We start from the raw sequence: 57,671 nt of genomic DNA, 5'->3' as shown, positions 1-57,671 counted from the left end.
CTTGTGCAGAAGTTTGCGTCCGAAGTCTAGGGTCGCGAATCCGCGCGGTTCAGTGTCTCAAGTTTGTTCCGAATTTCGAGCGGGAGGCGTTTCGGCTTCCCGTTTGTGCCAACAACGGCGAGTGATACGGCGCAGCGGGCGAGAATTTCACCATCCCGCATGATGTCCTGCGCCATTGCCACCCTGGCGCCCCAAAGGTTCAGAACCTCGGTCGTAACGGTAAGTTGATCCTCAAATTTGGCCGGAGCCCAGTAATCCACCGTAACGGTCCGAACCACAAAGCCCAGGCCCAACCGCTCGCGCAGATCGGTCTGGGACAGCCCCAGGTCCAGCAGAGCCTCGGTGCGTGCCCGTTCCGCAAATTTCAGGTAATTCGCGTAGTACACAATACCACCCGCATCAGTGTCCTCGTAGTAGACCCGAAGGTGGTAATTCGCCGGTTTTCTCAACACATCCGCCTCACTGCCGACTTTTTATGTTTGGCATCTCAATGAATCACACCGGTTAACGGAAGGATAACAGATATTCAAAGTTGAAACCCGCACTACAACTACTCAAAAAGATCCCGTTCCCGAATTTCCGTCCTCGGGGCACTCAATCCCAAATGCTTCCACGCTTTCGGAGCCAGCATGCGTCCCCGCGGAGTACGCTGGATCAATCCCTGCTGTAGAAGAAATGGCTCGATGACCTCCTCAATGGCGTCGCGCGACTCTGACAAAGCTGCCGAGATCGTCTCGACACCGGCCGGCCCACCGCCGTAATTTTCCGCCAGCAAGGTCAAATATCGCCGGTCCGCGCTATCGAGCCCGAGGTGGTCCACGCCCAGACGCGTGAGGGCAAGATCCGCTATCTCCTGATCGACCCGGCCATTGCCCTGAACGAGCGCAAAATCGACAACCCTGCGCAGGAGGCGCCCGGCAATTCTGGGTGTTCCCCGCGCGCGCGTCGCAATTTCGCGCGCCCCTCCCGGGGTGGCATCGGCCTTCAGGAGGCGCGCCGCACGGGTAACAATTTCAATAAGTTCCGCCTCCTCGTAAAACTCAAGCCTCACGGGAATGCCGAAACGATCACGCAATGGGGTGGTCAGAAGCCCCAGGCGCGTAGTCGCACCGACCAGAGTAAATGGCTGCAACTCAATCCTGACCGTTCGAGCCGCCGGACCTTCCCCGATCACCAGGTCCAGTTGAAAATCCTCAAGTGCCGGATAAAGAATCTCCTCCACCGCCGGATTGAGGCGATGAATTTCATCAATGAAAAGTACATCGCGCGCGTCCAAATTGGTCAGAATCGCCGCCAGATCACCGGCCCGCGCCAAAACCGGTCCCGACGTCATTCGGAAATTCACACCGAGTTCCCGCGCCATGATCTGAGCCAGCGTGGTTTTACCGAGTCCAGGCGGCCCATAAAATAGCGTATGATCCATAGCTCGTGACCGCATCCGGGCACTTTCAACGAATACCGAGAGGTTCGCCCGCGCGGCCTTTTGGCCAATAAATTCCGACAATGTCTCCGGTCGCAGCGAACGGTCGGAATCCTCCGGCAGACTGTCGGGACGAAGTGTCGGGTCAGGTTCGCTCATCGTTTCATCCCTGCGGAGCCAGACCACGCAAGGCTATGCGGATCAAATCCTGCGCATTTTTCCCGCCACCATCTGCTGCCTCCGCAACCGCCGCTGCGGCCTCACCCTGTCCGTAGCCCAGATTAACCAGCGCCGAGAGAGCGTCCGCCTGCGCCGCCGCGTCCTTCGCACCGTCCGTAACTTCTTTCTTAGGCGCCTTTGCCGACTTTGCCACTGGCTCAATGACCGGATCATCTCCGCTCACGCTCACGGTTTCGGCGCCCTGTGCACCCATGGCCATAACCGCCGGTGCCTTTGCCTGCAGTTCCAAAACCATACGCTGAGCAATCTTGGGTCCAATGCCCGGCGCCGAACGAATGGCCGAAACATCCCCAAGCGACAGCGCCCGCGCAATCCCGTCCGATCCCAGAGCGCCCATAACCGCCAACGCACCTTTCGCCCCAACCCCCTGAACCGATGTCAGAAGCCTGTGCCATTCCCGTTCCGCCAGCGTGCGAAACCCAAAGAGCTGCAAAAGATCCTCCCGAACCAGTAGCTCCGTGTAGAGCGCCACCCGCTCCCCAGGCCCAGGCATCGCGGCGAGTGTGCGCTCCGAGCAAAAAATAACATAGGCGACGCCACCGGTATCGATCATCACATGATCAGCACCGCGAAACTCGAGCCGGCCGGTAATCTTACCGATCATGTCCGGCCTGCGGCCACGGCGGCCTCCAGCCGACCCTGAAACGAGGCGTGATGCGCATGGCAAAGCGCAATCGCCAGGGCGTCTGCGGCATCCGGACCCGCGACCCGAACGCCACCAAGCTGAAGTTTAACCATATGTTCCACCTGCTCCTTTTGCGCGTGTCCGACTCCAACCACAACCTTCTTCACCGCATTGGGCGCGTATTCCGCCACGCTCAGACCCGCCTGAGCCGGAACCAGCAGCGCAATGCCGCGCGCCTGCCCCAGCTTCAGTGTTCCAACGGCGTCCTTGTTGACAAATGTTTTTTCCACCGCAGCGGCATCCGGGTGATAATCGGCAACTACCTGCGAAAGCTGATCGTGAAGTGCGCACAGACGACGTGCCAGTTCACCTTCACCGGATTTACACACCCCATTGGCCACATGAACCACACGGTTGCCGGTCACATCCACGAGTCCCCAGCCGAGGAACCGAAGGCCTGGATCAATTCCCAAAATCCGCACCGTCCCCGATCCCGTACCGTTCCTGCCTGCAAGTTCCAATATCATCTCCCGTGACACGCGACCAGAATGCTGTTTGCGACACCGGAGATCCTATTTTCGCCATACGTGAACAAACCATGAATTCATATGCAAAAAACACATGGCTGCAATGACAAAACCGAAATTGTGCAAACCGGTTTCCTCACCTACCTGCCGGTCTCAACGCGGCAGAAAAAACGTCGCGGCTTAGAGGATTACGACCATGGCTGTACTTCATACCAACCACCCGGTGCCCTTCGGCGCCATCACGCTGCACCGAATCATTCATCTTGTGGACCAGGTTTACCTGACCATCCGGTTCTGGCGACGCAGCAACGCCGCGAGAAAAGCGCTGAGAGGTCTTAGCGACGCACAACTGACGGATATCGGCCTCCATCGTTGGCAGGTCGAACAGACTGCTGGATTTCTCAGGCGCTAAAAAAACTTGGCGAAGGGTCGGCAGAAGGAGGTCGCGGGGCTATTTAGCAAGCACCAACACCGACCACTCGCCGTCGAACGCTATTGAATCTCTGCCGAAGCCCACGCTCCGGTAGACAGATTCTACCGATCGAACCTGGCGTGCCAGGATCCCGGACAGAACCACACGGCCGCCGGGAGCCGTGTGGCCATACATGTCCTTCGCCAGCCGCTTCAGCGGCCGCGCCAAAATATTGGACAGGATTAGATCATACGGGCCTGACTGTCTAAGCAGCGGATGATTAAAACCCGGAGCGGTCACGCAGGTTACGCGGTCGCCGAGCCTGTTCGCCCTGATGTTTTCGCGCGCGGTTTCCGTCGCCACTGGATCAATATCGGATGCGATTATGGGACAGGGAAAAACACGGGCGGCCGCCATCGCCAGCACGCCTGTTCCACCGCCAATGTCCGCTACATTCCGTGGCCAGGTACCCCGTTTCACGAGCCCGTCAAGAGCTTTCAGACATCCACGGGTCGTTTCGTGATGCCCCGTCCCAAATGCCTGCGCCGCCTCTATTTCCAGGCCGATCAAATGGGAGGGCACATTCTCGCGATCATGGCTCCCATAGACCATGAAACGCCCTGCCCTGACCGGCGTCAGTTCCGACCTGACCTGCGCGACCCAGTCCACATTCTCGACAGGCGCCACGGTAAAGTCTGGAGCCGAATTGAGCGAAGCAATCAAAGCGAGCCCGGCAACGTCAGGCTTCTCCTCAAAATAAGCGCTGACATCCCACGTGCCGCTGCCATCGTTGCGGTCATGCAGCCCGGATGCCCCTGGTGCCGGATGAAGCATATCGAACGCATCGAGAATCGCGTTCCCCGTACTCCGGTCGGAAACGGTTGTTACAGCTCTGTAGATCTTCATGACGGCCTCCTGCGTTGGCTGCGGTTAACGGCAGTGGTGACTCAACGTCAAGTCCGGACGAAAGGCTTTCAGCAGATGGGCATCCTTCGAATGTAAGAATATTTTAAGTCAATTGCTGGCAGGTGTCTCCCGAACCCCAAACGTCACTCATCATCCGCCACACGGATCGCACAGGAAGAAACATGAACTATCTGTTGGGAGGATTGTCCGTACTGGTTGCCGGGAACGTGGCGCTCGTCTCAGCAACCATGTTGGGTGGCTATTTCACGGAAACGGAGCCTACCGTTTCCCCATCGTCATCAGCCATCACAGCCGCCTACGACCCTGGCTCGGACATCCTCGCGACCACCTTTGATCCGGTTGATCAATCCAGGGCCCGCAAGGCCGGGTCGAAGTGGCAGGTCAGTGTGCAAAGCGGCACGGACACGGAAATTGAACGTGTCCGCCTGATCGCCGAAGCCATCCCCCGACCGGGAAAACCCTGGACACGCGATTTCGACCACTCACCATATCTTGCGGTGTACTGCTCCCCAACCGAGACGCGCATTCACTTCGCTGCGGCCCCATATTCCTTTGCCGAGACCATGCCGAAGGGAAACAACGCGAACCGCACCGTGGAACTCGGGGTAAAATTTGATGATGGCGGCGGCCTTTACCTCGGAGCCGTTCCGGCGGTGGACGGCGATGGCGTCTGGGTTCGCAGTGAGGAGGAAGCCATCAGCCTCTCGAGGGCCATGCAGGACAAACGGGAGATGACGGTACAGGTCAGGTCCAGTTGGACAATGTCCTACGAACTCTCCTTTCCGGTCGCAGCCATTACGGAAGCCTCCGAAACTGCCGGTGACATTTGCAACTGGTGACCGCAATCAGCAATCGGCTCAAAGAGAGTTTCCAAACCACTACTTTCGTACTGCACGCAAACGCTGCACAGGCTTCCGCACGGTAACACTTCGTTAGCAATTGCTTACTAGTTGTTAAGAAACTGGTTTCAATCGCAGCACGAGATCCGCACATGGCCCGAATTTGGCAAAATCAAATCATCGAATTGCCAAACCGTAAAATTCTCCAACCAGAAAAATCACTTGCAGTCTTTTCCATCGTTGTCGCGTCAACCGTTCTGGTTATCGGATGGGGCCTTGGCGTTGACGCGTTGATCCACGTCCTCCCGGCTTACCCGGCGATGATGCCCACAACAGCCATCTGCCTGGTCCTTGCGGGTCTCGCCGTTCTTTCGCTGTCAAATGGACATGGTCGCACCCGTGCCGTAACACTTGCCATGGCGATACCCTTCGTTCTGGTCATGGACCCCTGGTTTCTATCCGACGACTCAACGCAACCAATCCGTGAGGGCGTTTCCCTGTCCTGCGCCTTTGGTCTTCTGACCCTTCCCTTAAGCGTCGTGCTAAGGTCAGGGTTGATTGGAACGCACAGAACCTTCCCAATGCTGGTTGATACCGCAGCCGCGGCGTTGGCGGGCACCGCACTGATCAGTTTCCTGTTTTCGGCACCTCACCTGCACGCGGTTCCCGGATATACCCAGATTGCGATCCACACGGCGCTGCTGCTTTTGCTTCTTCATCTGGCACTGCTGATGACGGATCCCACCTGCGGTTGGATCGATCCACTTTTTGGCAGCAGTGAGGATGTCTGCACGACTACCAAGAAAACACTCCTCGCGTCGGCCTTCATCGTGGTCTCGGTTCTGATGATCACTCAGAAAACGCTGGAAACCGGATGGCTGTCGGCCAATTTTCAGCTGTCGATTCTCGCAGCACTCATTGTTGCAGGCCTTGTGTTCCACGCGGTCAAGGTCACGCATCACAAACGAAGATCCGAAAAAACCCGGCAAATCGTGGAACCAAAAAAATCTACCAGCATGGACGCGATCGACCGGAGCGAGCTCCCTGTGTCGAAATCCGAAAACATGCGGATATTAGGTCAGATCGTCGCGGGTGTGGCACATGACCTGAACAACTCCCTCTCCGTGATGCGCGGGAACCTCGAACTTATCAAAATGGACCCCACCGGAGGCTCCGACTACCTTGACGAGGCCATTTCCGCAGTAGACCGTGCCGCTTCTCTGACAACTCAAATTCTGGACTATGGACGCAAATCCAATCTGGAGCGCAAGATCCATCCGGTAAACGAACTTATCAAGAGCCCGGTAAGAATGTTCAGACGCGTGGCCCCCGCCAACGTATCGCTGGAAATGAACCTTAACGACACGGAGGGTTCCCGAATTTTTGTTGATGCCTCCGGAATTGAGAGGGCCATTCTGAACCTGCTGATCAATGCCCGCGACGCCATGGACAACGGTGGCTCCATCCACATCAATGTGGAGGAACGCTCACTGTCCCCGGAAAGTACACGGCCATTCAATAACGGCGAAGGCATGGTCAGGGGAAAATACGTCATTATCGGCATTCAAGACACCGGCAAAGGCATGACAGAGGACGTCCTCGCCAAAGCAACCGTACCTTTCTTTACGACCAAGGAAGACGGCAAAGGCAACGGCATCGGCCTGTCCTCAGTTCAGGGATTCTGCAAACAAAACGGCGGCGGAATGATGATCCAAAGCACGCCGGGTGAAGGTACCACCATCCTCCTGGCATTTCCGTGCGGCAAACAGGAGGTCGAACGCGAACCGCAGTACCTGCAAGCACGTTCCTCACCCGCATCTTTGCAGCCCCACTCCGCCCCGGACCGGCATTGTGACGGGACCAGCAAAAATGCCCGTTCGGGCAGAATACTTCTTCTCGAAAGCTGATGTCCCGCAGTTGATCACTTACTGAAACACGCGGCATGCCCAATTGCGCGAATTTGCGCGGCTTGCGGCTGTCCGGACTTTCGCTTCCCTCACAGGTGGCTTATGAGCAGGCAAACCCGCAAAAACGGAAAACCTGCATGTCAGACCTGACCGCCCCGGAACAAACGGAAATTCCACAGGAAGTCATTTCGGCCCATGGACTGAACGATGAGGAGTATCAGCGGATACTCGATCTGATTGGCCGAACACCCACAATGACCGAGCTGGGTATTTTTTCGGCCATGTGGAATGAACACTGTTCCTACAAGTCCTCGAAAAAATGGTTGCGTACACTCCCAACGACAGGTCCCCAGGTGATTTGCGGTCCCGGCGAAAACGCGGGCATCGTGGACATCGGTGACGGTCAGGCACTCGTGTTCAAAATGGAGAGCCACAACCACCCCTCCTATATCGAGCCGTATCAGGGCGCGGGTACCGGTGTGGGCGGTATCCTGCGCGACGTCTTCACCATGGGCGCGCGCCCGATTGCAGTGATGGACGCCCTCTCCTTTGGCGAACCGGAACACCCACGCACCTCCGCGCTGGTGCACGGTGTGGTTGCCGGTATTGGCGGATACGGGAACTGCTTCGGCGTACCGAATGTGGGCGGCGAAATGCGGTTCCACCGGGCCTACAACGGCAACTGTCTTGTAAATGCATTTGCCGCCGGACTGGCCGACAGTGATGCGATTTTCTATTCCGCGGCCAGCGGCGTCGGAATGCCCGTGGTCTACCTCGGCGCGAAAACAGGTCGCGACGGCGTTGGCGGTGCAACCATGGCCAGCGCTGAATTTGACGCCGATATCGATGACAAGCGCCCCACGGTACAGGTTGGTGACCCCTTCACTGAAAAACGCCTTATGGAGGCCTGCCTCGAACTCATGGCGACCGGAGCCGTGATTTCCATTCAGGACATGGGCGCCGCCGGTCTCACCTGCTCTGCCGTGGAAATGGGTGACAAGGGCAATCTTGGCATCCAGCTCGACCTCGAGCGCGTACCGGTACGCGAAAGCGGAATGACCGCCTACGAAATGATGCTTTCCGAAAGCCAGGAGCGCATGCTCATGGTGCTCAACCCGGACAAGGAAGCCGACGCCCGGGCCGTGTTCGAAAAATGGGACCTAGATTTTGCCATCGTAGGTAAAACCATTCCCGAAGATCGCTTCCTGATTCTCATGAACGGCGAGGTCATGGCGGATCTTCCGCTCAAGGCACTGTCAGGCGAGGCGCCGGAATATGACAGGCCATGGGTAAAAACACCCAAGCCAGCACCCCTGGAAAATGCACCGGAAATCAGCCCGGTTGACGGGCTCCTCAAACTCATCGGTTCACCAAACCACTGCAGCCGCAACTGGGTCACCAAACAGTACGACCACATGGTCATGGGCGACACGGTCCGAAACCCGGGCCAGGGCGCCGGGATTGTCCGCGTTCATGGCACGAACAAGGCTGTAGCCTTCACCTCCGACGTGAACCCGCGCTACTGTTTCGCCAACCCTGAGCGCGGAGGGATGCAGGCTGTTGCGGAAGCCTATCGCAACATTATCTGCACGGGTTCACGGCCTCTTGCAACGACCGACAACCTGAACTTCGGCAACCCCGAAAAGCCGGAGATAATGGGCCAGTTCGTCGGCTGCATTTCCGGCATCGGAGCGGCCTGTAGCGCCCTCGACACACCAATCGTTTCCGGCAACGTCAGCCTCTACAATGAAACGGACGGGACAGGCATCCTGCCCACGCCCACCATCGGTGCGGTCGGCCTGCTTGCGGACCTTGATCATCTGATCGGCGCCGCCCCAACATCCGGCGACGCGGCCGTTCTCATAGGCAAAACATCAGGACACCTTGGACAGTCCGCCGTGCTTGCTGAACTCTTCGACCGCGAGGAAGGCGATGCACCCGAGGTCGATCTCGACGCCGAACGCTCCGCCGGTGATTTCATACTTGCCGCCAACCAGGCTGGATTGATTTCGGCCGCCAACGACCTCTCCGATGGTGGTCTCGCGATCTGTGCGGCCGAAATGGCGCTTGCGGGCAATGTCGGCGTGGACGTTGTGACGTCAGACAACCTGTCAGAGACCGGCTGGTTCTTTGGAGAGGATCAGGCCCGTTACCTCCTGGCCGCCAATCCGGAAAACCTCCGCTCACTCCTGGATCTTGCAGCATCGCACGGAGTTCCGGCGCAACAGGTCGGCAAATTTACAGGTGATACCATCAGGCTGGGCGCCGAACGTGTTCCTCTGTCTGAGGTGGCCGAAGCCCATGCGAGCGGGCTCACAAAATTTCTCGACTGACCCTTGCGGGCATTCATTCACGTCTCTAGATTCGCACGATGACACAAAATACGAGGGTCCCGAATGGCTATGGAAGCCACTGAAATTGAAAACCTGATCCTTCAGGCCTTCCCTGACGCACAGGTTGAAATCAAGGACCTGGCAGGCGACGGGAACCACTACGCGGCCACCGTAACGGCGGAGGAATTCCGCGGACTCAACAGGGTGAAACAGCATCAGATGGTCTATGCCGCCCTGAAAGGAAAAATGGACGGATCGAGTGGCGAACTTCACGCCCTCGCCCTGACCACCAAAGCACCGGAGTGAAGCCTTTGAGCAATCCAGTACACGACGCGATCAAAGCAGATGTGGAAGCGAACGATGTCGTTCTCTTCATGAAAGGCACCGCCCAGATGCCACAGTGCGGGTTTTCCAGCCGCGTTGCCGGCGTCCTGAACTACATGGGCGTTGAGTACAAGGACGTGAACGTTCTGGCGGATGAGAGCATTCGCGACGGAATCAAATCCTATTCGGACTGGCCGACAATTCCGCAGCTTTACGTTAAAGGCGAGTTTGTCGGTGGATGCGACATTATCACGGAAATGACGCTCTCCGGGGAACTGGACACCCTTCTCGACGAGAACGGTGTGGCGTTCAATAAGGAAGCAGCCGAAAAGATTCGCGAATCCAATTCCTGAATTCGAATAGCGCAGGCTGAAACGAAAAAGCCGGCAGGTCCCCCGACCTGCCGGCTTTTTTTTTGGGTAACGAAAACTTTCAGCCCATCAGGACTGGGAAGAAACTCCTTCTGCAGCCTCAGCAAGCGTGTTGATATCCGCAAGAACCTTACCCAGCAGTTCCATCGCCTCGCGATTTTCCTCCCTCAGGGCTTCCTTTTCGGCATCCATGACACGCGAGCCGCTGCTCGTCTCAAGTTTAACCGCATTCGCAGCCAGCATTGCCGACTTCGCCTCGGCGATCCGGATACGCTCTTCCGCGGCGCGCAGATTCTCCTGCAGCATTGAAAGCTCATCCTTAACACCCGCCATCGTATCAGCCAGCATCAGACCAGCCAGCAGAAGCATGCGCTTTTCCGTCGTGGCACTGCCCGCGCCCGAAACCTGAACGGCCTCCGCATTCAGCAGTTTCGCCGCGCGCTCAAGCGACTGTTCCTCACCGGCCTCACAGCTGACTTCAAAGACGCGACCGCCAATTTCAAGATTAAGTTCAGGCATTTGTAGCCTCCTCCTCAATGAGGGGCTTAAGCTGGGATATCAGCGCATCCAATGCCGCGACATCCTCATCCCGTTTGGAGCGCACACCGACAAGCTCCTCAAGAAGCCGTGCTTTGTCGTTTTCCAGCGAAGTCACGCGAGCCTGAAGAAGCGGCTCCACGTCCGACCCTGATGCGACACGTTCCGACGTTGAAATTGCCTCACGCAAGCGGTCGAGCGCTCTGGCAAGCTGAACTTCAAGTTGATCAATCTGACTCATGTTTTCACTTCCGAAACCCCATGCACACGTTTTTATGCCCCGAACATATGTAATGCAATCGGTCGATGGCGCGAATCTCCGGACTCTTTTCCAAATGTCCGAAAACCCGTACTTTTTGCACCGTATTTTGCGCTCGAACACGCCAATAGGGTGAAACCGCCTTGACGCTTGCCGGAGTGCTGGTATCAAACCCCTGATTTTGGCCATCCATGCTCAGGACCGGCCGGTATATTTCCAGAAAGGCTCCCTCAGGTGAATATCAGCGACCTCCGCCAACGTCATCCGGATCACTGGAACAGGGCTGCCGCACTGCGTGTGCTGGCAATGGACGCCGTTCAAAAAGCCAATTCCGGCCACCCTGGAATGCCCATGGGCATGGCCGATGTCGCAACGGTACTTTTCGACAAACACCTGAAGTTCGACGCCTCGAACCCGTCATGGCCGGACCGTGACCGTTTCGTTCTGTCAGCCGGTCATGGATCGATGCTGCTGTACGGACTCCTGCACCTCACCGGCTATGAGGACATGACGCTTGAGGAGTTGAAAAACTTCCGTCAGCTGCATTCAAAAACGGCCGGTCACCCGGAATACGGTGAGGCCGAAGGTATCGAAACCACAACCGGCCCGCTCGGTCAGGGTCTTGCCACCGCCGTCGGCATGGCCATCGCCGAGGAAAGTCTCGCGTCGCGGTTTGGCCGTCAGATCGTAAACCACAATACATATGTCATCGCCGGAGACGGCTGCCTGATGGAGGGCATCAGCCACGAGGCAATCGCCCTCGCCGGCAAACAGAAACTCTCGAGGCTGATCGTGCTTTGGGACAACAACGGCATTTCAATCGACGGTGCCGTAAACCTGTCCGACATCACCGACCAGCATAAGCGCTTCGAGGCTGCCGGATGGTCCGTACATTCCTGCGACGGCCACGATCCGGAAGACATTGACCGGGCACTGGCGGAAGCGAAAGCCTCCAAACTGCCGGCAATGATCGACTGCCAGACGCATATCGGTTTTGGCTCCCCCAACAAGCAGGACACCAAAAGCGTCCACGGCTCGCCGTTGGGCGACGATGAAATTGCCAAAGTGCGCGAGATCTATGGCTGGTCCCACGAGCCATTCGTCATTCCCGACGACATTCGATCCGCGTGGAAGGAAATTGGCTCCCGCGGCGCGGCAGCGGTGGCCGAGTGGCATACCAGGTTCGAAAAACTCTCCGGTCGGAAACAGACGGAATTCGAACGCATCATGGCCGGCGAAATGCCGAAGAAACTGACCACGGCCATGAACGCTTTCCGCAAGGAGCAGACGGAAGCGGCGCCCAAAGTTGCAACCCGCAAAGCCTCCGAAATGGTACTCGAGGCCGTCAATGAGGCCGTGCCCGAGACAATCGGCGGCTCCGCCGACCTGACTGGCTCAAACAACACGCTGACCAAGGACCTCGGCATATTCGGCCCGGAAAACCGTTCCGGCCGCTATGTTCACTACGGCATCCGCGAATTCGGAATGGCCGCGGCCATGAACGGCATCGCCCTCCACGGCGGATGCCAGCCTTACGGCGGCACTTTCCTTGTCTTCAGTGACTACGCCCGTGGCGCAATCCGGCTCGGCGCTCTGATGAAACAGCGCGTTGTCCACGTCCTGACCCACGACTCCATCGGTCTCGGGGAAGACGGCCCGACACACCAGCCCGTCGAACATCTCGCATCTCTGCGTGCCATGCCGAACATCAACGTGTACCGGCCCGCCGACATCATCGAGACGTCGGAAGCCTGGGAACACGCGCTTTCCGGTCCGAAACTTCCGTCCGTGCTTGCGCTGACCCGCCAGGGTTTGCCAACGCTCCGCAAGGAATACAGCCGGCAGAACCTGACTGCGAAAGGCGCATACATCCTCGCGGAAGCGGAAGGACGCCGTATGGTGGTTCTCATGGCATCCGGATCAGAGGTGGAGATCGCCCTGCGGGCCCGCGACCTGCTTCAGGCCAACGGCTTCGGCACGCGTGTCGTGTCCATGCCCTGCTGGGAACTCTTCGAGCAGCAAGACCTGAAATACCGCCGCAAGGTGCTTCCCGCAGGAACGGTACGGGTTGGCATTGAAGCTGGAATTCGCATGGGCTGGGACCGCTGGCTTTACGGCGAGCGCGGCTCGGAGAAAAAATCCGGTTTTGTCGGCATGGAAGGCTTCGGCGCCTCCGCTCCGATCAAGGATCTTTACGCACATTTTGGAATAACGGCGGAAGCGGTCGCAAAGAAGGCCACTGAACTTCTCTAGTTCGGACAATACAAAAAGGGACGAAGCATGACCTGGAAAACGCTTGATGAAATGGAACTGTCAGGCAAAACGGTCCTGACCCGCGTCGATATCAATGTTCCGGTCAGGGACGGCCAGGTCACTGACGCCACACGCATCGAACGCATCGCCCCTACCGTTGCCGATATTCTCGCAGCCGGCGGAAAGCCGGTTCTGCTGGCCCATTTCGGCCGCCCCAAGGGCCAGCGCGTTGAGGAGATGAGCCTTTCGGTGACTCTGGATGCCCTTCGATCGGCCTTCGGCGTCGACGTGGAATTCGCACGGGACTGCGTCGGGGAACCGGCCATCAACGCTGTTCGCGACCTTGCGCAGGGTAAAGTGCTCCTGCTCGAAAACACCAGGTTCCACGCCGGTGAGGAAAAGAACGATCCCGATTTTGCCGCTGAACTCGCCAAGCTCGGTGACATCTACTGCAATGATGCATTCTCCGCGGCACACCGGGCGCATGCGTCCACGGAAGGCCTTGCACACCTTCTTCCCTCCTGCTGCGGACGTCTCATGCAAAAGGAGTTGGAGGCCCTCCAGCAGGCCCTTGGCGATCCCACGCATCCGGTCGTTGCCGTCGTCGGCGGCGCCAAAGTGTCCACGAAACTCGAACTGCTCGGCAATCTGATCAAAAAAGTCGACACCGTGATTATCGGTGGTGGCATGGCCAACACCTTCCTCGCCGCTCAGGGCGTGGACGTGGGCAAATCGCTCTGCGAGCACGAGATGACGGACACCGCGAAGCAGATCCTTGATGAGGCCAAACAGCAGGATTGCGAGATCATGCTGCCGCTGGACGTGGTGGTCGCACGGGAATTTGCCGAGAACGCACCAAACGAGATCGTTCCCGCAAACGCCTGCCCAGAGGACGCGATGATCCTCGACGCCGGCCCGGTTACCATCGCCCGCATTGCCCTCACATTTGAGGGCGCGAAAACCGTGGTCTGGAACGGCCCTCTTGGGGCTTTTGAAATTGCTCCGTTTAATGCCGCCACGGACGCCGCCGCAAAACGCGTGGCCGCCCTCACCCGTGCCGGACGGCTTCTGTCCGTTGCCGGTGGTGGTGACACCGTCGCGGCTCTGAACACCAGCGGTTCCGCTGATGACTTCACTTACGTATCTACCGCCGGCGGCGCCTTCCTCGAATGGCTGGAGGGCAAGGAGCTTCCCGGTGTTAGCGCTCTAAAAAATTCGGGCAACAAGACTACCGCACCAACAATTTAAAAGGGACGATCATGAAAGCCACGAGAACGGTCCAGAAGATCCTCAGCAACTACGAAAGTGACAATGCGGGGGTGAAGGGCAAACTCTGCCAGATGCTGATGAACGGCAAACTCGGCGGAACCGGCAAAATGGTCATTCTTCCCGTGGATCAGGGATTTGAGCACGGCCCGGCCCGCAGTTTTGCGCCCAACCCGGCCGCTTACGATCCGCACTACCACTACCAGCTCGCCATCGATGCCGGTCTCAGCGCCTATGCCGCGCCGCTTGGAATGCTTGAGGCGGGTGCCGATACTTTCGCGGGTCAAATTCCAACTATTCTTAAGGTCAACTCCGCGAACTCCCTGATTCCGTCCGATGCGTTCAAGGACCAGGCCATCACGGCGAGCGTCGATGATGCTCTCCGACTCGGCTGCTCGGCAATTGGTTTCACGATTTATCCCGGCTCGACCGCCGGTCTTGACATGTTCGAGGAAATCGCGGCCATGCGTGAGGAAGCCGCCTCGAAAGGAATCGCAACGGTGATCTGGTCTTACCCGCGCGGCGAAGCCCTGACGAAGGACGGCGAAACCGCAATCGACATTGCCGCATATGCGGCCCAGATCGCGGCCCTGCTCGGCGCCCATATCATCAAAATAAAACTGTCGACGGATCACCTTGAGCTTGGTGAAGCCAAAAAGGTCTATGAGGCACAGGAAATCGACATTGCCGATCAGGCCGCCCGCGTCCGTCACTGCGTACAGTCCGCATTCAACGGCCGCCGCCTCATGGTGTTCTCCGGCGGTGCCGCGAAAGGCGAAAATGCCGTATTTGAGGATGCCCGCGCCATTCGCGACGGGGGCGGTAACGGTTCGATCATCGGCCGCAACACGTTCCAGCGCTCCCGCGAGGATGCACTGGCAATGCTCGGCAAGATCATCGACATCTACAAGGGCCGTGACTGACTCGCCACACGACCGCACAATTGATTCAATTTAGGTCGAATCATACGGAATCGGGGGATTCACAAGTCCCCCGCTTTCTGCCAAACTCGCCGCAAAACAAGAATTGCAGGCAGAATTGGTATGCGAGTTGGAGGTTTTCGACGGGCTGGGCGCAACACCGGCAGCACGGTGTTTTCACTCGTTATGCTGTCTTTGGTCGTCTATCTGACCATTGCCGTTTTTCAGGGCGAATACGGCCTGTTTAGGCTATTCGAGATCAACGCCGAGGAAGGTCACCTCGAGAAGCAGCTTGCCGAACTCAGGATTGAACGCGAGCGCGTGGCAAACAAAACCCGCCGCCTCTCCACCGAAACGCTCGACCTTGAGCTTCTGGACGAACGGGCCCGTGTGGTTCTTGGCCTCGGCCGCGAAAACGAAATTATCATCCGCTAATCACGGCCGCAGGCCATAAATACGCATCCGCAGGATCCAATCCTGCGGATTCACGTTTTGGAGTCCGCGATCAGCGAACCGCCTGACCGTTGGCGTCAAAGAAATGTGTAAGGTCCTGCTCGAACTCCAAACCGACCCTGTCACCAACACGGACGTCGGCGTTGCCGACAACCCGAACGGTGATCTTCCCGAGCACTCCTGCATCGACAATCACAAACGTATCCGCGCCAAGGTATTCGAGCAGATCGACCGTGCCGTCACACTGGCCCTCGCCTTCAGCGACAATGGAAATGTGCTCGGGCCGTATCCCCAATTGCGTCACCGGCACCGACCCCGTATAGGCGCCACCGCGACCGCCATCCAGGCTGTAGGCGCCATCACTGGTGGAACACGGGATCACGTTCATCTTCGGACTGCCGATGAACTGCGCCACGAACAGGTTCCCGGGCCTCTCATAGAGTTCCCGCGGCGTCCCAACCTGGGCAATATACCCACCATCCAGCACCACGATCCGGTCGGCCAACGTCATGGCCTCGACCTGATCGTGCGTCACGTAAATCATGCTCGAATCGAGCGTCTGATGGAGTTTTGCAATCTCGTACCGCATCTCCACCCGGAGTGAGGCATCGAGGTTGGACAGCGGCTCATCAAACAAAAACGCCGTTGGATCACGAACGATCGACCGCCCGATTGCAACCCTCTGACGCTGCCCACCGGACAGGTCCTTCGGTCTGCGATCCAAAAACGGCTCCAGTTTCAGGACACTCGCGGCCTCGTTGACCTTGGCCTCAATCTCGGCCTTGGGTGCGCCGGCAGCTTTCAGGGAGAACCCCATATTTTCGCCAACCGACATGTGCGGATAAAGAGCATAGGACTGAAAAACCATGGCAAGACCACGCTTCGACGGCGGCTCAGCCGTGGCATCGCGATCATCGATCAGAATACTGCCCCGGCTTGTTTCCTCCAGGCCCGCGATCATCCGCAGCAGCGTTGACTTGCCGCATCCGGAGGGCCCGACAAAGATGATGAACTCGCCATTTTCGATCTTCAGGTCGACACCCTTGATGACCTGAACCTCACCGTACCATTTTTCGACGGCCTTAAGTTCGATGGATCCCATTTCAGTTTCCCTCCCCCGCACTCGGTGACGCCCAACTCAGCCAAACGGCAGCCGTCCAGGAAAAGCTCCCGCCTCCTGCCGGCTCGCCGGTATTTGGGTCGTAGTATTCGGCAAATCCGTTCTTCGAGATCAGCTCCGCCGTGTCCTGCCGAATCTTTTCCGCCTCCTGCATGTGGCCGCATGACCCCAGCCCAGACCCAACCAGATAGTTGACCACGGCCCAGACCGGACCGCGCCAGTAGCGTTTCGGGTCAAATGACCCCAGACGGGGATCATGACTGGCAACACCGTATTTGGTTCCGGCGTTAAACTGCTTCAGCGTGTCGAGCGCGACCCCGTTCTCCACGCCGCCGTACCAGTTCAGAAACGATGCGCTCGATGCGGTTCCCCCGAACTCACCGGTGCGCAGATCTTTGGTGTCATACGCACCAATTGTCTCATTCCACAGGCTGGCCGCGCCGCTTTCAAGCTCCTCAATCCAGCCATCAACTTCGGATGTGTCCCGTCCCAGTTCCTGCCCAAGGTAACTCAAATCGCGGTGACTGCGCAGCAGCGTGAAGGTCATCGTAGGGTCCGCAACACGGAATGGACCATCGGTCAGAATCACGTCCTCGTCCCAGTTGTTGTCCCGGCCGAAATTCACAATCGCGATATAACGGTCATAGTCGTACTTGGTCGGTCGCATGGACGCATCCACGTGACCGGTATCGCGACGCACATATGGCCCAACGTTGGAGGCATCGACCGCCGCCAGGGATTTGTCCCAGCTGGGAGCATTATCTCGACCCGACTCCCACGGATGGGTGATACAGATCGCACCGCTCTCGCCCCGGCATTTCATGAACCAGCGATGCCATTTGAGCATCGGCTCAAACAGCGCACCAACCCGCTCGGCACCTACTGAAGGGTCCAGATCATGGATACGCCGGGCAAACGCCGCAGCCACCGGCGGCTGGCTGATGCCGGACGAATCTATGGGCCCATGTCCCTGCGCGCCCCAGACATCGGGTCCAGGGAAATAGCCGTCATCCGCCTGGTGGAAGAGGATATGTGGCACCATGCCATTGTCCCACTGGCCGGAAAACAGCGTTTCCAGCTCCGTCCAGGCGCGGTCGATGTCGAATTCCGCATAGCCATAGGCGGAAAACGCGCTGTCCCAGTTCCACTGGTAGGGATAGAGTCCCGCAGTCGGTACGGAATACCCCCCCCGGTCGTTGCGGCGGAGAATTTCCCGCGCCTGTTCGTCAAGTTCCTCAATAGTTGCCATGGTGCTATCCTTTCACCGAACCGGCTGTGAGGCCTTTAGTCATGAATTTCTCCAGTCCAAGAAATAGAACCATGATTGGAACTGTCGCGATCACCGACCCAGCCATCAGGTGCTGTCTCGGAATTTCCGACGAGTTGAGCATGGCCACCCCTCTCGTAAGGGTGAATTTTGAGGGGTCATCAAGCAGCATGAAAGCGAGCAGGAACTCGTTCCAGGCGATCATGAAGACATAGAGCGACACGCTTGCCAGCGCGGGCAGCGAAAGCGGCAAGGTAATTTTCCAGATCACACGCAGCCGCGACAGGCCATCCATAAGGCCCGCCTCCTCAATCTCCTCCGGCAGCCCGCGGAAATATCCCTGCAGCATATAGAGCGCGACGGGAATGGTGGTCACCGGATAAATGAGCACGATACCCAATAGTGAGTTCCTCAACCCCGTCATTGAAAACGCGATGTAGATCGGCAGTGCCAAAACAATCATCGGCACCATGTAGATCAACAGAATGGACCGCGAAAACGCCACCCGCCCCCGGAACCTGAGCCGGGCAACCGCGTAGGCACCGGGCACGGCGAGCAACAGGGTGATGAACACCGTCACGACAGACACGATCAGGGAGGTCAGCAGATAGGAGCCAAAGTTGAAGTCCTGGAACAGCTCGAAATAACTGCGAAACAGTTCAGTACCCTTGGCCAGATCCAGTGAGAAGTCCAACGGATTGAGCATAAGATCCTGCTGGTTTTTCAGGCTGGTCATCACCATCACGTAGAACGGGATGATCACGAGGGCCGTGAAAAAGACGTAGCCGAACCCGGTCAAAAACCGGATCACCGCCTCCTCAAATTCGTGCCGGTTGGCCAACCCGAAGGGAAGACCTGCCAACATGACCCGAACCGATCCAAACGTGGCCGCAATCATCAGCAGCCACCCGATCAGCTTCGTAAAGAGCCCCGTTTCCGCCGGCCCGAAGATCGCCGGCCGAAACAGGATGAACGAAATGACCGTCAAAGCCACCAGCACTAATGCCGGCACCAAATGCTCTCTGACCCCCTCCAGCACTCCGGGCAGCATCAAAAAACCTGCCAAAGCTCCGAATACCAGCGACGAGATCACCGAAGGCGCCAGTGCATCGCCGGTGGAAAACGACATGGCGACACAAACAACAATCGCCATTGTGAAAGACCAGAGCGCACCGATGACGGGGCCGGTCACATAACCATTCCGTACCATACTCACAGCCCTTCCTCCTGGCTCATGAAGCGGAAAAACACGAACGAGAACAGGATCAGACAGGCGAAAATCACCACCGCCACAGCGGCCCCCGCCCCAATGTTCGAAATCGCAAACGCCTGCTCATAAACGTTCACCGTCAGCGTCCGCGTCCCGGCATTACCGCCGGTGAGCAGGAAAATGTCGTCGAACTTGTTGAACGTCCAAATGAACCGGAGCAGGAACAGCACCGACAAAATGCCAAGCAGCTGCGGCAGCGACAGATAGCGGAACTTCTGAAACGGACTCGCACCGTCCATATCCGCCGCCTCGTACATGTCGGAGTCAATCGACTGCATCCGCGCCAGAATGAACAGGAACGAGAGCGGAAAGTAACGCCAGATTTCGAACACCGTCACCATGATGAGCGCGAGAGGCCGCTCCCCAAAGAAATTGATTGGGGCTTCCGTCACGCCCATCTGCATCAGCAATGCGTTGGCCGATCCGGAAAACGGGTCAAACAGCATCACCCAGGTAAACGCGACCGCAATCACGGGCGCGACATAGGGAAACAGATAAAGCCCCCTCAGAATCCCCTGCCCGCGAAACGACTTGTCGAGCAGCAAAGCGGCAAACAGTCCCACAACCAGCGCACCGATGGTCCCAAACACAGTGTAGAAAATCGTGACGCCCAGGACGCCCCAGAACTCGCTGCCATCGAAAATCGCCGCAAAATTCTCGAACGTGAAGTTAAACGACGTCAAAGGATTGGTGGCCCGCCCCGTCACCTCGGCAGGCCGGTCCGAAGGTGAGATGTCGGCGTCAAGATACGCCTGATCGACAGTGACAGGAATTGCGAGGGTTTCACGATACCCCGGTTCCCAGTCACCGAAGGTACAGGTCAGCATCCGACCGTCGAGCACACAGCGATCGTCGACTTCACCGGTGAGCGTCAGTCCCTCGGCAATTTCATCGACAAAGGCCACATCCCGGATTTCGCCATCCTGGCTGGAATTTCGCAACCTGTAGCGCAGTGTCGCCTCATCGCCCGCCACCTCGGGATTGCCACGGAGATCCTCCCGCACAATCGGCGCCGGCGCGCGCAGGTCCGACAGGGTAATCGGCTTGAAACTGATCCAGAAAATCGCAAGCAGCGGCAGAATTACCACGAGCGAGACACTGAAAATGGTTGGGGAGAGCAGGCCCCAGGCGAGACGCGCCTCACGGCGCATCAGCGGCCCGGTCCCGACGGGAGGGCTCGTATGTGACATGGTGCAGACCTGGTTTTGAGGTTTGTGTCCGGGCGGCGGTCAAACAGCCGCCGCCCGGGTCCGATCAGTTGATCTTGGCGAGTTCCTCGTTAAGCGCGGCAACCGTCGCCGACGCATCCCGCTCACCGTCCATGTACTCACGTACCAGACGGTTAATCACCTGGCTGTTGACCAGTTTGGAGGCCAGCGAGAGCTGTCCCTCCGCAACGCCCCAGCGCTGCGCGACGTTCAGACCGCCGACGATCTCGTCGATCATCTCCTGGGAGTACAGATCAGCGAGAGGCGCCTTGCGGTCCACCCCAACGTCAAGCTTGGCCCAGCCCTCCGCAAATTCGCTCGCGTTCTCAGCTGTTCCCTTGCGGACGGGGAATTTCCCCTCCGGCGCAATGGAAAGGGTCTGCAGATATCCGTCCTCCATGGAGAAGTTCACGAACTCCATCGCAACATCCGTGTTCGCATCCGATGTCACACCGAAGTAACGGATGTCAGCCCAGGCCGCGCCATCAGGATTGGAGGGTCCGGAGAAGTTGGTCACGATACCCGTTTTCGAAGCCAGTTCCGTGGATGTGGGATCGCCGGTGATCGTGGGCGGGTTGCTGTCACGAAGTCCGGCGAGCTCGTCGAGGATGAACGGGGACCAGATGATCATGGCCGCCTTGCCGGCAAAATACAGCTCACGCGATTGCTGCCAGTACAGCTCACCCGGAGGCGATGCCTCGGTGATCGCCTTGTAGAACTCAAGAACCTCGGTCGTCGCCGCCTCATCAAGCGGCTGGAACCCGTCGGCTCCTACCGGCGACACGCCGTTCGCCAGGAACACATGCTCCAGCACCTGGCTCATGAAGTTCTCATCAACCTTGGTCGCCGCAACGAAACCAAACATCTCGGGCGGATTGTGCAGCGCCTCAATCGCCGCTTCCACGGCCTCATAGGACGTTGGCGCATCGAGACCCGCCTCGTCGAACAGGTCCTTGCGATACACCAGCATCTGGGTCCAGCCATCGACGGGTACGGAGGCAAAGCCGTCTTCCATGGCGGCCATGTTCAGCGCACCGGGGGCAAAGGTGTCCTCACCCAGATCCTCGATGATGTCGGTGGCGGCATCAATGTCCAGAATGCCCGCCTCGGCCCAGGGAAGCGCATACTGAAGGGTGTGATAAATCACATCCGGCAGATCGCCCGCGGCGAACGCGGCGGTTGCGCGCGTTCCAAGGTCGGATTCCGTAACCGGAATAACCTCAACCGAATGCCCGGACGCATCCTCAAACTGCGCTGCCAGTTCCTGCTGCTTGGCAAGGCGCTCCGGCTGTTCCTCGGTGGTCCAGAACCGGATGCTGTCCGCCGAGGCCGACGCGGCAAGGAATACCATTGCCGTCGCCGTCCCGGACATCAGTGCCCGCCACGCATGCGTTTTCTTGATGGTCATTATTTTCCCCCTGTAAGGTTTTTCGATCCATTGGATTTCATTCGATCCGCCACAAGCCTGGCCAGATCACTGCTGGAAACCACCGGAGCCGATATGGAGCCGCGGTCCATCAGTGGAACCGAGGCGGTTTCCCGCAGATTTTCAGGAGCTTCACCGCGCACCCTTTGAATAAGCAGTGAAGCCAGTCGTTCGCCCGCAAACCTGTTGTCCACGGCGAAGGTCGTCAGTTGCGGCGTAACGTAGGTGCCTTCGACAATACCATCGTAGCCGATCAGCGATATCTCCCTGCCAATACGCAGGTCGTAGTCCCCCACGACGTCGTACATCCCCAGGGCCGCCTTGTCGGTGGCAAATATGATCGCCGTCGGTGGCTTCGGGTGTTCAATAAAACGCCGCGCCGCCACCGCGCCGTCAGCACGCCGTACCGCATCGGACAGGATGAGCCCGGGATCAACCTCCAGCCCGGCCTCAGCCATACCTTTTTCGAAGCCACTCCGGCGAAGATTACTGTACGTAAACCGCGTGCCACCGTTTACGAAACCAATCCTTTCATGTCCCAACTCGGCCAACCGGGTAACCGCCTCGCACATGGCGACCTCGCCCAGGATGTCGAACCAGGCGCACCCTTCCGGGTCTATCGGCCGCCCGTAGAGGACAAACGGCACGTCTCTTTCGAGCAGGAGAGCTACACGCCGGTCATTTACCAGGCTGCGCGGCAGAATGAACCCGTCCGCTTTACGCTCGCTCAGAAGCCGGTTCATAATTTCAAGTGTACCGTCGCCTGACTCGGAAGTCGCAACGGTGAGCGTCCAGTTCTCCTGACTGGCGGCATGGGATATTCCGGACAAAAACCCGGCAAGGAACGGGCTCTGCCGGTCGTGGTCGCTGAACTGAAGCACCAGACCCAGCGACCGTGTCCGTCCCGTCCGGATCGCCTGCGCCTGTGGAAGGGGATTATAGCCCATTCGCGTCGCCGCATCCTGCACACGCTTCCGTGTCGCTGGAGCAATATCCGGGTGGCCATTAAGTGCCCGCGAAACCGTTCCCTTGGTCAATCCGAGATCCCTGGAGACATCGGCAATCGTCACACGACGAGCCGTTGTGCCATATGCCTGTCCCGGATCAGGAACGGTTTTCAAACTGGTGGTCCTCCCTCGAGGATAAGCGGCTTTTTCAGAAACCGGTTTCAGAACCTTTTCCAAACGACTAGTCGTCGGCCGCCGCACCTGTCAAACAAAACTTATGATGTGTCGCTTGCCGAGCGGAGTGAAAACAACGCTTGACGTGAAGCGCCCGGACTTCGGCAGCAAGCCTCGCGATCAATATCCAAAAGGCCGCGGCGGGTGCGCATCGTGCAGATCAGCCACAACAAGGCAAATAATGGAATTCAAAACGAAATCAGAAGGTTGTTACGACAATCTTAACCGACTACGAATGCCGTAGGAAATCGGTGGTGCGGATGCACCGCTTGCTCAATCAAAGAAATCGGTGCCCATCCGAAGCAACCTTAAATTGCGCAATTTCACGCTGACCGGCGGCCAAAAATAAATTTCGGATTTCCGAAACCGGTTTCGGAAACGAAAGCAGACGCAGCCGATTTATCGTGCCAAAACCACGCCCAAAACTTCCAAACTCGAATCAACGCAATGCCCAGTCGACGACATCAATTGCCGGTCCATTCCGTAATCATCGACTGCATCTCCTCAAACCGCACAGGTTTGGAAATCAGGTCGTCTATGCCAAATTTGCGGCATTTGTCCCGAACCTGATCACCGGTCTCTGTAGCGATCCCGAGGATAGGCACCCTGGTGTCCGCGCTGCTCTCCGAACGCCTGATCTCCGCCACGGCCTGCAATCCTCCAAGGCGCGCCGAGGACACATCTACCAGGATGATCCCGGGATTGCGCTTCTGATAGAACCTGACCGCATCGGCACGCCTTTTCGCAACCACATGGGTCAGCCCCATTTTCTTCAGAACGGTCGTCATCAACAGACGGTTGACCTCATCATCCTCGCACACAAGAACGTCGATGGTGTTTTTTTTCCGTTTTGGCTTTTCCGGGGGCGTGTCGTCGACCGGTTGCCTGGTCGCCTCACCGGCGGTCGTTGTGTGACCCGACCGGGACCTTTCCATCAACCCAAGGATTTCAGCCAACAGCCCTCTCCGCCCGCCTTTGGCTTTCTGGTAGCCTTGGTCGACGGTATGCACACCGATAACCGTTTGATCCGAAGTATCGACAAATACAATCGGCGTATCGCGGAATGGCTCGTATTTCCGAATGAACTCGATCGCCTTTTGATGGTGCGTCGCTTTCGGGTCCTGCGCCACTACGACACAGTCGATCTTCTCATCCCCAACCATCAGCCGGTCCGCAGCACGGCCCGCATCCACGACCGAGGTGACAGGCATACCCTGTATCCCCTCAACGGCGAGCGTTCCCCCCACCCGCTGTCCACTGGCATAATCCGGGTCCACGATCAGCACCCGTCCGGTCACTTCCGCTAGGATGTGAGGCGCCGGGGGATCGGAAGGCGCGTCATCCTCTTCGGCCTCCGTATTGCTCACGCCTTTCCGCGTCGTCTTCGAGAGACGAAAAAGGGCTGCAATCGCGCTCCAGTTTAATCCACGCCGGTCAGACCTGGAACCTGACACCGGCTCGTCAACCTCCGGCTCCACATCCGCTTCCGCAGCATCCACACAAACGTCAGGCACTTGGGTCTCGCCGGTTACGGCTTCTGCATCCCTCGACCGCCGCTGCTTCCACGCCGTCCGGACCAGGAGCACTGTAGCCAACAAAACCGTTCCCGCCCCCGCCAAACCAAACAGCATTGCCAGCCTGCGAACACCGCTAAAATCCACGTCAACCGGCGCTTCAATCACCGCCGCACCGAGCACATCCCCCGGCTGCACGTTCGCGGTCGTCGAAGGTATCTCGTTGTGACAACTGACGCAGGCCTGGTCCGACGCCGTTATCGGTTCGACGACAGTAAGGGTTCCGTTATCACCCTCCGCATCAAAATCACTCCATGTTTCCGCGACGCCACTCTCGGCCATTTCCGTGACCAGACGCAGTATTTCAGCGTCCCCGGACTCCTCCTCTGGCGCCACAGTGGACACGCCCACTATCTCGACATCACTCCGCGGCGACGCTGACGGTCTTGAAGTTTCCCCCTCCGCGCGATGCTCAGGGGTCGCAGCCACAATGTCGTCGAGATCCCCAAGGTCGGCCAGCATGTCCGCAGTCACCTGCGCAAGAACATTCGCCCGGTACCGGTCAACCGCGAAATAGGTGGCCGATATGGCAGCAGTCCCCACCAAAAACAGCAGAACCGCAACGGATTTGACGCTGGCCAACAACCAATCATCCAACTGCAACAGGCGCCGGGCGGCACGCCCCCTCAAATGGGACACACCCGCGCACACGGGAATTGTAACCGCACCATCAGGTACGGATCACAACACGCTTATTCCCTGCGGGTTACCAAATCCCTGGACCCGCAGTTTCCGGAAGGAAATCAGATAACTGTAGCCGGAAGTGAACTCACTTCGTGCCGAACATACGGTCACCCGCATCGCCCAGCCCGGGAACGATATAGCCGTTATCGTCGAGGCATTCATCAAGGGCCGCCGTGATCACCGGTACATCCGGATGGGCTTCATACATGCGCTGCACGCCCTCCGGCGACGCGAGCAGGCAAAGGAAACGAATATCAGTGGCTCCCGCATCCTTTAGAAGGTCAATCGCCGCAGCCGATGAATTTCCGGTGGCCAGCATGGGATCGACCGCAATCGTCACCCGGTTCGCCATGTCCGACGGCAGTTTGCAGTAGTACTGGACGGGCTTGAGCGTTTCCTCGTCCCGGTAAAGCCCGACAAAACCAACCCGCGCCGAGGGAATAAGATCAAGGATACCGTCCAGAAGCCCATTACCCGCACGCAAAATCGACACCAGCGCGAGCTTTTTCCCGCCGAGTTCCTTGCCCTGCATGGTTTTCAGTGGTGTCTCAATCGTCTTGTCCACGAGGGGAAGATCATTCGTAACCTCATAGGCGATCAAATGACTGATCTCACGAAGCAGCCTACGAAACCCTGCGGTCGAGGTTCCCTGCTCCCGCATGATCGTCAGCTTATGCTGCACCAGCGGATGATCAACTACGGTAAGGTTTGGATATGTCATGCGTCCCCATTCTCCAGAATATCGTAAATCTTGCTGCGGGTTTCCTCATCGCAGAACGCCGCACCCATCGCCACACGGTTCATTTCAAGAAAATCCCGTTTGTTCCAGTCGAAACACCGGGACAGCTGGTCATATTCCATGGGCAGATCCGTATGAAAATACGGCGGATCATCCGTCGATACCGTCACCTTTACGCCCGCATCGCGCAGCCTTTTGATGGGATGTTCGTTCCAGTCCCCATAAACGCCCAGCGCAATGTTCGACCCCGGATTAACCTCAAGGACCGTTCCCCGCTCGCGCAGCATCTCCACGACCGCCGGGTCCTCAATCGCGCGCACGCCGTGGCCGATCCGGGTGACCTTGAGGTGCTCAAGCGCATCCGCAACGCTGTCCGCACCACAAATCTCACCTGCATGAGCGGTCAGCCCCAGACCAGCCTCGCCCGCCAGAGCGAAGGCCCGAGCAAAGTCTTTCGGATGGCCAAACCGCTCTTCGCCCCCCATACCGAAACCGGTGACGTATTCGTTCATGTTTGACGCCGTCGTCTCCGCCGTGCGCTCAGCCGTCTCAGCACCCAGATGCCGCACTGCCGTAGGGATGAACCGTGCCACAATCCCGTGCTGATCTTCAGCCTCCCGGGCAGCCTCCGTCATCGCCGCCAGGTACTCGGCCCAGGCAACCGAACTGCCGTCACCGCACAGATCAGGCGCGAGAAAAATCTCGGTATATACGACGCCGTCCTCCGCTGACTTCCGCAGGACCGCATCCATCAACCGGTGGTAATCGCCGGGCGTGGTCAGAACCTCGCAGGCCCGTTCGTAAGCCTTGAGAAACTCCGCAAAGTCAGACCATGCGTAATTGCCGGCGTCATCGAAAAGCCCGGCAAGATCCACCTTCTTTTCGGCCGCAAGTTCACGAATAAATACCGGCGGTGCTGCTCCCTCCAGGTGCAGATGCAACTCAACTTTTGGAACATGCCTCCAGTCCGTCAAAGAAAAGACCTCCCGTGTTCCCCCGGTGCAAGCCCCAAATGCGCGGCAACCGTTTCTCCAACGTCCGCAAATGTGATCGCGCCCGTCGGCTGAGCGGCGATGCCAGGCCCCGTTCCCAACACCGGCACCTGCTCCCGCGTGTGATCAGTCCCTGTCCAGGTAGGGTCATTGCCGTGATCCGCCGTGATGAACAGCAGATCACCCTGCCGAAGTTTTACAAAAATCTCCGGAAGCCTTCGGTCAAAAGCTTCCAGATTGGCCGCGTAGCCGGAAACGTCCCGTTGATGCCCATAGAGCGTATCGAAATCGACCAGGTTAACGAAAATGAAGTCACCGTCCCCGGCTTCATCCAAAGCGTTCAACAACGCGTCGACATTCTCGGAGTCGTTGCGGCCCTTGTACTTCCGGCTGACGCCGCGCCCGGAAAATATGTCCGTAATTTTGCCTACTGCATGCGTTCGCGCACCACTGGCGACAACCCGGTCAAGCAAAGTGTCACCCGGCGGTTCAATCGCGAAATCCTTCCGGTTGGCGGTACGCGTAAAATTCCCTGACGTCTGCCCGACGAAGGGCCTAGCTATGACACGCCCAACACGCATCGGATGCACCACCTCAGCCGCCGTTCGGCACAGGTCCAGCAACCGTTCCAGACCGAAGACCTCCTCATGGGCCGCGATCTGAAGAACACTGTCGGCTGAGGTATAGAAAATCGGCTTTCCGGTTCGGATGTGTTCCTCACCATATTTGTCGAGAACCGGCATGCCCGACGAATGACCGTTGCACAGCGTACCAGGAATTCCGGCCTTCTGAATGATCGGATCTGTCACGGTTCCAGGTATCGACGGGTCGCCTTCGGGAAAATAGTGCCAGTCCCACGGCACAGGCAATCCGGACAACTCCCAATGCCCGGACGGGGTATCCTTCCCCCTCGATCGTTCAACCGCCGCCCCCCAGATACCGTTCGGCTCGCCTTCAAATCCGGGCAGATCAATGTCCGACGCGGCCCGGATTGCCGCCCCCAAACCCATTGCCTCCATATTCGGCACATTCAGCGGACCCGAACGCCCCTCCTCCGCTCTTCCGGCCGCACATTCCTGGATGATATGCCCGAGGGTATTCGCCCCCTCGTCCCCGAAAGCATCGGCATCCGGGGCACCACCGCACCCAACCGAGTCCAGAACGATAAGAATACCCCGCGCCATCAGGTCACCCGCTCAATGATAAGCGGGTTTTCCGGCGGGCACGTATCAGAGATCGAATACGCATTGCGCACCCGCTGCTCCGCTTTCTCGGCATCAGCATGGCTGGCCGCATGGATCAACACCAGCGGTGTATCCGGCTCCATCCATCCGCCCAGCCCGGCACAATGCAGCAGCCCCACGGACGGGTCGATTTTGTCACTCGCCCGCCGCCGACCCCCGCCAAGTTCCACCACCGCCATGCCAAGCGCAAACGTGTCAATGGCATCAACGAATCCGGACTGATCTGCCGTCACCTCATGCACCACAGGCGCCCGGGCCAGATGACCCTCAAAGCCTTCCATGAAGTCTGAAGGGCCTCCCAGTTCCGTGACCATCCGGCCGAAGATTTCCGCCGCGGCCCCGGAGGAAAACGCCTCCCGGATCTTCGCCGCCCCGTCGTCACGGCCCTCGGCCAGGCCACATTCCGCAAGGAGATTTCCACCCAAAGCAACCGTGACATCATAGAGACGCCCGTCAATCTCATCGCCCCGCAGGAACCGCACGGCATTTGCCGTCTCAATCGCATTGCCCGCGCAGCTGGCAAGAGGCTCGTTCATGTCCGTAATCAGGGCACGTGTCGGGCAACCCGCCCCGTTGGCAACGTCGACCAGAGACCGCGCCAGCGCCCTTGCGTCATCGAGGTTCGACATGAAGGCTCCGCTGCCGCATTTCACGTCGAGCACCAGGCCCTGCAACCCCGCAGCCAGTTTTTTTGAGAGGATCGACGCTGTGATCAGGTCCACGCTCTCAACTGTTCCGGTCACATCACGGATCCCGTAAAACCTTCGGTCTGCCGGAGCCACATTCGGGGTCTGTCCAATCACGGCACAACCGACGTTGCGGACGACCTTCGTGATCGTCTCCTCATCTGGCTGGGAGACATAGCCCGGGATTGCATCCAGCTTGTCCAGCGTCCCGCCCGTATGCCCCAGTCCACGGCCTGAAATCATCGGGACATAAGCACCACAGGCCGCCAGCGCGGGAGCCAGCATCAGGCTGACATTGTCGCCGACCCCTCCCGACGAATGCTTGTCCACCACCGGCCCCGGCAGATCCCAGGACAAAACCGAACCACTGTCCCGCATCGCAAGCGTTAGCGCCACGCGCTCGCTCAACTCCATGCCCCGGAAAAACACGGCCATGGCAAAGGCGGCAACCTGGCCCTCGGAAATCGTCTCCGATGTCAGACCCTCAACCATAAAGCGGATCTGCTCATTGGAAAGCGTGCCACCATCGCGTTTTTGTGCAATGATCTCCTGCGCCAGCATCAGTTGTCACCGACACGGCAGTACGTGACAGCGCGAAAATCAGTCATGCTTCTCACCATCCAGATGGGTCACCGAAAACCGGCCGGGCAACAGATCCGCCATGGTCGTCCGCTCCCGCTCGCCGTCGAGCCCGGCCATCACGATCACCGTGTCATCGCCGGAAAACTCGGACAGCTTCTGGCGGCACCCACCGCAGGGCGTGACGGTCATGTCGCCCCCGGCGACAACCAGAACCTCCGCAATCTCCCGCGCGCCCGCCGCGGCCATCGCCGCTATCGCACCCGCCTCCGCGCAGGTGCCCTGAGGATAGGCGGCATTCTCAACATTGCATCCGCCAAACACCTGGCCATCCCGCGTCCGGATCGCCGCGCCGACCTTGAAACCGGAATACGGCGCATAGGCATTTTCGCGTGCGGCAAGCGCGACCTCAAAAAGGTTCATGGACTTCCCTCGATTACCGTTTTGCTTTTATGGGCAGGCGGAGAAGCCGATGGCAAGCGTTAAGAGACCGAACGCCGCTCCTCGCCAGCCGAAGCCCGGTTCCAGACCTCGATCTTGCGGTAGATCGTCGAGGGGGAAAGTTCTAGGATCTTGGCGGCCTGCGGGATCGACCCGTTGCAGTGTTCGATCGTCGCCTCAATAAGACCGCGTTCCACCTCGGCCATCGGTCGCCCGACCAGCCCGGCCATGGCGTTCCCGGTCGCCACTGGTGGCCTGCCCGGCAGGTTCGACACGACCGACCCGCGTCCAACCGGTGCAGGCGGTACAGCCGTTGCCGCTGAAAGGTCAACAAACATGTCCGGCGGCAGCATTCCCGCCGTAACCAGTTCACCCTCATTGAGCACGACCACGTTGCGAATGACGTTCAGCAGCTGACGCACATTTCCAGGCCACGGGTGTCGCGCCAGCAGAGCCGACGCCTCCTCGTCAAACCCCTTGAACTGCCGGTGCTCCTCCGCGGAGAACTCCTGCAGACACGCTTCCGCAATATCCAGAATATCGGACCCCCGCCCGGCCAGCGGCGGCATGTGTATCGGCACCACATGCAGGCGGTAATACAGATCCTCCCGAAACCGCCCCGCCTTGACCTCCTTGATCGGATCACGGTTGGTCGCGCAGACAATTCGCACATCCACATTCCGCGGTCGTGACGCGCCGACCGGCTGAATCGTGGAGGTCTGCAAAAACCGCAGCAGTTTGGTCTGCAGCGACAGATCCATCTCGCAGATTTCATCGAGGAACAGCGTCCCGCCATCCGCCACCGCCGCCGCACCAGGCTTGTCACTCAGGGCACCGGTAAAGGCTCCTTTCAGGTGCCCAAACACCTCCGATTCCAAAAGATCCCTGGGAATGGCCGCACAATTCAGGGGCACAAAAGGTTTCGACGCACGCGTCGACATGGAATGGATCGCCCGCGCACACACATCCTTGCCGGTTCCACTCTCGCCGGTAATGAAGACCGTCGCGGTCGAACGTCCAATGGAGCGGATCATCCGGTAAATGCCGTTCATCGCCTCCGATGAGCCAATAAACCCCTGAAACCCCTGCGCGTCGACCTCCTGATCCTCTTCCACCACCACCGGCGCCGGAGCGGAGGTCAAGGCGTTCTGCACCGCGTTGACGAGGCGGGCATCGTCAAATGGCTTCACCAGAAAATCGAACGCACCCGCCCGCATGGCCTGCACCGCCCGGTAAATCGAACCATTGGCGGTAATGACAATCGCGCGCACATCCGGGGCCTCAACACGAAGCCGGTCAAGCAGGTCAATTCCATCCCCGTCCGGTAGTTGGAGATCAAGCAGAACCACCCTTGGGCGGTCCGCCGAAATCATTTCATGAGCCTGCTGAAGACTGTAGGCGCAGTCGACCTGATGCCCGGCCCGGTTGAGGGTCCGGGAGTAAATCAGAGACAGCGTCTCAGTATCCTCTACCAAAAGCAGGCTGTCTGACATGGGGTTATCCGGGACCGTTCGCCTGCTGCTGTTCCAGGACGAATTCCATCGCGGCATCAATCTCGCGCACGCATTCCCGAACCAGGTCGTCCAGCCCCTCGGCAGTGCCGTCGTGAGCCGCGGTGTTCAGGGTCCGGGCACAGTACTGAAGCCGATTGGCACCGATCGCGCCACCAACCGAAATCAGAATATGCGAGGACGACCGTATCTGCAGCCGATCGAGTGGGTTCACTGACATTTCCAACTCGGTTTTGGATGTCTCGAGATCAGTAATGACTTTCTCGAGAAGTTCGGCAAGCATTTCCGTGCCGATAGTATCGCGAAGTTCCGCAAACGTGCCAAGATCAATCACCGGTTCACCTTCCGTATCAACCCCCGACTGTCCCCCGTTCACCGCCGTCCCAGCGGCTGACGTCCGACTTCCAGCAGCACTGACAAACTCCGACAGGGATCGGCCAAGGTCATTGATGCTGGTAATAGGTTTCGAAATCAGGCCGTTGGCTCCGGCTTCATTTATCCTGTCACGATGCTCGCGCATCGCGTAGGCCGTTAGTGCAACAATCGGCGTTTTTGCCCTCGCGTCACCCCTTGCGCGAATGGTTCGAATAACATCAAGCCCGGACAGTCGCGGCATCTCGATATCCGCGACCACAAGGTCATATTCGGACTTTTCAAACTCCTCGAGCGCCTCAACACCATCGGACACAACCGTCACCCCGGCATTCATTGCACCGAGCATCTGGGTTGCAACCATCTGGTTGGTCGGATTGTCCTCGGCCAGCAAAATGCGCACCCCTGAAAAATCGTAGGCCACACTGGCAACCGGTGACGCCGGAGCGGCCGCTTTCTCATCAATGCACAGGTCGGCCGGAATGCCGAATGTCGCAACCGCTCCTCCCTCGGCGCGGTTGTCCAGGGAAAACTCGCATCCGTATTTCTCCGTCAGCCCCTGAACAATCTGAAGCCCAAGCCCGTGCTCAGCTTCCGGCGCACCCTGGGAACTCAGGGCCAGATTCCGCAGGTCCTGAATGACCCGCTCCGGTACGCCAGGCCCGGCATCAAGTACCGCGACCGTTACGCCGCCGTCACCCGACCGCGTAACACGAACCTGCACCTCTCCACCGCCGGAGTGGTGGATGGCATTCAGAACAAGGTTGTCGACAATCCGGTTGAAACCGATGCTGTCCATGCGGACCCTGCACGGCAGCATACCTTCCTCTACCAATCCGAATTTCAGACCTTTGGAGGCCGCCTCACCGGCCATGCGCCGTTCAAGACGCGACAGGGCTTCCGGAAAGTTCGTCGTTTCCGCATTTTCGTCGGATGATCCGTTACCTGCAGCAAATTCTACGAGCCGTTCCAAAGTCGCCGAGGCCGTTGCCAAACGCCGCACTTGATCCTGCGCCGCATCTGCCAGTTCCATACCTTCCAGTTCAGACACGCTGCCGGAAATGCCGCGCAGCGCACCCCGAATGTCATGCACCAGCATGGCGGCGTTGCGCGCATCCCGGCTCACCAACCGTGGCAGCTGCTCATTATCTTGTCTGTTGAGACCAACGAAAGTCATGGTCACCTCACTGGAGCCAAAAACGGAATTCGCAAATTCTTTGCGCCACCTTGAGTTGAAACAGCTGCATCCGTTTCAGCTATCACTACATCAATGGCGGCAGAATGCAAAACAGGTTTAAATAAATCGCTACGACGCCATGCGACTTGTGATACTGGACCGCAGTTGCCCCATGTCATTTGGCGTCTCAACGATGTCATCAAAGAAATCCGGGCTGTCCGGCGGACCAAGGGAGATGAACACGGCACCGGGATACTGCTCCCGCAGACGGTTCATCAGGTGCTCTTCCCCTACGCTCGTACTGTCGACCAGAACCATATCCACCGGTTCACTGTCGGTATCGGAAACGAAGGTTACATTCTCGGACTTCAGCGCCGCCTTGTAGATCGTGGCCAGAGCAAAGGACCGTGTTTCCAGATGCAACCTCATCCGATTGGATTCCAGCGCCTCGGCCGGCAACACCACCCGCACGGTCTGGGTATCGTCATCCCCCTCAACCACATCGAGTTTCCCTGAACAGGCCCGCACAAGCCCCCTCGCAATCAGGGGCCGAAGGGCGTCAGCCGACACCTGATCCGGAGCCACTTCAGTGATGCCCATGAGAAGATCGAGCTTCCACGTTATCGCAGGTGTCGTCTCAAGGACTTTCAGATTGCCAACCAGATTGTCCCCGTCGTGGCTGAAATCCAGCGAGATTGTCTCAGCCCCCGTGGCCTCCAGCAGGTACTCATACAGATAGACGAATATCTGCCTGATCCGTTCCTCGTCTCCCTCAATCCGCTCTGGCATGTCCTCCGCGAGCGTCACGGCACGGACCTGAACATCCCCGTCGAGAGCCGCCTCTATGGATTTGCCCAGCTGATTGGGATCAAACGGCGCGGGCCGCAGGAGGAACCGCCCGTCCTGAATCTCCGCGTAATCGAGCATACCGGAGAGCATGTTCAGCATCGACTGGCTGCACCCTTTGGCCTGGGAGACAAGCCGGTGCGATCCACCGGAGAGATTGTCCTGTGACAGCAGCGTAAGCGGGCCGAGAATTCCATTCAGCGGATTGCGCAACTCATGGCTCATCATCGACAGGAACCGCGACTTGGCGCGGCTGGACTTCTCGGCTTCCTCAGCGTTGCGGCGGTTCAGGTCCGCAATTTCCTTCTGCCGCCGGTTTTCCCGCAGGATCAGAACAAGGGACAGAATACTCAGAAGCACCGCCCCCAGACTGATCAGCGCGGTGGCCTGCGAACTGCGCTGGATCCTGTCCCGCACGGCCGCACTCGCATCCGCATCCCCCCGCACGACGCGGAGGGTGTAAAGATGCATTTCGTCCTGAAGCTGACGGGTCTGGTCAATGATGGTCTGAATATTTTCGCTGCTTTGCGGGGTCAGCGCCGCCAAAACCTCGTCCACATCCCAGACAAAATCCCGGATCAGTTCCAGCGAGTGATACCCCTCGTCGTATTGACGCATCATCGACCCGACCGGCCCGTCGCCCATCAGATCGACACGGCTCCACAGAATGTCGAACCTCTCGTGAACGTGTTCCAGGCGTTCCTCGGTTGGCTCCACCGCGAGGGACGCGATGCTCAGCTGGAACTTCAGAAACTCAATTTCGAGCTGCGACGCGGTCCACAGGATGTTGTCCTGACTGATCGTCTTGAGGCTTGTGACATCCCGCCTGATTGTAACGAAACCCACCGCCACCAGCACGGCCATTGCAAGAAGAACAAAAACGGCAACGTAGCGTGGCACGGTGACAAACAAGCTTATTTCGCTTCAATTCGGATCAACTGCCAGATCAGGCGCGTGTTGATCACGGGATCTCCCCTGAGTTCGGGGTTGTCCGAAATTGGGTACATCAGCCAGATCGGGCCCTTTCCACGACGGGAAAGCGCCTTTCCATCGGCCTCAAGTGCAAGAATGACATCATAACGGGTCACGTCCGACATGGGCACGTCAACGGCAAAATCGTTGATTGCCGTCATGGTCAGCGACGTCGCGCCGTCAGCCTCCAGAAGAGCCACAACCTCCCGCGCCAAAGGCCCGCGATAGGTCACCGCATCGTCGACAAACTCATTGGTGGTAACCACCGTCGTCTGCGGCATTTCGCGAAGCTGTTCGATCGAAAGCTCAATCACGTCACCGCCCAGAGCGCTCCCGTCAATCGTAAGCGCCGGCGAAGCGGCAGAGGCAGGCCTGACATCGACAACCGCGGCCAGAGCAAGGATGGCACAGACCATTGCGCCTGCACGGATACATCCCAAAAAACCCGAAACCACTTTTCCGCCTCCTCCTAGCCAGACAAATCCGGGTTCACACCTGGAAAAATCGGTTCAACCCTCAATTGTCAACTCGTCTACAACGCCAAGTTGAACGAACTGTAAACAGTGGCTTAAGCCAAAAATCCGACAAATTCATTCACAATGGGATTTCCGCCGATTAAAACACAGAGGGTGTGTGTAACGTAGCACAGTTCCCGGAAACCACAACCTGTTACGGTTTCCGAAAACCCGTCCACGTTTACAACTTCCGCGCCTCAGCGACAGCTGGAGTTCTGATCGTCAGGCGACAGTGGGATAGCCAATTTCCTCAAGGGCTACAGTGATTTCCGGCAAAATCTCCGGATCATCAATTGTAGCTGGCATACGGTATTCCTGCCCATCCGCAATTTTTGCCATGACGCCACGCAGGATTTTGCCGGACCGGGTCTTGGGCAGACGATCCACCAGAACCGCGGTTTTGAACGCTGCCACGGGACCGATCTTCTGCCGCACGAGCCTGACGCATTCCGCAATCAACTCATTGGCGTCCCGCTCACATCCCTTGTTGAGACAGAGAAAACCGATGGGCAGTTGTCCCTTCAACGGATCCGCCGCACCAATAACCGCACACTCCGCCACGTCGGGATGCCCGGCCAGGACCTCCTCAATTGCACCGGTCGAGAGACGATGCCCGGCCACATTGATCACGTCATCCGTGCGCGCCATGATGAACAGATAACCGTCCTCATCAATCACTCCGGCATCGCCAGTTTCATAGTAGCCAGGGAACGTGTTGAGATACGACTTTTTGAACCGGTCCTCGGCATTCCAAAGCGTCGGCAGGGTTCCTGGTGGAAGCGGCAGTTTGATCGCGACCGCACCAAGCTCACCCGGCTCAACCTCATGTCCGTCCTCACCAAGAATATGGACTTCATACCCTGGCATCGGAACTGACGGCGACCCGAGTTTAATCGGCAACAGTTCCAGGCCGGCCGGGTTGGCCGCAATGGCAAATCCGGTCTCGGTCTGCCACCAGTGATCGATCACCGGCACACCCAGTTTGTCCGAGGCCCACTGAATGGTATCCGGGTCCGCCCTCTCCCCCGCCAGGAACAGATGCTTCAGGGAAGACGTGTCATATTTTGTCAGCATCTCGCCCTGCGGATCATCCCGTTTGATCGCGCGAAATGCCGTAGGTGCCGTAAACAGCGTCTTGACTTTGTAGTCGTCAATCAGCCGCCAGAACGTCCCCGCGTCCGGCGTCCCAACCGGCTTGCCCTCAAACACGATGGTGGTCGCCCCGACAATCAGTGGAGCGTAGCAGATATAGGAATGCCCCACGACCCAGCCGACATCCGACCCGGTGAACATCACATCCCCCGCGCCTATGTCGTAGATGTTCCGCATCGTCCAGGCGAGCGCCACCATATGCCCGGCATTGGCCCGGACCACGCCCTTGGGCTGCCCCGTGGTGCCGGAGGTATACAGCACATAAAGTGGATCCATCCCATCCATCGGGGTGCAGCCCACCGGCTCCGCGCCCGCGGTAATTTCCCGCCAGCTGTGATCGCGCCCCTCAATCAGATCCGCCTGCAGCATGGGCCGCTGGAAGATCATGGTAAACTCGGGCTTGTGCACCGACAGGTCAATCGCCTCGTCGAGCATGGGCTTGTAGGCGACCGTACGCCCGGGTTCGATGCCGCAGGACGCCGCGATGATGGCCTTGGGCTTCGCGTCATCAATCCGCACCGACAGTTCCGATGCCGCGAAACCGCCAAACACCACCGAATGAATCGCACCGATCCTGGCACAGGCCAGCATCGCCACAAGCGCCTCCGGGATCATCGGCATGTACAGAACGACCCGGTCACCCTTCGTAACCCCCCGTGCGGCAAGCGCCCCGGCGAGGCGGGACACCCGGTCCAGCATTTGCGAATAGGTGAACTGGTCTTTCACCCCCGTCACGGGGGAGTCGTAAATCACGGCCGTCCTGTCACCATGGCCCGCCTCAACATGCCGGTCGAGCGCGTTGTAGCAGGTGTTGCACACGGCGTCCGGAAACCAGCCGTATAGGGGGGCGGCGCTGTCATCGAGCGCCCTGGTTGGCCGTTTGACCCAATCGATCAGATCAAGCTGATCGAGCCAAAAACCTTCGGGATCCTTTTTCCAGGCATCATAGACCTCCCTGTATCCCATTTTTTATTCCCCCTGTTGCTGTAATGGCTATCCGTAGGTATGCACCGCCGCCCCCGCCAATGCGGCAATATTCAGAAGGCCGCGGGCCGTAATGGACGGCGTAACGATGTGGGCACGGTTTCCCATCCCCATCAAAATAGGACCAACTTCGAGGCCGTTCGCCACGACCTTGACGATGTTGCGCACGCCACTCGCCGCGTCGGTATTCGCAAAAATCAGCGTATTGGCCGCACCATGCAGCCTCGAATTGGGAAAGATGCGTTCCCTCAGTTCCGGATCGAGCGCCGCATCCGAGTGCATCTCGCCCTCGTACTCAAAATTCAGATCCATTTTATCAAGGATTTCAAGCGCCGCGCGCGTCCTGCAGCCGGAGTCGGAATTGAGGTTGCCGAACTGCGAGTGCGAACAGATCGCAACCTTCGGCTCCACGCCAAACCGGCGCACGTGCCGCGCCGCCGCAAACACGACATCCGCAATCTGTTCGGCTGTTGGCTGCGGATGCACATGGGTATCCCCCACGAACAGCGGCCCCTTCTCGGTGATCATAAGCGACAGCGCGCCAATTGGCTTGTTCTCCTCGGTCGCCAGCATCTGTTCAATGTAGTTCAGGTGCCAAAGGTACTGACCAAACGTTCCGCAGATCATGCTGTCCGCCTCACCGCGATGCACCATCACCGCAGCAATCGCCGTCGAGTTCGTGCGCATGATCGCTTTCGCCAGGTCCGGCGTAATGCCACGGCGCTGCAGCTGAAGGTGATAGGTCTCCCAGTATTCGCGGAAACGGTGGTCCTGCTCCGGGTTGACCGTCTCGAAGTCATGATCGAGCTTCAGCGGTATCGCCTCACGTTCGCAGCGCGTGGCAATCACGTCAGGGCGGCCGATCAGGATCGGCATATCCACGCCTTCCTGCCGCATGGCATGGACCGCACGCAAAACACGCACATCCTCGCCTTCCGCAAAAACAATCCGCCGCACGCTGTTGCGCGCCGCTTCAAATACGGGACGCATGATCAGTGCAGAGCGATAGACCGACTGGTTGAGTTTCTCCTTGTACGACTCAATGTCCTCCACCGGACGTTTCGCAACGCCGCTGTCCATCGCCGCCTGGGCCACCGCACCAGCGACAATCGCAATCAGCCGCGGATCGAACGGCTTGGGGATAAGATACTCCGGCCCAAAACTCAGCCGCTCATCCCGATAGGCCGCCGCGGCCTCCGCAGAGGACGAGGCCCGTGCCAGTTCCGCAATGCCCTCGACGCAGGCGACTTCCATCGCGTCATTGATCTCCGTCGCGCCAACATCCAGCGCGCCACGGAAAATGAACGGGAAGCACAGCACGTTGTTGACCTGGTTCGGATAATCCGACCGCCCCGTCGCAATAATCGCACTCGGGTTTGCCTCCCGTGCCATTTCCGGCGTGATCTCGGGATTGGGATTGGCCAAACCGAAGATGATCGGATTTTCCGGTACCATCTTTTTGACCATCTCGGGCTTGAGAATATTCGGCCCCGAAAGCCCGAGGAACAGATCCGCGCCCTCGATAACGTCATCCAGCGTGCGCAAATCGGACTTCTGCGCGAAACAGGCCTTCTCCGGGTTCATGTCGATATCCCGGCCCTCGTAAACGAGGCCATGAATGTCACAGAGCCAGATGTTCTCGCGCCTGGCACCCAGCTTCAGAAGCATGTTGAGACAGGCAATCCCCGCCGCACCGCCGCCCGTGGATACGATCTTGATATCCTCGAACGATTTCTCCGCCAGGTGCAGCGCGTTCGTCGCGGCGGCACCAACAACAATCGCGGTTCCGTGCTGATCGTCATGGAACACGGGAATGTTCATCCGTTCCCGGCACAGCCGCTCGACAATGAAACAGTCCGGCGCCTTGATGTCCTCAAGATTGATCGCCCCAAAGGTCGGCTCCAGCGCGCAGACGATATCCGCGAGTTTCTCCGGATCGTTTTCATCCACCTCAATGTCAAAACAGTCGACATTGGCGAACTTCTTGAAGAGAACCGCCTTCCCCTCCATCACCGGCTTCGAGGCCAGCGCCCCGATATTGCCCAGGCCCAGCACCGCTGAACCGTTGGACACGACCGCAACGAGGTTGCCGCGCGAGGTATAGCGTGCGGCGTTCTCGGGGTTTTCCTTTATCTCGAGGCACGCCTCGGCAACGCCCGGACTGTAGGCACGCGAAAGATCCAGGCCGTTTGCCATCGGTTTCGTCGCCCTGATCTCAAGTTTACCCGGCTTCGGAAGCTCGTGGTACTTGAGCGCCGCCTGGCGTGCGGCTTCTTTGGTTTCACTCGACATGATGGTCAGCCTCCCAATACCGGCCGTGTGGCCTGTTCGATACGGGGGCACAATGGACAGATTTTGCGTCTGATTCCACGCCTTTTGCGCACATCAGGTGATCCACTTTGCGTCTTCCGTCGCAATAGTGTAATAAATCCGTCACGACAGTTTCCGGAGGACGTGATTTGGCGCAGCTATCGCTCGAATCAGGACACGACAAACGCTTTTTGCCGCTGTTTATGGCCATGGTGCTCGCCGTGGCCGTGATTGCGCTCGACCTCGTCCAGGTGGGCTTTACGCCCGCGCTGACCCGCGAGGGCGGCGGCATCGAAACCGCGACCGCGGTTCTGTACCTGTTTTGCGCAATCACATTCGTGCGCCTCGCCGGCCCGGTTATTGCGCGCGGCACCTGGGAAATTCCCGTGCTGTTCCTGTTCATGGCCGGCCGCGAGCTGGATTTCGACAAACGCTTCACATCCGTCGGCATCCTGAAAAGTCGGATGTACCTCTCTAATGACGCGCCCCTGTTCGAGCGGCTGATTGCCGTGGCCATCATCGCGGTGCTCGCATACGCCCTGTACCGCCTCGTCCGCGCCCACGGCAAATCCTTCATCAACGGCCTGCGCAGCTTCGCCGCTTCGCAATGGCTGATCGCATGTGGCATCGCGCTCATGGTCGGATCGAAAGCCATCGACGGTCTGGGCCGCAAACTGCTGCCCCTTGGCATCGAACTTGAGGACGGCACCAACGCCAACCTCGGCATGATCGAGGAGACCGCGGAACTCGGCATTCCGCTCCTCTTCATCGCCGGGATGTGTCTCGCCGTCCGCATGTTCAGCTCCGGGCAGCCCGAATAAGCTTCAGGATATCACGTGCCGCGTCGGGGATGTTTGTCCCCGGCCCAAAGATGGCGCTGACACCGGCCTCCTTGAGGAAGGCGTAATCCTGCTGCGGAATGACACCGCCACAGATCACCAGAATCTCCCCCGCACCCTGCGCCCGCAGCGCCTCGATCAGCCGTGGCGCAAGCGTCTTGTGACCCGCCGCCTGGGATGAGATGCCAACCACATGGACGTCGTTGTCCACCGCATCCTGCGCGGCCTCATCGGGCGTCTGGAACAGCGGCCCCACATCCACGTCAAAACCAATATCCGCGAAGGCCGTGGCGATCACCTTCGCGCCCCGATCATGGCCGTCCTGGCCCATCTTGACCACCAGCATACGCGGGCGACGGCCCTCCTCTTCCGCGAACGCCTCAACGTCGCGCTGTATGGCGGCAAACCCCTCGTCGCCATCATAGGCGGCACCATACACCCCGGCGAGCGTCTTCACGTCCGCGCGGTGGCGGCCAAATACCTTTTCCATGGCGTCCGAAATCTCCCCGACACTTGCCCGCGCCCGCGCGGCCTCCACTGCGGCCGCCAGCAGATTGCCGTCGCTTCCCGCAGCCTCCTCAAGCGCGGCCAGAGCCGCCTGGCATTTTTCCTCGTCCCGCGTGTCCCGGATCCTTTTCAGCCGCGCGATCTGCGACTGCCGCACCGCATGATTGTCCACGTCGAGGATGTCGATCGGATCCTGCTGCTCCAGTTTGTATTTGTTGACGCCAACGATCACCTCATCGCCACGGTCCACCGCCGCCTGGCGACGCGCCGCACTTTCCTCGATGCGCAGCTTGGGCATGCCCGTGGCAACGGCCTTGGTCATGCCACCCATGGCATCGACCTCCTCAATGATCTTCCAGGCCTCCTCGGCCAACTCATTGGTCAGGCTCTCGACGTAGTAGCTCCCGGCCAGTGGATCGACCACGTTGGTCACGCCGGTTTCCTCCTGCAGGATCAGCTGCGTGTTCCGCGCGATACGCGCCGAAAACTCGGTCGGCAGCGCAATGGCCTCATCCAGCGCATTGGTGTGGAGCGACTGCGTCCCGCCCAGCACCGCCGCCATCGCCTCATAGGCCGTGCGCACGACGTTGTTATACGGATCCTGCTCCTGCAAACTGACGCCGGAGGTCTGGCAATGCGTGCGCAACATCAGACTGCCCGGCTTCTTCGGCTCAAACTCCGACATGATCCGGTGCCAGAGCAGACGCGCCGCCCGCAGCTTTGCGGCCTCCATGAAGAAATTCATGCCAATCGCAAAAAAGAACGACAGCCGCCCGGCAAAGGCGTCCACATCCATGCCCCGGTCAATCGCCGCCCGGACGTATTCCCGACCATCCGCCAGCGTGAACGCCAGTTCCTGCACCAGGTTCGCGCCTGCCTCCTGCATGTGATAGCCGGAGATCGAAATGGAGTTGAACCTCGGCATCTCCTTCGAAGTGAACTCAATGATATCCGCCACAATCCGCATGGAGGCTTCCGGCGGATAGACATAGGTGTTGCGGACCATGAACTCCTTCAGAATGTCATTCTGAATCGTTCCCGACAGAACCGACCGGTCGACGCCCTGTTCCTCACCGGCGACGATGAAATTCGCCAGAACCGGAATGACGGCCCCGTTCATCGTCATGGACACCGAGACCTTGTCGAGCGGAATGCCGTCGAACAGGATCTTCATGTCCTCGACACTGTCGATTGCCACACCGGCCTTGCCGACATCGCCCTCCACCCGGGGATGGTCGCTGTCATATCCCCGGTGCGTCGCCAGATCGAAAGCCACCGACACGCCCTGCTGCCCCGCCGCCAGGGCCTTCCGATAAAACGCATTGGATTCCTCAGCCGTCGAGAAGCCCGCATACTGCCGGATTGTCCAGGGCCTCCCGGCATACATCGTCGCCCGCGGCCCGCGCGTGAAGGGACCGACACCCGGAACGCCGCCCAGATGGCCAATCCCGTCCAGGTCCTCCTCCGTGTAGAGCGGCTTCACGTCGATCCCCTCGGGCGTGTGCCAGGTTAGGTCCTCCATCGGCCGCCCGCGAAGTTCCTTTTCGGCCAGTGCTTTCCAGGTTTTCAGATCAGGGCTGCTCATCTCAACTCTCCCATGCAAGGGGCAGGTAACGGACAATTTTTCGACATGCTGCAATTTTTGGCAATTTTCCGCTCGCATCCGCTGCCGGAGTGACTAAATCTGTCAGCAATGGAAAATTGCATGCGAGTAATCCGGTCCATAGTGACCATTGGTCTGGCAGTGGTGGCCCTCGGCGCGAACGCCCAGACAGCGATCGACCAGGGGTCGGAGGACAGTGGCATCATCGCCATTGGCGAACCGCCGGCGCTTGAGGATCTGCTCTGGGTCGCCCGACCGGTTGTGGTATTTGCCGACACTCCAAATGACCCCCGTTTTGCGCAGCAGATGGAAATGCTGCAGGAACGCCAGGAAGATCTCGCCGACCGTGACGTGATTGTGCTGGTCGATACCGACCCGGACGCGAAAGGCCCTCTGCGCCTCAAACTTCGCCCGCGCGGGTTCGGCCTCGTGCTGATCGACAAGGACGGCACCGTTGCAAAACGCCGCCCCGCGCCGACCACATCCCGGGAACTGATCAACCTGATCGACCGCATGCCCTCGCGACACCAGGAAACCGGGTCCTTCCGGCAGTAGGCGTCCCCCCGGACCATCCTACTCGAACTCCAGGATCACCTCGTCCACCGCGAGGCTGTCACCGGGCTTGACCAGAATTTTCGACACCACGCCGGACTTCTCCGCGCGCAGAACATTCTCCATTTTCATCGCCTCGACCGTGCAGAGCGCCTGGCCGTCAAAAACCTCCTCGCCCTCCTCGACATTGATCTGAACGATCAGACCCGGCATCGGACAGAGCAGCATCTTCGACGTATCCGGTGCGAGTTTCTCCGGCATCAACGACGCCAGTTCCACATGCCGCGGTGACTGTACCCGGCCCTTGATGTCCGCGCCTCGGTGGCGCATCCGGAAACCGCCGTGAATGCGCTCGGTCTTTGCGACGATCTCCTCCCCGTCGATCACCGCTTTCGCCAGCATCTGACCAGGCGTCCAGGTGCTGGAGACATGAACCGTCGTTCCGTCCTCAAAACCCACAAGCGTGCCAAGATCGTCACTGCCGAGCGTCACCGGGAAATGCGCCTTCCCAAGGGTCACCACCCACTCGTTGCTGACCTTCCGGCGATGATTGAGAATACCACCGGAAATTTTCGCGTCCCGGCTCTCCCAGACCATCCGCATATGCGCGGCCAGTGCCGCCAGTTTGCGCTGCGTCTCCTCCGGCAGATCCACGCCCTGGAACCCGTCTGGATACTCGTCCGCGATAAAGGCCGTGGTCATGTCACCTTCGATGAAAACCTTGTGATCCATCACAGCCGACAAAAACGGCAGGTTGTGGCCAATGCCCTCCACCTCAAACCCGTCGAGCGCCGTCCGCATCGCCTCAATCGCAGCGGCCCGTGTCGGCGCCCAGGTGCAAAGCTTGGCGATCATCGGGTCGTAATACATTGAAATCTCACCGCCCTCGAACACGCCCGTGTCGTTGCGGACGGCGACATTGTCCGTCGCAATCTCCTCCGGCGGACGGTAGCGGGTCAGACGGCCAATGGAGGGCAGGAAGTTCCGGTAGGGATCCTCCGCATAAAGCCGGCTCTCAATGGCCCAGCCATTGATCCCCACATCCTCCTGCGAAATCGTCAGCTTCTCACCCGCCGCCACGCGGATCATCTGCTCCACGAGGTCAATGCCGGTGATCAGTTCCGTGACCGGATGCTCCACCTGCAGACGCGTATTCATCTCGAGGAAGTAAAAATTCTGCTCGCCATCCACGATGAACTCGACCGTTCCGGCGCTGCAGTAATCCACCGCCGCGGCCAGTGCGACCGCCTGCTCCCCCATTGCCTTTCGCGTCTCCGGCGTCAGGAATGGCGACGGGGCCTCCTCGATCACCTTCTGGTTCCGCCGCTGGATCGAACACTCGCGCTCGTTCAGGTACACGCAGTTCCCGTGTTTGTCGCCGAGCACCTGGATCTCGATATGGCGCGGCTGCGTGACGAACTTCTCAATGAAGATCCGGTCATCACCAAAGCTGCTGGCGGCTTCCGATTTGGACCGCTCGAACCCCTCGCGGGCCTCGTCGTCGTTCCAGGCAATCCGCATGCCCTTGCCACCGCCCCCGGCGCTGGCCTTGATCATCACCGGATAGCCCACGTCCTGCGAGATTTTCACCGCATGCTCGGCGTCGTCAATCAAGCCCATGAAGCCCGGCACGGTCGAAACACCCGCCTCCGCCGCGAGTTTCTTGGACGTGATCTTGTCACCCATCGCCTCGATCGCACCCACCGGCGGTCCGATGAAGGCCACACCCGCCGCATCGAGCTTCTCGGCAAACTCCGCCCGCTCGGACAGGAAACCGTAACCCGGATGCACCGCCTCCGCGCCGCTCTGCCGAACCGCGTCGAGGATTTTATCAATCACGATGTAGGACTGGTTCACCGGCGCCGGCCCAATATTCACGGCCTCGTCCGCCATGCGCACATGCAGCGCCTGGGCATCCGCGTCCGAATAGACCGCCACGGTCTGAATGCCCATCTTTCTGGCCGATTTGATAACCCGGCAGGCGATCTCACCCCGGTTCGCGATCAAAATCTTCTTAAACATCCAACCTCACCCATTCCCGGATGCAATCCGTGCCACGCCCAAAAATCAGAAACGGAATTCAGGATCCGCCGGCGGGATCTCTCCGCTCACGCTCGGATCGGTCCGAACGATGGTGTCCGTCATCTCAATCCGCTGCTCCCCCGTCATGGAGGCGGGACCGTTGCTGCAGGCGCCAAGCACAAGGGCGCAGAGCAGCAGACCAGGCACTGTGATTTTCATTGTGTTCTCCCCATCGTTCCAGGCGGACCTGGGCTTTAATCTTCCAGTGCCTCGGGAAAATTCCGTCGCACCTCATCCATGTCGAGCCGCAGAACCGCGCCGTAATCCGCCGGATCGAACGCATCCGCATCCACCGGCACGACCTCGCGGTTCAAAAGCCAGTTCAGCCGTCCCGCATCCAGATTGCCGCGCTCAAACGGCTCCTCGCCAAAATAGTCCACCAGCGCCGTCACGAAGGCGAGATCCGCCCGCCGGTCCGCAGGCCGCCGGTCCCGGTAACGCTCACGCGCCTTCAGTTCCGTCGCTCCGCCCTTCGACTCCCGACGGATGGTAAAACCGTAATCCGTTCCCGGCATCTTTGACGGAAACCCGCGGTGTTTTTGCATCACCAGCCCCTGCCGGGCCAGCCGTGGTTCAGTCCTCGCCCAACCCCATGACCGCGATACCCATCGAAACCGCCCCGAAGGTCATGGAGGTCTGAAAGAACAGGACCGCCGTAGCCAGCCCCGAACTGTCCTTCTCCAGCAGGGTGCCCAATCCGGCCACGTCCCACCAGATCATGATGAACAGGAACACGCACCCCAGCACCATTCCGTTTGCAATATGCGTAAGCATAAAGCGGATGAGCTTTGGGAGGGAAAACCACAGACGACGTATCATATGCCGCTCCAAGTTTTGTCATGGCCGCTTTTAGTAGCGCGGCCATACGGTCTCCCATGATCCAGATCAGTCCGGGCATATCAACCTCAAAGTGGAATGTTGTCGTGCTTCTTCCAGGGATTTGAAAGACGCTTGGTGCGGAGCGACGCAAAGGCCCGCGCCACCCGACGGCGCGTGGACTGCGGCATGATCACCTCGTCGATGAAGCCTTTTTCCGCCGCCACGAACGGGTTTGCGAACCGCTCCTCGTAATCCTTCGTCCGGGCCGCGATCTTTTGCGGATCGCCAAGTTCGGACCGGTAGAGGATCTCAACCGCGCCTTTCGCCCCCATCACCGCAATTTCCGCCGTGGGCCAGGCATAGTTGAAATCACCGCGCAGATGTTTGGACGACATCACGTCATAGGCCCCGCCATAGGCCTTGCGGGTAATCACCGTCACCTTCGGCACCGTCGCCTCGCCATAGGCAAACAGGAGTTTCGCGCCGTGCTTGATAACGCCCGAATATTCCTGGCTCGTACCAGGCAGGAACCCAGGCACGTCCACAAAAGTCAGGATCGGGATATCAAACGCGTCACAGAACCGCACGAACCGCGCGGCCTTGCGGGAGCTGTCAATGTCGAGGCACCCGGCCAGAACCATCGGCTGGTTCGCCACAACCCCCACGGTCGAACCTTCAAGCCGGATGAATCCGGTGATGATGTTTTTGGCGAATTCCTCCTGAATTTCGAAGAAATCGCCCTCATCCGCGACCTTGTGGATGAGCTCCTTCATGTCATAGGGCGTGTTCGGATTGGCCGGCACCAGTGTATCGAGGCTCGGCTCCACCCGTCCCGGCTCATCGAAGAACGGACGCAGAGGCGGCTTTTCCCGGTTCGACAGAGGCAGGAAGTCAACCAGGCGGCGCACCTCCATCAGGGCCACCATATCATCCTCATACGCCCCATCGGCCACCGAGGACTTTGAAGTATGGGTCTTCGCTCCGCCCAGTTCCTCCGCCGTCACGACCTCATTGGTCACGGTTTTCACAACGTCCGGACCGGTGACAAACATGTAGGAGCTGTCCCGTACCATGAAGATGAAATCGGTCATCGCGGGCGAATAAACCGCGCCACCCGCACATGGCCCCATAATCACGCTGATCTGCGGCACCACCCCGGACGCCATGATATTGCGCTGAAACACATCCGCATATCCGGCGAGCGACGCGACACCCTCCTGAATTCGCGCCCCACCGGAGTCGTTCAGCCCAATAACCGGCGCCCCGTTCTGCAGGGCCATATCCATGATTTTGCAGATCTTCTCGGCATGGGTCTCAGAGAGCGACCCGCCGAACACAGTGAAATCCTGACTGAAAACATAGACCTGGCGACCGTTGATCGTCCCCCAGCCCGTGATAACGCCATCACCGGGATAGCTGACCTCCTGCATGCCAAAATCGGTACAGCGGTGGGATTTGAACATGTCAAATTCCTCAAAGCTGTCCTCATCGAGCAGAACCTCGATCCTCTCTCGGGCGGTAAGTTTGCCCTTTGCGTGCTGGCTGTCGATGCGGCGCTGACCACCCCCCAGACGGGCCTCGGCCCGGCGGTCCTCCAACTGGTCGAGGATTGTTTTCACTTCTGCGCCCTCCCTGATCCACTTAAGGGTTAGTGACAGAAGACCCAAAGTTTCACAAGAAATTTACGGTAAATTTGCAAACATTATTGCAAACGACGATTGCGTATTGCAAATTTGCGAACATGTCCCGGGTCCAGAAAATTTATGCCGGTGTAAAACTGCGCGAAATTCGTGCCCGTCTTGGGCTCACCCAGGCGGAGTATGCGCGGAAGCTTGGTGTGTCGGTGTCCTATCTCAACCAGATGGAAAACAACCACCGCCCGGTCTCGACCCGCGTGGTTCTCGCGCTGGCCGGTGAGTTTGGCGTCAATGTGGCCGAACTTTCCGCCGGTACCTCCGAACGCATGGTGGCGGACCTCCGGGAGGCTCTGGCCGATCCCATGTTTGACGACATGCCACCGCTGGCCGACCTGCAGCTGGTCGCGTCAAACGCCCCGAATTTCGCCCGCGCCTTTCTGACACTCCACCGCGAACACCGTCAGAGCCAGGAGCGGCTTGCGCAGCTCAACGAGGCTTTGGGCCGCGAGGACAGCCCCCTGGCGCCCCTGCCCTGGGAGGAGGTTCGCGACTTTTTTCACTATTGTGACAACTACATAGACAGCGTCGACCGCATGGCCGAACGCTTCGCCGGCTCCCTGCCCCCGGGCGACCGACGCGCGGGTCTGACGCAGTGGCTGTCGTCGCGTCATGGCATCACCATTGAAACCACCGCTGATGTGGCGATGCGGCGATATGATCCCGCCACGAAAACCCTGGCGGTGTCAGACAATGCCACGCCCGCGACCCAGGATTTTCAGATCCTGCATCAGATCGCCCTGCTGGAGCATGACAAGCTGCTGGAGGCCAATCTGGACCTCGCCCGGTTTCAGACACCGGCAGCGCGGGCCATTTGCAAGACCGGTCTGGCCAACTATTTCGCCGGTGCGGCCATGCTGCCCTATCAACGGTTTTTGCTGAAATCTCAGGAACTTCGCCATGATCTTGACGCTCTTGCCCGCGAATTTGGCGCCTCCATCGAACAGATCGCCCAGCGGCTGTCCACCATGCAGCGCACCGGCGCGCGAGGGGTTCCGTTTTTCTTCGTTCGGGTGGATCAGGCCGGTACGATCACCAAGCGGCACTCCGCCACGCGGCTTCAGTTTGCGCGATTTGGCGGCGCCTGCCCGCTTTGGAACGTGCACCGAGCTTTTGAAACCCCAGGCCGGTTTCTCAGGCAGTTGGCGGAAACCCCGGACGGAATTAGATATTTTTGCCTCGCACGTGACATCGCAAAACCCGGCGGGTCGTTTCGCGCGCCGGTCCGGCGATATGCCATCGCGTTGGGCTGCGAAATTGAGCATGCGGGCGCTCTGGTCTATGCCGACGACCTCGACATCAGCAAGGACACCGCCTTCGAACCCATTGGAATCTCCTGCAGAATCTGCGAACGGCGGGACTGCGTGCAACGGGCCGTTCCGCCGATGGAGCATCAATTGGAAGTCGATCCCGACGAGCGCGGGCTGCTGCCCTACACGATCCGCTAGTCCTGACCAAACTCCTCGATGAGGGCGTCCACAACGGCCTGGAGCGCCTCGTCATGGTCGGCGCCGTTCTCCACCGCCTCCGCATAGACCCGCCTCTGGCGCATGGCGGAGGTGCCCTCCTTCACGATCCGCTGCACGCCGAGCAGGTCCTCGGCGCAGCCGAGTTCCTCCGCATCCTGGGCGGTGACATCGATAAATTCGGCCATCAGAGCGTCCATACCCACGGCCTTTTGCGCGCCGTGATCGATCAGTTTGCCCTCCATGCCATAGCGCTGCGCCCGCCAGCGGTTTTCCATGATGAGGGTGTTGGGATAGATCCTCCAGCGCTGGTTCCCGACCCGGATCCGGTACAGGTAGGCAAGCGTCGTCTGGTAGAACGCCGCGATCGCCCGCACATCCGCCAGTCGCGAACACACATCCGTAACCCGTTGTTCCAATGTGGGAAATCTGTCAGACGGCCGGACATCCCACCAGATTTTCGTGCCATCCTCGATGCATTCGGACTCCACCAGATGGTCCACCAGCCGGCGGTATTCCGCGAAACTGACCAGCTGATCCGGCAGCCCCGTGCGCGGCATCGCGTCGAAAACGGTGAGGCGATAACTGGCCAGACGGGTGTCCTCGCCCTCCCAGAACGGGGAGGAGCCGGAGAGGGCGAGCATGTGGGGGAGGAAGTAGGAAACCTGGTTCATCAGGTCGATGCGCAGGTCGTCATCCTCGATCCCCACATGCATGTGCATGCCGCAGATGAGCATGCGGCGGACGGGTTGGCCGATATCGGCGGCGAGGCCGTCGTAGCGGTCTTTCTTGGTGTGATGCTGCCGCCGCCAGCGGGCGAACGGGTGCGTGGAGGCGGCGATGACGGCGTAGCCGAAGAGCTGCGCGGTGGAGGCCACGGCCCGGCGCAGTTCCCGTAACTCATTGACAGCATTACCAACATTTTTGTGCGGACGGGTCCCGACCTCGATCTGACACTGCAGAAACTCGGCGGAAACACGGTCGCCGAGTGCCTCGTTGCAGGCATCAAAAAACGAGGGATCGGGCTCGGCCACCAGATCCCGGGTGTCCCGGTCGACGATCAGGTATTCCTCCTCAATCCCGAGGGTAAATGCCGGTTTTTCCATGTTTTCCTCCCCGCCTGAACCATGAGTGTGCAACCCATTATGACACTACGTCAACAAATGCGTTTGGGTTCCCGATGGTGTTTTTGAGGGTCCAAAATGGCTCAACCGGTGCGACAGGTGGCGCAGATTGACAGCGAAGTGGCACAGATTGTGAGTCAAATGGCACAGATTGCACGGGGTTTGGCCCAAAATGGCCGAAATTGAGCGCCGTTTGGGCCACGGGCCGCAGCATGGTTAACGGTTCGTTGCCCCCTGGTTTTGTGCTAGGGTGTTCGCAATTTTGCAAAACCGATTTGAGCCGTGATGACTGACGACGACAAACGCCGGATAGAGCGTATTAATGAGATTTCGAAACTTGGGCGGTCGTCGTGGATTGGGAGACACGTGAATGTCTGACTGGATCGTGACGGACGGCACGGGAACCACGATCCACATCCCACCCATTCCCGAAGGCCTGGTGACGGCGGGGTGGCTGCTGCTCGCGGCGATTGTGATGGTCGTGATTTTGTGGGTATTGAAGTTTGCGCCGAAAGCGAAAAACCCGCGACAGGTTTGGCGCGGTTTCATCCGGTGGATACAGGAGCATTATGTCTCGGGACTGGTCCTGACGGGATGCGTCCTGTTCCTGTTGGTGCTGTACGGATACGTTGGAACTCTGATCCCCATTGTTGGCGACCTGCTCGCGCAGATGCGTGAGCCTGACCCGACGGCTGACAAGTCACAAACCCGGAATATTGCTGTGGCAATTGCCGCGTTTGCGGGAATGCTGGCGGTTTTGTCCACCGTCCCGTTTCGGCTCGTCCGGGCATGGATCAATGAGCGCACGGCGAAGACGCAGGAAGCAACCCATATTACCGGGCTGATCAATACGGCGGTTGAGGGGTTGGGCGCTGAAAAAACGGTGAGCCGGATTGGGCGGGTGCTGCGATTTAAGGACGGCGAGAACGGCAAGGTTCAAACGAAGATTGAATGGGAAAGTGAAGGAGAAAGCTCAGAGCTTCCGGAGGGGTTGATTGGCGAACCGGGAGATTGGGAATCGTTCAATGTTACCAAACCCAACCTTGAGGTCCGGATTGGCGCGATCCTAACGCTTGAGCGGATCGCGCGGGATAATCCCGAGGACCATATCCGGGTGATGGATATTCTGTGCGCGTATATTCGGGAGAACAGTAAGGCGGAGGATGCGGAGGATCATCCGTTTGGGGATTGGCCGGAGTATCCGGAGAAGGCCACTGCGGACGAATTTGAGGAACGTCAAAAAAAATTTGATCTGCGACAGGAAGAACTACGGAAGTGGGCAAATGATCTGCAGCCGGTTCGCATAGATATTCAGAAGGCTCTTGAGGTCATTGGCAACCGCCCCAAGGAAATGATCGATACCTTGGAAGCCCGGTTGGTGCGAAACGGCGCAAAAGGGTACAGGCTTGACCTTCGGAAGACAGACATTCGAAAAGCCGATTTGTCAGGCCTGAACTTCGCTCAGGCTCGATTTGATGGTTCAAGATTGGAGTTGGCAATTCTTTTGAAGACGCAACTGCAGGGAGCAGTCTTTAAAGCGGCACGGATGGAAGGGGCTAAACTTTCGTGGTCAAGTATGCAGGGGGCCGTCCTCTGGAATGCCCGGATGGAGGGTGCCGACTGCGGCTGTGCGCAACTACAGGCAGCGGTCCTTTGGGGCGCGCGGCTGGAAGGCGCGTCATTTAACTCCACAGATCTTAGATCCGCTGACTGGGCCGGGGCAACCTTATGCTCTCAAGCACACTCCGCCGATCTTCGAGGTGCGCAAAATCTCAACCAAGCGCAGCTAAACGCTATTCTGGGTGATGAGAGAACACTGCTGCCGGAAGGGAAAGCGCCAGATACAGGGCAACCATATAGTATCGCTGCCTATTGGGAGGAGGCTCCCTGCCATTTCGAACAGGTGGTGGCATGGATGGCCAGAGATATGATTGGTGGACAGGATGCAACGATATATTGGGAAATCTTTTTGTGCGGCGACAAGCCGGTGGTACGATATTCCAACAGCCTGCCGGTAGATGCGCCCTATCCGGAGGGGCATCCTTTGGCTGAGCGGAATTGAGTTGAGGGTGTTGAGGCGGTTGTGCCCTTCCCCTGAGGGGAACGCGGACCTCGGGGGGCGTTTTAACGCCTCCCGTGGGGGAGGTCGGCGTTGCCCGGCGGTGCCGCCAGGCGGGGCGGTTGAGATGGGCGGGGTGTTTTGAGATGCCCTCGGTTGGTTTTGACAGGTTTCCGCCCTTCCTCTGAGGGGAACGTGGACCTCGGGGGGCGTGGTGACGCCTCGGTCGTGCCGGAGGCACGCCATAAAATAAAGGCACGCCTTTGGCGTGACGGGGAGATCGGCGTTGCCCGGCGGTGCCGCCGGGCGGGGCGGATGGGATGGGCGGGGTGCTTTGACGTGGTAGTGGGTTGGTTGTGAGAGGGTTTGCGGCGTTTGTGCCCTTCCTCCGAGGGAAGCGCTGACCCTGGTGGTGCGATAGCGCCTCCTGGGGGAGGGTCGGCGCTGCCCGGCGTGGACGCCGGGCGGGGCGGCTGGGATGTTGGGATGCCAAGATAACCGGTGCGCCCGCCCGCACCCCAGGCGGGTTTTCGCCTCTTGCACAAAACACGCGCCCGACCGATATGTGCGGCCATGAGCCAAAGTACCGCCCCTGCCCCGTCCCCGCTTCGAACCCGTGTTGCCCGGTTTGTGGAATCGCGCGCGGTGGAGAACTTCGTCCTTGGCGTGATCCTGTTCAACGCCGTCATTCTGGGGCTTGAGACCTCGGACACCGCGATGGAGCGGGTGGGGCCGCTGATCCTGACGCTGGACCGGCTGTGTCTGGCGGTGTTTGTCATTGAGATCGGGCTGAAGCTGTTCGCGCGCGGGGGGCGGTTTTTCTCGAATGGCTGGAATATCTTTGACTTCGTGATCGTGGCGATCTCGCTGGTGCCGGCCACCCAGGGGCTGAGCGTGCTGCGGGCGCTGAGGATCCTGCGGCTGTTGCGCGTGGTGTCGGTGGCACCGTCGTTGCGGCGGGTGGTTGAGGGGCTGGTGAGCGCCCTGCCCGGCATGGGCTCGGTGTTCCTTCTGATGGGCGTGATTTTCTATATCGGCTCGGTCATGGCAACGAAGCTGTTTGGGGAGACATTTCCGGAATGGTTCGGCACCCTGGGGCGGTCGGGCTATTCGCTGTTCCAGATCATGACGCTGGAGAGCTGGTCCATGGGCATCGTGCGGCCGGTGATGGAGGTCTACACTTACGCCTGGATGTTTTTTGTCCCGTTTATCATGGTCACGACCTTTGCGGTGGTGAACCTTCTGGTGGGTCTGATCGTGAACTCGATGCAGGACGCACATCAGGAGGAGAGCAACGAGAAGACCGACACCTATCGCGATGAGGTGCTGACGCGGCTCGCGGACCTGGAGGCGCTGATCCGGGAGCGCAATGACACAAAGCCCCGCGACTGAGCGGTTTTTCGCCTGGGCCAGGGGCTTTCGGGCGCTCTGTCCGGGCAAATTCATATGGGCAAACGGATTTGGCCATGTTTAGGTATGTCCCGCTAAGCAATTAACCTGGAGGGACAAAATGCGTATTACAGCCGTAGTTCTGATGACACTCGCACTGGCCGCTTGCAGCCACGGATCATCCGACGAGGACATGGACATGAGCGACACCGCCGCCGAGGCGGTTGAGGATGCCGGCGATTCCGCAGAGGACGCGATGGACAGCCTTGAGGAATCCACGGACACTATGGCTGAATAAGCCTCTTCGTCCTTCGGAACACCGAACACCCCGGACCCCGCGCCGGGGTGTTTTGTTTTGGGGGACGGCATCAGCCAAAAGTCGCCTGCGTAGGATCCCGGAAGTTTTCCGGTTTCGCGTTTTGCCATGTTCATGCTCTGTTTGGGACACGCAATCATCAGAGCGGAGGGTAAGTTGATGCGATTTGTGGCAGTTATTCTGACGGCGTTTACGCTGGCGGCCTGTGACGGGGACACGTCCGATGAGGAGACGGACACCGGTCACGTGATCGAGGAAAGCAGCGGTACGGCCCTGGGCTGAGCCCCGCAGTCTGCAACACGGGACAGTCCCCGTGCGCGGGGGCTTCCCATTTGAGCGAACCGGGTCTATAGCGCGGCCATGTCAGCCAACCCGCCAGACCTGCGCCCCGATCTCGCGCCCCGTGCCGTTATGCCCACCGATGCCCGTCCGGGGCAGCCGAAGGTGGGGATGGTGTCGCTGGGCTGTCCGAAAGCCCTTGTGGATTCCGAGCGCATTCTGACGCGGCTGCGGGCTGAGGGCTATGCGATTTCCCCGGATTATTCGGGTGCGGATGCGGTTATCGTGAACACCTGTGGTTTTTTGGATTCGGCCAAGGCGGAGAGCCTGGAGGCGATCGGCGAGGCGCTGGTCGAGAACGGGCGGGTGATCGTGACGGGCTGCCTGGGCGCGGAGGAGGAGTATATCCGCGGGACGCATCCGAGCGTTCTGGCGGTGACGGGGCCGCATCAGTATGAGGCGGTGCTCGACGCGGTGCATGGGGCGGTGCCGCCCGCGCCCGATCCGTTTGTGGATCTGCTGCCGGCATCGGGTGTGCATCTGACGCCACAGCATTACTCTTATCTCAAGATTTCAGAGGGTTGCAACCACAAGTGCAGGTTCTGCATCATCCCGGACATGCGCGGGCGGCTGGTGTCGCGACCGGCTCATGCGGTGCTGCGCGAGGCGGAGCGGCTGGTGGATGCGGGCGTGCGGGAATTGCTGGTGATCAGCCAGGACACATCCGCCTACGGTGTGGACCGTAAGCATGACCTGCATCCCTGGAGGGAGGGTGAGGTGTGCACGCACATCACGGATCTGGCGCGCGAATTGGGCGGGCTGGGGGCCTGGGTGCGGCTTCATTACGTCTATCCCTATCCGCATGTGCGCGACCTGATCCCGCTGATGGCGGAGGGGCTGGTTCTGCCCTATCTCGACATTCCGTTTCAGCATTCGCATCCGGATGTTTTGAAGCGCATGGCGCGGCCGGCGGCGTCGGCCAAAACTTTGGACGAGATTGCGAAGTGGCGGGAGATCTGCCCGGACATCACGCTGCGCTCGACGTTTATCGTGGGCTACCCCGGCGAGACGGAGGCGGAGTTTGAGCATCTGCTCGACTGGCTCGATGAGGCGCAGCTCGATCGGGTGGGCTGTTTCCAGTACGAGAATGTGGATGGCGCGCGGTCCAACGCCCTGCCCGACCATGTGGCGCCGGACGTGAAGCAGGAGCGCTGGGACCGGTTCATGGAGAAGTCCCAGGAGATCTCAGAACGCAAACTGGCGGCGAAGGTCGGCTCGGTGATCGAGGTGATTGTCGACGAGGTGGATGGCGAGGGCGCGACCTGCCGGACGAAGGCGGATGCGCCGGAGATCGACGGGAACCTTTTCATTGATGAGGGGTTCGAGGGGCTGAACCCTGGTGATATCGTGACGGTCGAGGTGGATGAGGCCTCGGAGTATGATTTGTGGGGGACGGTGCGGGGCGCGTGAGACGCCGCGTCCGTCGGGAGGTTTTGGGCGGAACGCTGCGGTGATGGATCGGGGTTGTGGCGGCCGTGGGGCTGTGGAGCTCGCACACACAAAAACGCTGCGATTGCGGATGCCTGGCCGGGTGTGGGGCAAAAGCCCAGCAACCCTCCCGGTGTGTCGGCACGACACGCCATGCCCGACTTTCCCCCCGGGAGGGCATCCCCGAGGTCGGCCTCCGCTCCATGATTTTGGGAGTTGGGGCGACACGCGTTGGACAGCCGGAGCGGAGCCCTCCCAAAGTCGGGCATGGCGTGTCGTGCCTCGGGTTGGAGGCTGCACGGCGGTTACAGCCAATGCTGCTTTTCGTAACAGAGGTTTGCGGACGACCCGGGGTGGGAGCTTTTGCTCCCGCCCATGGGGCGGGTCGGGAGCAAACCGGGGCTGGTGCCCCGGGGACGGTTGTGCGGTAAGATTTTGTCTGGTTTGAAAATTTCGGCTTTTCGTCGCCTGACGCGCGCACTACCCTGCCCCCATGTTTACCATAGAGCACGAGTTTGACGCGACGGTTGTGACCCTGGTGGATGAGGGGGAGGCTCCGTTGCGGGAGGATCTGACCATCAACCTGTTTGATGACGGGGCGACGGTCGAGCAGTTTGATCCGCGCAGTGGTGAGACGGTGTGTGTGAACCTCTCGGCCCACCAGCTGCGCGACCTGGCGATGGCGCTGGACCTGCCGGAGGGAACTTACCGGCGGCGGTCGGTGAAGTAGCGCGCGGGCGCCCTAGCGGATTTCGCGGCGCTGGCTGTCCATGAATTCGCTGAAGGACATCAGACGGTGCTTTGCGCTGCGGAAACGGTTGCGGCGGCGGGAGGCGGATTCCCCGGCCTTGAAGACCATGTAGTCGCGGCAGGCGCTCTCGATGCCGCGGATCTCGGGGAAGCCCGCCGGGGTGGCGGCGCGGTTGGGGGTAAATTCTTCACTCGGTACAACAACGGTCACTGGTCTTCTCCTGTCGTCTCCCCTCGCCTGCCCGTGTGACGACACTGCACGGCAAAGACCGCGCGTTCCGTAACCTGGGTCACACTGGGGAAAAATTATTTTGGCTGTATCGGCCGGCGGCACCCACCCTCCGCCGCCGGTCGATCTGAAATCGCAATACCTTTGTACTCAACTTTTCCGGGAGGACGGAAATTCAGTCTTTGGCGCGCCTCAGGAAATTCAGAAACGAGCCGTTTTGGAGAAGGTCAGGATCCAGGCCGAGGTCTTCCAGTCTTTCGACCGGCAGGGCCCGGAACGCCCGGTACTCACGGTATGCACGGTTGATCTCAAACAGCCCCGGGACCGAAAACCTCCCGAAATGATGGGACATTTTGTGAAAGCCGGTGCTTAAAATCGTGACCATCTGATCTCTCCCGTTGGTGAGCGGAGCCTTCTGTCATCTCCTATGGCGTGTTGTGCCAGAATCACCCGGGGCGAACTGTGAGGGGCGTCACAGTTCGGAAGAATTTTGTGAAAATTTTATCGGAATACGTTTGGCGGCACGGCCCGGCGCCTTTGCCGGGCCCTGCGGGTCAGATGGGATAGAGACCGGAGAATTTGGTTTCCAGGTAGGCGAGCAGCGGCGTCTCG

General features: G+C 59.3%; 54 protein-coding genes (1 of these 54 only partly in view). 19 read left to right on the top strand and 35 right to left on the bottom strand.

Features of this window, described 5'->3' with window-relative positions; translation table 11 throughout:
* Positions 1-26: 26 nt before the first annotated feature.
* From ybgC to ruvC, 4 genes are all read right to left on the bottom strand, one after another.
* A complete protein-coding gene (ybgC, locus tag ACP15P_RS06275) occupies positions 27-452 on the bottom strand; it encodes a tol-pal system-associated acyl-CoA thioesterase (RefSeq protein ID WP_424927652.1) in 426 nt (141 codons plus the stop codon).
* 98 nt (positions 453-550) lie between these two features.
* Positions 551-1,579 carry a Holliday junction branch migration DNA helicase RuvB gene (gene ruvB, locus ACP15P_RS06270; RefSeq protein WP_424927651.1) on the bottom strand — a complete coding sequence of 343 codons (1,029 nt, stop codon included), beginning with the start codon at positions 1,577-1,579 and terminating at the stop codon, positions 551-553.
* Between the two features lie 4 nt (positions 1,580-1,583).
* Positions 1,584-2,264, bottom strand: a complete 681-nt coding sequence (gene ruvA / locus ACP15P_RS06265; protein WP_424927650.1) for a Holliday junction branch migration protein RuvA — start codon at positions 2,262-2,264, stop codon at positions 1,584-1,586.
* Entirely contained in the window at positions 2,261-2,767 is a 507-nt protein-coding gene (gene ruvC, locus ACP15P_RS06260; protein WP_424927835.1) for a crossover junction endodeoxyribonuclease RuvC, read from the bottom strand. Before ruvC ends, ruvA begins: the two co-directional genes overlap by 4 nt.
* A 241-nt stretch (positions 2,768-3,008) precedes the next feature.
* Here ruvC and ACP15P_RS06255 point away from each other — a divergent pair, with 241 nt between their 5' ends.
* The gene (locus ACP15P_RS06255) at positions 3,009-3,224 is read left to right on the top strand and encodes a DUF1127 domain-containing protein (protein ID WP_424927649.1); all 216 of its coding nucleotides are present in this window, start codon (positions 3,009-3,011) and stop codon (positions 3,222-3,224) included.
* Positions 3,225-3,263: 39 nt separating this feature from the next.
* Here the strand turns inward: ACP15P_RS06255 and ACP15P_RS06250 are convergent, their stop codons facing one another.
* On the bottom strand, positions 3,264-4,130 hold the full coding sequence (locus ACP15P_RS06250) for a 50S ribosomal protein L11 methyltransferase (RefSeq protein ID WP_424927648.1): 867 nt from the start codon (positions 4,128-4,130) through the stop codon (positions 3,264-3,266).
* Positions 4,131-4,312: 182 nt separating this feature from the next.
* Between ACP15P_RS06250 and ACP15P_RS06245 the strand changes: the two genes are divergently transcribed.
* The 5 genes from ACP15P_RS06245 to grxD all read left to right on the top strand — a co-directional run bounded on the left by ACP15P_RS06245 (position 4,313) and on the right by grxD (position 9,907).
* Entirely contained in the window at positions 4,313-4,990 is a 678-nt protein-coding gene (locus ACP15P_RS06245; protein ID WP_424927647.1) for a hypothetical protein, read from the top strand.
* Positions 4,991-5,310: 320 nt separating this feature from the next.
* The gene (locus tag ACP15P_RS06240; protein WP_424927646.1) at positions 5,311-6,897 is read left to right on the top strand and encodes an ATP-binding protein; all 1,587 of its coding nucleotides are present in this window, start codon (positions 5,311-5,313) and stop codon (positions 6,895-6,897) included.
* A 137-nt stretch (positions 6,898-7,034) separates the two neighbouring features.
* Positions 7,035-9,230, top strand: coding sequence for a phosphoribosylformylglycinamidine synthase subunit PurL (gene purL, locus ACP15P_RS06235; RefSeq protein WP_424927645.1), 2,196 nt, complete (start codon positions 7,035-7,037; stop codon positions 9,228-9,230).
* Positions 9,231-9,293: 63 nt separating this feature from the next.
* On the top strand, positions 9,294-9,536 hold the full coding sequence (locus ACP15P_RS06230) for a BolA family protein (RefSeq protein WP_424927644.1): 243 nt from the start codon (positions 9,294-9,296) through the stop codon (positions 9,534-9,536).
* Between the two features lie 5 nt (positions 9,537-9,541).
* Entirely contained in the window at positions 9,542-9,907 is a 366-nt protein-coding gene (gene grxD / locus ACP15P_RS06225) for a Grx4 family monothiol glutaredoxin (protein ID WP_424927643.1), read from the top strand.
* An 87-nt stretch (positions 9,908-9,994) separates the two neighbouring features.
* On the opposite strand, the gene zapA is transcribed toward grxD, so the two are convergent.
* On the bottom strand, positions 9,995-10,444 hold the full coding sequence (gene zapA / locus ACP15P_RS06220) for a cell division protein ZapA (protein WP_424927642.1): 450 nt from the start codon (positions 10,442-10,444) through the stop codon (positions 9,995-9,997).
* A complete protein-coding gene (locus ACP15P_RS06215; protein ID WP_424927641.1) occupies positions 10,437-10,703 on the bottom strand; it encodes a hypothetical protein in 267 nt (88 codons plus the stop codon). The genes zapA and ACP15P_RS06215 overlap by 8 nt, the downstream gene beginning before the upstream one ends.
* A gap of 252 nt (positions 10,704-10,955) precedes the next feature.
* Here ACP15P_RS06215 and tkt point away from each other — a divergent pair, with 252 nt between their 5' ends.
* From tkt to ACP15P_RS06195, 4 genes are all read left to right on the top strand, one after another.
* Positions 10,956-12,974, top strand: coding sequence for a transketolase (tkt, locus tag ACP15P_RS06210; RefSeq protein WP_424927640.1), 2,019 nt, complete (start codon positions 10,956-10,958; stop codon positions 12,972-12,974).
* Between the two features lie 27 nt (positions 12,975-13,001).
* A complete protein-coding gene (locus ACP15P_RS06205) occupies positions 13,002-14,222 on the top strand; it encodes a phosphoglycerate kinase (protein WP_424927639.1) in 1,221 nt (406 codons plus the stop codon).
* 11 nt (positions 14,223-14,233) lie between these two features.
* Positions 14,234-15,163 (top strand): class I fructose-bisphosphate aldolase, encoded by a 930-nt coding sequence (locus ACP15P_RS06200; RefSeq protein ID WP_424927638.1) that lies wholly within the window; start codon positions 14,234-14,236, stop codon positions 15,161-15,163.
* A 168-nt stretch (positions 15,164-15,331) separates the two neighbouring features.
* Entirely contained in the window at positions 15,332-15,595 is a 264-nt protein-coding gene (locus tag ACP15P_RS06195) for an FtsB family cell division protein (RefSeq protein WP_424927637.1), read from the top strand.
* A 70-nt stretch (positions 15,596-15,665) separates the two neighbouring features.
* Here ACP15P_RS06195 and ACP15P_RS06190 read toward each other — a convergent pair whose 3' ends face one another.
* From ACP15P_RS06190 to ACP15P_RS06105, 18 genes are all read right to left on the bottom strand, one after another.
* Positions 15,666-16,715, bottom strand: a complete 1,050-nt coding sequence (locus ACP15P_RS06190; protein ID WP_424927636.1) for an ABC transporter ATP-binding protein — start codon at positions 16,713-16,715, stop codon at positions 15,666-15,668.
* 1 nt (position 16,716) lies between these two features.
* Positions 16,717-17,982, bottom strand: a complete 1,266-nt coding sequence (locus tag ACP15P_RS06185; protein ID WP_424927635.1) for an MGH1-like glycoside hydrolase domain-containing protein — start codon at positions 17,980-17,982, stop codon at positions 16,717-16,719.
* Between the two features lie 4 nt (positions 17,983-17,986).
* Positions 17,987-19,216 (bottom strand): carbohydrate ABC transporter permease, encoded by a 1,230-nt coding sequence (locus ACP15P_RS06180; RefSeq protein WP_424927634.1) that lies wholly within the window; start codon positions 19,214-19,216, stop codon positions 17,987-17,989.
* Positions 19,213-20,460 carry a carbohydrate ABC transporter permease gene (locus tag ACP15P_RS06175; RefSeq protein WP_424927633.1) on the bottom strand — a complete coding sequence of 416 codons (1,248 nt, stop codon included), beginning with the start codon at positions 20,458-20,460 and terminating at the stop codon, positions 19,213-19,215. The genes ACP15P_RS06180 and ACP15P_RS06175 overlap by 4 nt, the downstream gene beginning before the upstream one ends.
* A gap of 64 nt (positions 20,461-20,524) precedes the next feature.
* A complete protein-coding gene (locus ACP15P_RS06170) occupies positions 20,525-21,850 on the bottom strand; it encodes an ABC transporter substrate-binding protein (RefSeq protein WP_424927834.1) in 1,326 nt (441 codons plus the stop codon).
* 35 nt (positions 21,851-21,885) lie between these two features.
* Complete coding sequence (locus tag ACP15P_RS06165; RefSeq protein ID WP_424927632.1) at positions 21,886-23,025, bottom strand: LacI family DNA-binding transcriptional regulator; 1,140 nt, start codon at positions 23,023-23,025, stop codon at positions 21,886-21,888.
* Between the two features lie 524 nt (positions 23,026-23,549).
* Positions 23,550-25,244: a response regulator gene (locus ACP15P_RS06160; RefSeq protein WP_424927631.1), complete on the bottom strand. Its 1,695-nt coding sequence runs from the start codon at positions 25,242-25,244 to the stop codon at positions 23,550-23,552.
* A gap of 184 nt (positions 25,245-25,428) precedes the next feature.
* Positions 25,429-26,064: a uracil phosphoribosyltransferase gene (upp, locus tag ACP15P_RS06155; protein ID WP_424927630.1), complete on the bottom strand. Its 636-nt coding sequence runs from the start codon at positions 26,062-26,064 to the stop codon at positions 25,429-25,431.
* On the bottom strand, positions 26,061-27,056 hold the full coding sequence (locus ACP15P_RS06150) for an adenosine deaminase (protein WP_424927629.1): 996 nt from the start codon (positions 27,054-27,056) through the stop codon (positions 26,061-26,063). The genes upp and ACP15P_RS06150 overlap by 4 nt, the downstream gene beginning before the upstream one ends.
* The gene (locus ACP15P_RS06145; RefSeq protein ID WP_424927628.1) at positions 27,053-28,258 is read right to left on the bottom strand and encodes a phosphopentomutase; all 1,206 of its coding nucleotides are present in this window, start codon (positions 28,256-28,258) and stop codon (positions 27,053-27,055) included. The genes ACP15P_RS06150 and ACP15P_RS06145 overlap by 4 nt, the downstream gene beginning before the upstream one ends.
* Positions 28,258-29,565 carry a thymidine phosphorylase gene (gene deoA / locus ACP15P_RS06140; RefSeq protein ID WP_424927627.1) on the bottom strand — a complete coding sequence of 436 codons (1,308 nt, stop codon included), beginning with the start codon at positions 29,563-29,565 and terminating at the stop codon, positions 28,258-28,260. The genes ACP15P_RS06145 and deoA overlap by 1 nt, the downstream gene beginning before the upstream one ends.
* A 39-nt stretch (positions 29,566-29,604) precedes the next feature.
* Complete coding sequence (gene cdd / locus ACP15P_RS06135) at positions 29,605-30,006, bottom strand: cytidine deaminase (protein WP_424927626.1); 402 nt, start codon at positions 30,004-30,006, stop codon at positions 29,605-29,607.
* A 59-nt stretch (positions 30,007-30,065) separates the two neighbouring features.
* Entirely contained in the window at positions 30,066-31,517 is a 1,452-nt protein-coding gene (locus tag ACP15P_RS06130) for a sigma-54-dependent transcriptional regulator (protein ID WP_424927625.1), read from the bottom strand.
* Between the two features lie 4 nt (positions 31,518-31,521).
* The gene (locus ACP15P_RS06125; protein ID WP_424927624.1) at positions 31,522-33,084 is read right to left on the bottom strand and encodes a response regulator; all 1,563 of its coding nucleotides are present in this window, start codon (positions 33,082-33,084) and stop codon (positions 31,522-31,524) included.
* A 129-nt stretch (positions 33,085-33,213) separates the two neighbouring features.
* Positions 33,214-34,830: a sensor histidine kinase gene (locus ACP15P_RS06120; RefSeq protein WP_424927623.1), complete on the bottom strand. Its 1,617-nt coding sequence runs from the start codon at positions 34,828-34,830 to the stop codon at positions 33,214-33,216.
* 14 nt (positions 34,831-34,844) lie between these two features.
* Positions 34,845-35,357: a putative pterin-binding protein gene (locus ACP15P_RS06115; RefSeq protein WP_424927622.1), complete on the bottom strand. Its 513-nt coding sequence runs from the start codon at positions 35,355-35,357 to the stop codon at positions 34,845-34,847.
* Between the two features lie 282 nt (positions 35,358-35,639).
* The gene (locus ACP15P_RS06110) at positions 35,640-37,535 is read right to left on the bottom strand and encodes a propionyl-CoA synthetase (protein ID WP_424927621.1); all 1,896 of its coding nucleotides are present in this window, start codon (positions 37,533-37,535) and stop codon (positions 35,640-35,642) included.
* A 27-nt stretch (positions 37,536-37,562) separates the two neighbouring features.
* Complete coding sequence (locus ACP15P_RS06105) at positions 37,563-39,845, bottom strand: NADP-dependent malic enzyme (RefSeq protein ID WP_424927620.1); 2,283 nt, start codon at positions 39,843-39,845, stop codon at positions 37,563-37,565.
* 167 nt (positions 39,846-40,012) lie between these two features.
* On the opposite strand from ACP15P_RS06105, the gene ACP15P_RS06100 reads away from it, so the two are divergent.
* Positions 40,013-40,684 carry a hypothetical protein gene (locus tag ACP15P_RS06100; protein ID WP_424927619.1) on the top strand — a complete coding sequence of 224 codons (672 nt, stop codon included), beginning with the start codon at positions 40,013-40,015 and terminating at the stop codon, positions 40,682-40,684.
* Here ACP15P_RS06100 and scpA read toward each other — a convergent pair.
* The gene (scpA, locus tag ACP15P_RS06095; RefSeq protein ID WP_424927618.1) at positions 40,662-42,794 is read right to left on the bottom strand and encodes a methylmalonyl-CoA mutase; all 2,133 of its coding nucleotides are present in this window, start codon (positions 42,792-42,794) and stop codon (positions 40,662-40,664) included. The genes ACP15P_RS06100 and scpA overlap by 23 nt on opposite strands.
* 120 nt (positions 42,795-42,914) lie before the next feature.
* Here scpA and ACP15P_RS06090 point away from each other — a divergent pair, with 120 nt between their 5' ends.
* Complete coding sequence (locus ACP15P_RS06090) at positions 42,915-43,367, top strand: DUF4174 domain-containing protein (protein ID WP_424927617.1); 453 nt, start codon at positions 42,915-42,917, stop codon at positions 43,365-43,367.
* A gap of 18 nt (positions 43,368-43,385) precedes the next feature.
* On the opposite strand, the gene ACP15P_RS06085 is transcribed toward ACP15P_RS06090, so the two are convergent.
* The 5 genes from ACP15P_RS06085 to ACP15P_RS06065 form a co-directional block, all read right to left on the bottom strand.
* Positions 43,386-45,386, bottom strand: coding sequence for an acetyl-CoA carboxylase biotin carboxylase subunit (locus ACP15P_RS06085; protein ID WP_424927616.1), 2,001 nt, complete (start codon positions 45,384-45,386; stop codon positions 43,386-43,388).
* A gap of 45 nt (positions 45,387-45,431) precedes the next feature.
* Positions 45,432-45,605 (bottom strand): hypothetical protein, encoded by a 174-nt coding sequence (locus tag ACP15P_RS06080; protein WP_424927615.1) that lies wholly within the window; start codon positions 45,603-45,605, stop codon positions 45,432-45,434.
* 35 nt (positions 45,606-45,640) lie between these two features.
* Positions 45,641-45,991: a hypothetical protein gene (locus tag ACP15P_RS06075; RefSeq protein WP_424927614.1), complete on the bottom strand. Its 351-nt coding sequence runs from the start codon at positions 45,989-45,991 to the stop codon at positions 45,641-45,643.
* 28 nt (positions 45,992-46,019) lie between these two features.
* Positions 46,020-46,265 carry a hypothetical protein gene (locus ACP15P_RS06070; protein ID WP_424927613.1) on the bottom strand — a complete coding sequence of 82 codons (246 nt, stop codon included), beginning with the start codon at positions 46,263-46,265 and terminating at the stop codon, positions 46,020-46,022.
* A gap of 86 nt (positions 46,266-46,351) precedes the next feature.
* Complete coding sequence (locus ACP15P_RS06065) at positions 46,352-47,884, bottom strand: acyl-CoA carboxylase subunit beta (RefSeq protein ID WP_424927612.1); 1,533 nt, start codon at positions 47,882-47,884, stop codon at positions 46,352-46,354.
* A gap of 122 nt (positions 47,885-48,006) precedes the next feature.
* Here ACP15P_RS06065 and ACP15P_RS06060 point away from each other — a divergent pair, with 122 nt between their 5' ends.
* A complete protein-coding gene (locus tag ACP15P_RS06060; RefSeq protein WP_424927611.1) occupies positions 48,007-49,407 on the top strand; it encodes a helix-turn-helix domain-containing protein in 1,401 nt (466 codons plus the stop codon).
* Here the strand turns inward: ACP15P_RS06060 and ACP15P_RS06055 are convergent.
* Positions 49,404-50,531, bottom strand: coding sequence for a carboxylate-amine ligase (locus ACP15P_RS06055; protein ID WP_424927610.1), 1,128 nt, complete (start codon positions 50,529-50,531; stop codon positions 49,404-49,406). The two genes, ACP15P_RS06060 and ACP15P_RS06055, sit on opposite strands and share 4 nt — an antisense overlap.
* Positions 50,532-50,919: 388 nt before the next feature.
* Here ACP15P_RS06055 and ACP15P_RS06050 point away from each other — a divergent pair, with 388 nt between their 5' ends.
* The 6 genes from ACP15P_RS06050 (at position 50,920) to ACP15P_RS06025 (ending at position 56,810) form a co-directional block, all read left to right on the top strand.
* Positions 50,920-52,611, top strand: a complete 1,692-nt coding sequence (locus ACP15P_RS06050; protein ID WP_424927609.1) for a pentapeptide repeat-containing protein — start codon at positions 50,920-50,922, stop codon at positions 52,609-52,611.
* Between the two features lie 570 nt (positions 52,612-53,181).
* Positions 53,182-54,000 carry an ion transporter gene (locus ACP15P_RS06045; protein ID WP_424927608.1) on the top strand — a complete coding sequence of 273 codons (819 nt, stop codon included), beginning with the start codon at positions 53,182-53,184 and terminating at the stop codon, positions 53,998-54,000.
* A 118-nt stretch (positions 54,001-54,118) separates the two neighbouring features.
* Positions 54,119-54,295: a hypothetical protein gene (locus ACP15P_RS06040; protein WP_424927607.1), complete on the top strand. Its 177-nt coding sequence runs from the start codon at positions 54,119-54,121 to the stop codon at positions 54,293-54,295.
* 177 nt (positions 54,296-54,472) lie between these two features.
* Positions 54,473-54,595, top strand: a complete 123-nt coding sequence (locus ACP15P_RS06035) for a hypothetical protein (protein ID WP_424927606.1) — start codon at positions 54,473-54,475, stop codon at positions 54,593-54,595.
* Between the two features lie 78 nt (positions 54,596-54,673).
* Complete coding sequence (rimO, locus tag ACP15P_RS06030) at positions 54,674-56,062, top strand: 30S ribosomal protein S12 methylthiotransferase RimO (protein ID WP_424927605.1); 1,389 nt, start codon at positions 54,674-54,676, stop codon at positions 56,060-56,062.
* A 511-nt stretch (positions 56,063-56,573) separates the two neighbouring features.
* The gene (locus ACP15P_RS06025) at positions 56,574-56,810 is read left to right on the top strand and encodes a hypothetical protein (RefSeq protein WP_424927604.1); all 237 of its coding nucleotides are present in this window, start codon (positions 56,574-56,576) and stop codon (positions 56,808-56,810) included.
* Positions 56,811-56,822: 12 nt separating this feature from the next.
* On the opposite strand, the gene ACP15P_RS06020 is transcribed toward ACP15P_RS06025, so the two are convergent.
* From ACP15P_RS06020 to ACP15P_RS06010, 3 genes are all read right to left on the bottom strand, one after another.
* Positions 56,823-57,041 carry a hypothetical protein gene (locus ACP15P_RS06020; RefSeq protein WP_424927603.1) on the bottom strand — a complete coding sequence of 73 codons (219 nt, stop codon included), beginning with the start codon at positions 57,039-57,041 and terminating at the stop codon, positions 56,823-56,825.
* Positions 57,042-57,234: 193 nt separating this feature from the next.
* On the bottom strand, positions 57,235-57,444 hold the full coding sequence (locus ACP15P_RS06015; protein WP_424927602.1) for a hypothetical protein: 210 nt from the start codon (positions 57,442-57,444) through the stop codon (positions 57,235-57,237).
* 169 nt (positions 57,445-57,613) lie between these two features.
* Positions 57,614-57,671, bottom strand: partial view of a carboxypeptidase M32 gene (locus ACP15P_RS06010; protein WP_424927601.1) — the 3' portion only. It continues 1,433 nt past the right edge of the window; the window shows 58 of its 1,491 coding nt (coding positions 1,434-1,491); its start codon lies beyond the right edge, outside the window; it ends in the stop codon at positions 57,614-57,616.

Origin of the sequence: Amaricoccus tamworthensis, assembly GCF_049800875.1 — a bacterium.
Taxonomy (GTDB): Bacteria; Pseudomonadota; Alphaproteobacteria; order Rhodobacterales; family Rhodobacteraceae; genus Amaricoccus; species Amaricoccus tamworthensis.
The sequence above is the reverse complement of the archived record's forward strand: the minus strand, read 5'-3'. Positions and strand labels throughout refer to the sequence as shown.

Excerpts from the sequence above, each read along its gene's own strand:
- ACP15P_RS06205 (WP_424927639.1), top strand. The coding sequence starts at position 13,002 with ATGACCTGGAAAACGCTTGATGAAATGGAACTGTCAGGCAAAACGGTC.
- ruvA (WP_424927650.1), bottom strand. The coding sequence starts at position 2,264 with ATGATCGGTAAGATTACCGGCCGGCTCGAGTTTCGCGGTGCTGATCAT.
- upp (WP_424927630.1), bottom strand. The coding sequence starts at position 26,064 with ATGACATATCCAAACCTTACCGTAGTTGATCATCCGCTGGTGCAGCAT.
- scpA (WP_424927618.1), bottom strand. The coding sequence starts at position 42,794 with ATGAGCAGCCCTGATCTGAAAACCTGGAAAGCACTGGCCGAAAAGGAA.
- ACP15P_RS06170 (WP_424927834.1), bottom strand. The coding sequence starts at position 21,850 with ATGTCCGGGACGGCGACGGCAATGGTATTCCTTGCCGCGTCGGCCTCG.
- ACP15P_RS06025 (WP_424927604.1), top strand. The coding sequence starts at position 56,574 with ATGTTTACCATAGAGCACGAGTTTGACGCGACGGTTGTGACCCTGGTG.
- ACP15P_RS06130 (WP_424927625.1), bottom strand. The coding sequence starts at position 31,517 with ATGTCAGACAGCCTGCTTTTGGTAGAGGATACTGAGACGCTGTCTCTG.
- ACP15P_RS06080 (WP_424927615.1), bottom strand. The coding sequence starts at position 45,605 with ATGAAAATCACAGTGCCTGGTCTGCTGCTCTGCGCCCTTGTGCTTGGC.
- ACP15P_RS06250 (WP_424927648.1), bottom strand. The coding sequence starts at position 4,130 with ATGAAGATCTACAGAGCTGTAACAACCGTTTCCGACCGGAGTACGGGG.
- ACP15P_RS06060 (WP_424927611.1), top strand. The coding sequence starts at position 48,007 with ATGTCCCGGGTCCAGAAAATTTATGCCGGTGTAAAACTGCGCGAAATT.
- ACP15P_RS06075 (WP_424927614.1), bottom strand. The coding sequence starts at position 45,991 with ATGCAAAAACACCGCGGGTTTCCGTCAAAGATGCCGGGAACGGATTAC.
- ACP15P_RS06240 (WP_424927646.1), top strand. The coding sequence starts at position 5,311 with ATGATGCCCACAACAGCCATCTGCCTGGTCCTTGCGGGTCTCGCCGTT.
- ACP15P_RS06190 (WP_424927636.1), bottom strand. The coding sequence starts at position 16,715 with ATGGGATCCATCGAACTTAAGGCCGTCGAAAAATGGTACGGTGAGGTT.
- rimO (WP_424927605.1), top strand. The coding sequence starts at position 54,674 with ATGTCAGCCAACCCGCCAGACCTGCGCCCCGATCTCGCGCCCCGTGCC.
- ACP15P_RS06085 (WP_424927616.1), bottom strand. The coding sequence starts at position 45,386 with ATGTTTAAGAAGATTTTGATCGCGAACCGGGGTGAGATCGCCTGCCGG.
- zapA (WP_424927642.1), bottom strand. The coding sequence starts at position 10,444 with ATGCCTGAACTTAATCTTGAAATTGGCGGTCGCGTCTTTGAAGTCAGC.
- ACP15P_RS06050 (WP_424927609.1), top strand. The coding sequence starts at position 50,920 with ATGTCTGACTGGATCGTGACGGACGGCACGGGAACCACGATCCACATC.
- cdd (WP_424927626.1), bottom strand. The coding sequence starts at position 30,006 with ATGAACCTTTTTGAGGTCGCGCTTGCCGCACGCGAAAATGCCTATGCG.
- ACP15P_RS06070 (WP_424927613.1), bottom strand. The coding sequence starts at position 46,265 with ATGATACGTCGTCTGTGGTTTTCCCTCCCAAAGCTCATCCGCTTTATG.
- ACP15P_RS06035 (WP_424927606.1), top strand. The coding sequence starts at position 54,473 with ATGCGATTTGTGGCAGTTATTCTGACGGCGTTTACGCTGGCGGCCTGT.
- ACP15P_RS06175 (WP_424927633.1), bottom strand. The coding sequence starts at position 20,460 with ATGTCACATACGAGCCCTCCCGTCGGGACCGGGCCGCTGATGCGCCGT.
- ACP15P_RS06230 (WP_424927644.1), top strand. The coding sequence starts at position 9,294 with ATGGCTATGGAAGCCACTGAAATTGAAAACCTGATCCTTCAGGCCTTC.
- ACP15P_RS06255 (WP_424927649.1), top strand. The coding sequence starts at position 3,009 with ATGGCTGTACTTCATACCAACCACCCGGTGCCCTTCGGCGCCATCACG.
- ACP15P_RS06040 (WP_424927607.1), top strand. The coding sequence starts at position 54,119 with ATGCGTATTACAGCCGTAGTTCTGATGACACTCGCACTGGCCGCTTGC.
- ACP15P_RS06045 (WP_424927608.1), top strand. The coding sequence starts at position 53,182 with ATGAGCCAAAGTACCGCCCCTGCCCCGTCCCCGCTTCGAACCCGTGTT.
- ACP15P_RS06125 (WP_424927624.1), bottom strand. The coding sequence starts at position 33,084 with ATGACTTTCGTTGGTCTCAACAGACAAGATAATGAGCAGCTGCCACGG.
- ruvB (WP_424927651.1), bottom strand. The coding sequence starts at position 1,579 with ATGAGCGAACCTGACCCGACACTTCGTCCCGACAGTCTGCCGGAGGAT.
- ACP15P_RS06110 (WP_424927621.1), bottom strand. The coding sequence starts at position 37,535 with ATGGGATACAGGGAGGTCTATGATGCCTGGAAAAAGGATCCCGAAGGT.
- ACP15P_RS06200 (WP_424927638.1), top strand. The coding sequence starts at position 14,234 with ATGAAAGCCACGAGAACGGTCCAGAAGATCCTCAGCAACTACGAAAGT.
- purL (WP_424927645.1), top strand. The coding sequence starts at position 7,035 with ATGTCAGACCTGACCGCCCCGGAACAAACGGAAATTCCACAGGAAGTC.
- deoA (WP_424927627.1), bottom strand. The coding sequence starts at position 29,565 with ATGCTGGCGCAGGAGATCATTGCACAAAAACGCGATGGTGGCACGCTT.
- ACP15P_RS06015 (WP_424927602.1), bottom strand. The coding sequence starts at position 57,444 with ATGGTCACGATTTTAAGCACCGGCTTTCACAAAATGTCCCATCATTTC.
- ACP15P_RS06055 (WP_424927610.1), bottom strand. The coding sequence starts at position 50,531 with ATGGAAAAACCGGCATTTACCCTCGGGATTGAGGAGGAATACCTGATC.
- ACP15P_RS06245 (WP_424927647.1), top strand. The coding sequence starts at position 4,313 with ATGAACTATCTGTTGGGAGGATTGTCCGTACTGGTTGCCGGGAACGTG.
- ACP15P_RS06090 (WP_424927617.1), top strand. The coding sequence starts at position 42,915 with ATGCGAGTAATCCGGTCCATAGTGACCATTGGTCTGGCAGTGGTGGCC.
- ACP15P_RS06185 (WP_424927635.1), bottom strand. The coding sequence starts at position 17,982 with ATGGCAACTATTGAGGAACTTGACGAACAGGCGCGGGAAATTCTCCGC.
- ACP15P_RS06105 (WP_424927620.1), bottom strand. The coding sequence starts at position 39,845 with ATGTCGAGTGAAACCAAAGAAGCCGCACGCCAGGCGGCGCTCAAGTAC.
- ACP15P_RS06145 (WP_424927628.1), bottom strand. The coding sequence starts at position 28,258 with ATGGCGCGGGGTATTCTTATCGTTCTGGACTCGGTTGGGTGCGGTGGT.
- ACP15P_RS06215 (WP_424927641.1), bottom strand. The coding sequence starts at position 10,703 with ATGAGTCAGATTGATCAACTTGAAGTTCAGCTTGCCAGAGCGCTCGAC.